At 51.2% G+C, this 57,671-nt stretch carries 49 protein-coding genes, 5 tRNA genes, 1 other RNA gene and 3 riboswitches (2 of these 58 cut by a window edge); of the genes, 48 read left to right on the forward strand and 7 right to left on the reverse strand.

Translation table 11 applies throughout. The features are described 5' to 3' along the window. The 17 genes from DL94_RS0100290 to DL94_RS0100370 form a co-directional block, all read left to right on the forward strand. Positions 1–40 carry the end of an ABC transporter substrate-binding protein gene (locus DL94_RS0100290; RefSeq protein WP_037371098.1) on the forward strand. It extends 875 nt beyond the left edge of the window, so the window shows 40 of its 915 coding nt (coding positions 876–915); the start codon falls outside the window, past its left edge; it ends in the stop codon at positions 38–40. Position 41: 1 nt separating this feature from the next. Beyond that, the gene (locus DL94_RS0100295) at positions 42–797 is read left to right on the forward strand and encodes an ABC transporter ATP-binding protein (RefSeq protein ID WP_028128416.1); all 756 of its coding nucleotides are present in this window, start codon (positions 42–44) and stop codon (positions 795–797) included. Beyond that, positions 794–1,543 (forward strand): ABC transporter permease, encoded by a 750-nt coding sequence (locus tag DL94_RS0100300; RefSeq protein ID WP_028128417.1) that lies wholly within the window; start codon positions 794–796, stop codon positions 1,541–1,543. Before DL94_RS0100295 ends, DL94_RS0100300 begins: the two co-directional genes overlap by 4 nt. A gap of 7 nt (positions 1,544–1,550) precedes the next feature. Beyond that, positions 1,551–3,173 (forward strand): hypothetical protein, encoded by a 1,623-nt coding sequence (locus DL94_RS0100305; RefSeq protein WP_028128418.1) that lies wholly within the window; start codon positions 1,551–1,553, stop codon positions 3,171–3,173. A gap of 21 nt (positions 3,174–3,194) precedes the next feature. Continuing rightward, positions 3,195–3,878, forward strand: coding sequence for a DNA alkylation repair protein (locus tag DL94_RS0100310; protein WP_028128419.1), 684 nt, complete (start codon positions 3,195–3,197; stop codon positions 3,876–3,878). Positions 3,879–3,967: 89 nt separating this feature from the next. After that, positions 3,968–5,302 carry an MATE family efflux transporter gene (locus DL94_RS0100315; protein WP_028128420.1) on the forward strand — a complete coding sequence of 445 codons (1,335 nt, stop codon included), beginning with the start codon at positions 3,968–3,970 and terminating at the stop codon, positions 5,300–5,302. Between the two features lie 73 nt (positions 5,303–5,375). Then, a riboswitch (cobalamin riboswitch) is annotated at positions 5,376–5,561 on the forward strand. Between the two features lie 138 nt (positions 5,562–5,699). Beyond that, on the forward strand, positions 5,700–6,635 hold the full coding sequence (gene nikB / locus DL94_RS0100320; RefSeq protein WP_231464418.1) for a nickel ABC transporter permease: 936 nt from the start codon (positions 5,700–5,702) through the stop codon (positions 6,633–6,635). Continuing rightward, positions 6,635–7,450 carry a nickel transporter permease gene (gene nikC / locus DL94_RS0100325; RefSeq protein ID WP_037371011.1) on the forward strand — a complete coding sequence of 272 codons (816 nt, stop codon included), beginning with the start codon at positions 6,635–6,637 and terminating at the stop codon, positions 7,448–7,450. The genes nikB and nikC overlap by 1 nt, the downstream gene beginning before the upstream one ends. A gap of 31 nt (positions 7,451–7,481) precedes the next feature. Continuing rightward, the gene (locus DL94_RS0100330) at positions 7,482–9,062 is read left to right on the forward strand and encodes an ABC transporter substrate-binding protein (RefSeq protein WP_028128423.1); all 1,581 of its coding nucleotides are present in this window, start codon (positions 7,482–7,484) and stop codon (positions 9,060–9,062) included. A 15-nt stretch (positions 9,063–9,077) separates the two neighbouring features. Beyond that, complete coding sequence (locus tag DL94_RS0100335; RefSeq protein WP_028128424.1) at positions 9,078–9,866, forward strand: ABC transporter ATP-binding protein; 789 nt, start codon at positions 9,078–9,080, stop codon at positions 9,864–9,866. Further along, positions 9,856–10,641: an ABC transporter ATP-binding protein gene (locus tag DL94_RS0100340; RefSeq protein WP_028128425.1), complete on the forward strand. Its 786-nt coding sequence runs from the start codon at positions 9,856–9,858 to the stop codon at positions 10,639–10,641. The genes DL94_RS0100335 and DL94_RS0100340 overlap by 11 nt, the downstream gene beginning before the upstream one ends. A gap of 123 nt (positions 10,642–10,764) precedes the next feature. Continuing rightward, positions 10,765–11,106, forward strand: a complete 342-nt coding sequence (gene rplS / locus DL94_RS0100345; RefSeq protein ID WP_014424772.1) for a 50S ribosomal protein L19 — start codon at positions 10,765–10,767, stop codon at positions 11,104–11,106. Between the two features lie 87 nt (positions 11,107–11,193). After that, positions 11,194–11,715: a signal peptidase I gene (lepB, locus tag DL94_RS0100350; RefSeq protein ID WP_028128426.1), complete on the forward strand. Its 522-nt coding sequence runs from the start codon at positions 11,194–11,196 to the stop codon at positions 11,713–11,715. Between the two features lie 16 nt (positions 11,716–11,731). Further along, entirely contained in the window at positions 11,732–12,484 is a 753-nt protein-coding gene (locus DL94_RS0100355) for an exodeoxyribonuclease III (protein WP_028128427.1), read from the forward strand. Between the two features lie 123 nt (positions 12,485–12,607). After that, complete coding sequence (locus tag DL94_RS0100360) at positions 12,608–13,603, forward strand: hypothetical protein (protein WP_028128428.1); 996 nt, start codon at positions 12,608–12,610, stop codon at positions 13,601–13,603. A 159-nt stretch (positions 13,604–13,762) separates the two neighbouring features. After that, positions 13,763–14,026, forward strand: coding sequence for a type II toxin-antitoxin system RelB/DinJ family antitoxin (locus tag DL94_RS0100365; RefSeq protein WP_028128429.1), 264 nt, complete (start codon positions 13,763–13,765; stop codon positions 14,024–14,026). A gap of 2 nt (positions 14,027–14,028) precedes the next feature. Then, positions 14,029–14,298 carry a Txe/YoeB family addiction module toxin gene (locus DL94_RS0100370; protein ID WP_037371013.1) on the forward strand — a complete coding sequence of 90 codons (270 nt, stop codon included), beginning with the start codon at positions 14,029–14,031 and terminating at the stop codon, positions 14,296–14,298. 113 nt (positions 14,299–14,411) lie between these two features. Here the strand turns inward: DL94_RS0100370 and DL94_RS0100375 are convergent, their stop codons facing one another. Continuing rightward, a complete protein-coding gene (locus tag DL94_RS0100375) occupies positions 14,412–16,430 on the reverse strand; it encodes an alpha amylase C-terminal domain-containing protein (RefSeq protein WP_028128431.1) in 2,019 nt (672 codons plus the stop codon). Between the two features lie 288 nt (positions 16,431–16,718). Here DL94_RS0100375 and typA point away from each other — a divergent pair, with 288 nt between their 5' ends. Continuing rightward, a complete protein-coding gene (typA, locus tag DL94_RS0100380; RefSeq protein WP_028128432.1) occupies positions 16,719–18,539 on the forward strand; it encodes a translational GTPase TypA in 1,821 nt (606 codons plus the stop codon). A gap of 89 nt (positions 18,540–18,628) precedes the next feature. Here the strand turns inward: typA and DL94_RS0100385 are convergent, their stop codons facing one another. Together DL94_RS0100385 and DL94_RS0100390 are read right to left on the reverse strand one after the other, a co-directional pair. Then, the gene (locus tag DL94_RS0100385) at positions 18,629–19,927 is read right to left on the reverse strand and encodes an aspartate aminotransferase family protein (protein ID WP_028128433.1); all 1,299 of its coding nucleotides are present in this window, start codon (positions 19,925–19,927) and stop codon (positions 18,629–18,631) included. A gap of 27 nt (positions 19,928–19,954) precedes the next feature. Continuing rightward, positions 19,955–21,904 (reverse strand): peptidase U32 family protein, encoded by a 1,950-nt coding sequence (locus DL94_RS0100390; protein ID WP_028128434.1) that lies wholly within the window; start codon positions 21,902–21,904, stop codon positions 19,955–19,957. Positions 21,905–22,145: 241 nt separating this feature from the next. Between DL94_RS0100390 and DL94_RS13785 the strand changes: the two genes are divergently transcribed. The 5 genes from DL94_RS13785 to DL94_RS0100415 all read left to right on the forward strand — a co-directional run bounded on the left by DL94_RS13785 (position 22,146) and on the right by DL94_RS0100415 (position 29,011). Further along, the gene (locus DL94_RS13785) at positions 22,146–23,117 is read left to right on the forward strand and encodes a phosphatase domain-containing putative toxin (protein WP_051586222.1); all 972 of its coding nucleotides are present in this window, start codon (positions 22,146–22,148) and stop codon (positions 23,115–23,117) included. Positions 23,118–23,437: 320 nt separating this feature from the next. Next, positions 23,438–24,463 (forward strand): phenylalanine--tRNA ligase subunit alpha, encoded by a 1,026-nt coding sequence (pheS, locus tag DL94_RS0100400; protein ID WP_028128435.1) that lies wholly within the window; start codon positions 23,438–23,440, stop codon positions 24,461–24,463. An 18-nt stretch (positions 24,464–24,481) separates the two neighbouring features. After that, positions 24,482–26,911: a phenylalanine--tRNA ligase subunit beta gene (pheT, locus tag DL94_RS0100405; protein WP_028128436.1), complete on the forward strand. Its 2,430-nt coding sequence runs from the start codon at positions 24,482–24,484 to the stop codon at positions 26,909–26,911. 12 nt (positions 26,912–26,923) lie between these two features. Further along, the gene (locus tag DL94_RS0100410; RefSeq protein ID WP_028128437.1) at positions 26,924–27,184 is read left to right on the forward strand and encodes a cell division protein ZapA; all 261 of its coding nucleotides are present in this window, start codon (positions 26,924–26,926) and stop codon (positions 27,182–27,184) included. A gap of 105 nt (positions 27,185–27,289) precedes the next feature. Beyond that, positions 27,290–29,011, forward strand: coding sequence for a methyl-accepting chemotaxis protein (locus DL94_RS0100415; RefSeq protein WP_028128438.1), 1,722 nt, complete (start codon positions 27,290–27,292; stop codon positions 29,009–29,011). A gap of 123 nt (positions 29,012–29,134) precedes the next feature. Here the strand turns inward: DL94_RS0100415 and DL94_RS0100420 are convergent, their stop codons facing one another. Both DL94_RS0100420 and DL94_RS0100425 read right to left on the reverse strand, forming a co-directional pair. Continuing rightward, positions 29,135–30,382: an IS256 family transposase gene (locus DL94_RS0100420; protein WP_028128439.1), complete on the reverse strand. Its 1,248-nt coding sequence runs from the start codon at positions 30,380–30,382 to the stop codon at positions 29,135–29,137. A 130-nt stretch (positions 30,383–30,512) separates the two neighbouring features. Then, positions 30,513–32,561, reverse strand: a complete 2,049-nt coding sequence (locus tag DL94_RS0100425) for a methyl-accepting chemotaxis protein (protein ID WP_028128440.1) — start codon at positions 32,559–32,561, stop codon at positions 30,513–30,515. A gap of 422 nt (positions 32,562–32,983) precedes the next feature. On the opposite strand from DL94_RS0100425, the gene ilvN reads away from it, so the two are divergent. The 7 genes from ilvN to DL94_RS15080 all read left to right on the forward strand — a co-directional run bounded on the left by ilvN (position 32,984) and on the right by DL94_RS15080 (position 40,568). Further along, positions 32,984–33,514, forward strand: coding sequence for an acetolactate synthase small subunit (ilvN, locus tag DL94_RS0100430; RefSeq protein ID WP_026760565.1), 531 nt, complete (start codon positions 32,984–32,986; stop codon positions 33,512–33,514). Continuing rightward, on the forward strand, positions 33,495–34,511 hold the full coding sequence (gene ilvC, locus DL94_RS0100435) for a ketol-acid reductoisomerase (protein WP_026760566.1): 1,017 nt from the start codon (positions 33,495–33,497) through the stop codon (positions 34,509–34,511). The genes ilvN and ilvC overlap by 20 nt, the downstream gene beginning before the upstream one ends. 128 nt (positions 34,512–34,639) lie before the next feature. Next, the gene (leuC, locus tag DL94_RS0100440) at positions 34,640–35,902 is read left to right on the forward strand and encodes a 3-isopropylmalate dehydratase large subunit (RefSeq protein ID WP_028128441.1); all 1,263 of its coding nucleotides are present in this window, start codon (positions 34,640–34,642) and stop codon (positions 35,900–35,902) included. 1 nt (position 35,903) lies between these two features. Continuing rightward, complete coding sequence (locus tag DL94_RS0100445) at positions 35,904–36,392, forward strand: 3-isopropylmalate dehydratase small subunit (RefSeq protein ID WP_028128442.1); 489 nt, start codon at positions 35,904–35,906, stop codon at positions 36,390–36,392. A gap of 10 nt (positions 36,393–36,402) precedes the next feature. After that, complete coding sequence (gene leuB, locus DL94_RS0100450) at positions 36,403–37,470, forward strand: 3-isopropylmalate dehydrogenase (RefSeq protein ID WP_028128443.1); 1,068 nt, start codon at positions 36,403–36,405, stop codon at positions 37,468–37,470. A 3-nt stretch (positions 37,471–37,473) separates the two neighbouring features. Further along, positions 37,474–39,138 (forward strand): biosynthetic-type acetolactate synthase large subunit, encoded by a 1,665-nt coding sequence (ilvB, locus tag DL94_RS0100455; RefSeq protein ID WP_028128444.1) that lies wholly within the window; start codon positions 37,474–37,476, stop codon positions 39,136–39,138. A gap of 140 nt (positions 39,139–39,278) precedes the next feature. Further along, positions 39,279–40,568, forward strand: a complete 1,290-nt coding sequence (locus tag DL94_RS15080; RefSeq protein WP_051586223.1) for a sensor domain-containing diguanylate cyclase — start codon at positions 39,279–39,281, stop codon at positions 40,566–40,568. 71 nt (positions 40,569–40,639) lie between these two features. Here DL94_RS15080 and DL94_RS0100465 read toward each other — a convergent pair whose 3' ends face one another. Continuing rightward, complete coding sequence (locus DL94_RS0100465) at positions 40,640–41,779, reverse strand: acyltransferase (RefSeq protein ID WP_028128445.1); 1,140 nt, start codon at positions 41,777–41,779, stop codon at positions 40,640–40,642. A gap of 104 nt (positions 41,780–41,883) precedes the next feature. Between DL94_RS0100465 and DL94_RS0100470 the strand changes: the two genes are divergently transcribed. From DL94_RS0100470 to DL94_RS0100550, 17 genes are all read left to right on the forward strand, one after another. Continuing rightward, complete coding sequence (locus tag DL94_RS0100470) at positions 41,884–42,360, forward strand: hypothetical protein (protein WP_156031614.1); 477 nt, start codon at positions 41,884–41,886, stop codon at positions 42,358–42,360. Positions 42,361–42,476: 116 nt separating this feature from the next. Beyond that, positions 42,477–42,553: transfer RNA gene (locus DL94_RS0100475), tRNA-Asp, on the forward strand. Between the two features lie 3 nt (positions 42,554–42,556). Then, positions 42,557–42,632, forward strand: a tRNA-Gly gene (locus DL94_RS0100480). Between the two features lie 8 nt (positions 42,633–42,640). Further along, positions 42,641–42,714, forward strand: a tRNA-Cys gene (locus DL94_RS0100485). Positions 42,715–42,728: 14 nt separating this feature from the next. Then, positions 42,729–42,804: transfer RNA gene (locus DL94_RS0100490), tRNA-Gly, on the forward strand. A 9-nt stretch (positions 42,805–42,813) separates the two neighbouring features. After that, positions 42,814–42,887: transfer RNA gene (locus DL94_RS0100495), tRNA-Cys, on the forward strand. Between the two features lie 105 nt (positions 42,888–42,992). Continuing rightward, positions 42,993–43,559 carry an NUDIX domain-containing protein gene (locus DL94_RS0100500; RefSeq protein ID WP_028128447.1) on the forward strand — a complete coding sequence of 189 codons (567 nt, stop codon included), beginning with the start codon at positions 42,993–42,995 and terminating at the stop codon, positions 43,557–43,559. Positions 43,560–43,613: 54 nt separating this feature from the next. Continuing rightward, complete coding sequence (locus tag DL94_RS0100505) at positions 43,614–44,240, forward strand: site-2 protease family protein (protein WP_028128448.1); 627 nt, start codon at positions 43,614–43,616, stop codon at positions 44,238–44,240. After that, positions 44,241–44,966, forward strand: coding sequence for a segregation and condensation protein A (locus tag DL94_RS0100510; protein WP_028128449.1), 726 nt, complete (start codon positions 44,241–44,243; stop codon positions 44,964–44,966). It abuts the gene before it with no gap. Next, on the forward strand, positions 44,959–45,591 hold the full coding sequence (gene scpB / locus DL94_RS0100515) for an SMC-Scp complex subunit ScpB (protein ID WP_028128450.1): 633 nt from the start codon (positions 44,959–44,961) through the stop codon (positions 45,589–45,591). The genes DL94_RS0100510 and scpB overlap by 8 nt, the downstream gene beginning before the upstream one ends. Next, entirely contained in the window at positions 45,584–48,088 is a 2,505-nt protein-coding gene (locus DL94_RS0100520; RefSeq protein ID WP_037371017.1) for a U32 family peptidase, read from the forward strand. The genes scpB and DL94_RS0100520 overlap by 8 nt, the downstream gene beginning before the upstream one ends. A 4-nt stretch (positions 48,089–48,092) precedes the next feature. Next, positions 48,093–50,471 (forward strand): endonuclease MutS2, encoded by a 2,379-nt coding sequence (locus DL94_RS0100525; RefSeq protein ID WP_028128452.1) that lies wholly within the window; start codon positions 48,093–48,095, stop codon positions 50,469–50,471. Continuing rightward, complete coding sequence (locus DL94_RS0100530; RefSeq protein WP_028128453.1) at positions 50,472–51,872, forward strand: MATE family efflux transporter; 1,401 nt, start codon at positions 50,472–50,474, stop codon at positions 51,870–51,872. Positions 51,873–51,936: 64 nt separating this feature from the next. Beyond that, positions 51,937–52,296, forward strand: an RNA gene (gene rnpB, locus DL94_RS15125) — RNase P RNA component class A. Between the two features lie 168 nt (positions 52,297–52,464). Further along, positions 52,465–52,625, forward strand: a riboswitch (cyclic di-AMP (ydaO/yuaA leader). 42 nt (positions 52,626–52,667) lie between these two features. After that, positions 52,668–53,291, forward strand: a complete 624-nt coding sequence (locus DL94_RS0100540) for a C40 family peptidase (protein ID WP_081798737.1) — start codon at positions 52,668–52,670, stop codon at positions 53,289–53,291. A gap of 242 nt (positions 53,292–53,533) precedes the next feature. Further along, on the forward strand, positions 53,534–53,896 hold the full coding sequence (folB, locus tag DL94_RS0100545) for a dihydroneopterin aldolase (protein ID WP_028128456.1): 363 nt from the start codon (positions 53,534–53,536) through the stop codon (positions 53,894–53,896). Positions 53,897–54,019: 123 nt separating this feature from the next. Continuing rightward, positions 54,020–54,200, forward strand: a riboswitch (cobalamin riboswitch). 330 nt (positions 54,201–54,530) lie between these two features. Further along, positions 54,531–55,949, forward strand: a complete 1,419-nt coding sequence (locus DL94_RS0100550; protein ID WP_028128457.1) for a GntP family permease — start codon at positions 54,531–54,533, stop codon at positions 55,947–55,949. Positions 55,950–56,155: 206 nt separating this feature from the next. Here the strand turns inward: DL94_RS0100550 and DL94_RS0100555 are convergent, their stop codons facing one another. Continuing rightward, positions 56,156–57,409, reverse strand: a complete 1,254-nt coding sequence (locus DL94_RS0100555; RefSeq protein ID WP_051586224.1) for a VanW family protein — start codon at positions 57,407–57,409, stop codon at positions 56,156–56,158. 216 nt (positions 57,410–57,625) lie between these two features. Between DL94_RS0100555 and groES the strand changes: the two genes are divergently transcribed. Next, positions 57,626–57,671 carry the 5' portion of a co-chaperone GroES gene (groES, locus tag DL94_RS0100560; RefSeq protein WP_026760357.1) on the forward strand. It continues 236 nt past the right edge of the window, so only the first 46 of its 282 coding nucleotides appear in the window; it begins with the start codon at positions 57,626–57,628; the stop codon falls past the right edge of the window.

Here is a 57,671-nt window from a genome sequence, read left to right on the forward strand (position 1 = left end):
TACTTACGCCGATTTTGTGGTCGATGTGCTGGGCAAGTAATATGATTGAAGTAGATAATTTAACTGTTGCCTATACCGGACTAAAACAACAAAATACTGCATTGCAAAATGTAAGCCTGACCGTTCCGCAAGGAACGGTCTGCGCTGTAATAGGGCCTTCCGGCTGTGGCAAGTCCACCTTGCTGAAGGTCGTGGCCGGGCTGATTAAGGATTATAAGGGCGAAGTACGCATAAATGGCGGCGCGGTAAGCCCCAAGAAACTGCGTATTGGCTTTATGCCGCAAAATTACGGCCTGCTGCCCTGGCAGACAGTAGCTGATAATATACGCCTGGCCAGCACGATAAAAGACGGCTGGACGGAGGCCAAGGCGGCTAAAATGGCAGCCTTGTGCCAAAAGCTCGGTCTGGAAGATTTGCTGGCGCGTTATCCGCAGGAACTCAGCGGCGGCCAGCAGCAGAGGGTGAGCCTGGCCCGGGTGTTTTTACTTGAACCGGACATTCTGCTGATGGACGAGCCGTTTTCTGCCCTGGACGCCATTACCCGTGAGGAAATGCAGGACGTTTTCCGCGATTTATGGGAGGCCGCCGGGATTACGACCATACTGGTCACCCACTATGTGGAGGAGGCGTTATATCTCGGCCAGCAGATTGTCCTGATGTCAGCCAATCCCGGGACTGTGGCCGAGGTTATGGAGAATAAATGGCAGGGCAGCCGCAGCTGGAAGTCCAGCCAGGAGTTCTTTGTCAAGGGGCAGGAGCTGCGCAGCAAAATTAAAGCAATGGGGGCAGGGGCATGAGAAAAGGAAAAATCGTTCTGCGCGCCTATCTGCTTGGGATGGTCTTTTTGCTGATTGCCTGGCAGATAGCGGCTAGTATTGCCCAGCTGCCCATTATTCCCGAACCGTATAATGTGTTTGTACGGCTGGGCGAAATTTTTGCAGATAAAATCGCTGTTCATGCGGTGTACAGCCTGTGGCGTATCATAGCTGGCATTATGCTGGCTGTGCTTATCGGGTATCCGCTGGGCATTATCATGGGGTATTTTGCCCGGGCTGACAGGTATCTGGCACCCGTGGTTTACCTGACCTATCCCATTCCGAAAATCGCCCTGCTGCCGATTTTAATGTTGCTGGCAGGTATTGGCGAGCTGTCAAAAATCATCATGATTTTCCTGATTGTCGTCTTTCAGATTATTGTGGCACTCCGCGATGGCATACGCGCGATTCCGGCCGAAACCTACTACCCGTTGTATTCCCTGGGCGCCGGTTTCCGGCAGGTGTGCCGCTATATTCTCGTGCCGGCAGTTATGCCCAATTTCATTACGGCTATACGGGTGGCTATGGCTACCGCTGTTTCCGTGCTGTTTTTTACAGAAACCTTCGGCACGCAGTATGGCATGGGCTATTTCATTATGGACGCCTGGCTGCGCGTAAACTATCTGGAAATGTACACGGGAATTGTGATTTTGAGTTTTATGGGCCTGCTGCTCTTTGGCCTGTTGGACGTAATTGAGCAAAAAGTTTGCCGCTGGCAGATGAAGTGAGGTAAAGATGAAAAAGCTGCTGTTGCTGTTATGCATTATGATATTTATGGCCGGAGCTCTCCTATGGGGAGTTTCTGACGGCGGCGTACTGGCAGAAAAACTAGGCCTGGCCAGGGGCAATGGGGATATTACCGTAGCGGCCTATGGGCAGGTGCCTGTGGATACAAGGCAGGATGTAGAAAAAGCGGCAAAAGGGTTTGCCGCTTTTTGTGAAAACAATTTGGCCGTTAAGCTGAACCGCGATGTGCGCGTTTTAGTGGCACCTGACCGCAATAGTTACCAGGCCCTGCTGGTGAAGGAAATGGAAATGACCGAGGCTGAGGCGAAAAACAAAGCCCAGTACACCAGCGGTCAGGCCAGCGGCCAAAAGGGGCTCTGTGTCATCAATGGCGATAAGGACGGCCTGAAGGAAAGTGATGACCGTCTGGGGACAACCGCCCACGAATTGTTTCATCAGCTGCAGTATCAGCTGAGCGACGGCCATAATGGTTATGAGCAGGGTCTGTTCTGGCTCGAAGAAGGCTCGGCTGATTACATGGGGGCGCAGGTGGCGGCCGCCGTGGGTGGCAGGTCTGTGGAAAAATGGTTTTTGGACGCCAAATTTACGGTGCAGAACTCCCGTAAAGTCGCGGATATTATGGCCTTGCAGCATACGACAGAGGCGCAGCGCAGCGAACTGATGAACAACCGCGTCAACTCGTATGGCCTGGCAGATTTAATGACCTGGTTTCTGGTGAAAAATTATGCTGCCGGACAGGAAAATGCCAAGCTGCTGGAATATTACCGCCGCTTAGGACAGGGGGAACGGGCTGAAGAATCCCTGCAGAATACCTTTGGTGTATCACTGGACGCTTTTCTTACCGCGTTTGTGGATTGGTGGCAAAAGGAACAGCATAAGACCGCATTTAATTTCCAGGGCCATGGCAATGTCCGGCCGGCCGTGGTTGAGCAATTGCAGGCCCAGGTAAATGCCGCGCAGGCATGGCTTGCCAGACATTGGGGGCGGCGTCTGACGGGCGAATACGATATCATCGTCGCTGCCAATCAGGAGGATTTGGCCAAGGTGGCAGAAGAACATTGCCGTATTTCTCCGGAACGCGCCCGGCAGCTGGCTGCCGGCAGTGTCTGGGTGGAGAATAACAGCACGCTGATAGTCAACGGCGAACGCATTGCCGACCAGCGGCAATGTATCTTTGTGGGCGGCGTGATGATGGCCCGCATGCTGGAAGTTCAGGAACTTGGGGCAGAGCCCTGCGGCGTGGAATGGCTTATGCGCGGCATTGGCTATGTCGTCGGCGTAGGCCGCCTGTGTGATAACGGCTATGGCCGGCTGACCGACTACCAGCGAACCTGGCGCACGGAGCTGCGCAAGAAAACACCGCTGCCGTCTTTGGACAAAATGATGTGGCAGGAATCCATGGAGGAAATAACCGGGCAATACAATCATGATGATGTTGCCAAGTTATGCGAGTACGCGACGGCAGAGCTCGTGCGGCGTTATGGCTGGGGCAGCCTGCAGAACTGGCTGCTCGCGGCCAGACAGACTGGTGATGGCCGGCAGGCCTTTACGCAGGTATTTGGCATAACCGCCACGGATTTTGCCGCGCAGATACAAATGTTGATTTATTGAGCAGGAGGACAGGGGAGTAATATGGACGTACAGGCAGAGTTATTAAAGCTGCAGGATAAAAAATACGGACAGTTTCAGCAGAAACTGCTGCCTGCTTTGGCCCCAGACAGTATTATCGGTGTGCGCACCCCCGAACTGCGCCAAATGGCCAAGGGCCTGCTGAAAAGCGATGAGGCGGCAGCCTTCCTTACGGCCTTGCCGCATAAGTTCTTTGAGGAAAATCAGCTGCAGGCGTTTATGATTGCCGGCATTAAGGACTATGACTTATGCCTGAGGGAGCTAAAAGCGTTTTTGTCCTATGTTGATAACTGGGCTACCTGCGACCAGATGTCGCCGCAAGTCTTTAAAAAACATCGCGGCGCGCTGCTGCCGGAGATAAAAACATGGCTGCAATCCCCGCATACATATACCAAACGCTTTGCGATAAAAATGTTGATGGACCATTTCCTCGACGAGGATTTTGACTTGTCATATTTGGAACTGGTGGCGGCCGTACGCTCTGAGGAATACTATGTCAACATGATGATTGCCTGGTACTTTGCTACGGCCCTGGCCAAGCAATACGAGGCGGCCTTGCCCTTTATCGAGAAAAAACGTCTGGCTGTCTGGACACATAACAAGGCCATTCAAAAAGCCAGGGAAAGCTATCGGGTGAGTGTGGCGGCCAAAGCGTATTTGCAGCAGCTGAAGATAAAACAGGGATAAATCATATCCCCCCGGGGGGCTTGTGGAGAGTTTGGCATATTGTTATTATCTAAATGAAAGTGATTTTCGACTAAGAGAGGAGTAACAGTGTGCGATTACAAGCCAATGACAGACATTACTTAGGAATTGCCATGCCGGCGGCCTTGGAAGGACTCTTTATGGTGCTGCTATCCTCCGTGGATATCATCATGGTGGGGGTACTCGGTACGGCGGCGATTGCGGCGGTCAGTATCTTTACCCAGCCACGTATGATGCTTTTGTGTGTGGTGCGTTCGGTGGCCTCGGTGCTTACCCTGCTCACAGCCCAGAAATTTGGTCAGAAGAAATTAGAAGAGGTGCCTGCGCTGCTTGCGCGGACACTTTTTTGTATGCTGATTCTGATGGGCGCGCTCCATGTGTTCTTTTTCCTGCATTTAGAGAGGATTCTAAGCTGGATGGGAGCCAGGGAGGATTATATGGAGGCGGCGCTGGCTTATGGCGATATAGCGCTCGTCGGCGTGTTTATGACAACACTGGCCACAATTCTGCAGGCCGTGCAGCTCGGCTACGGACATACCAAGCAGGTAATGAGTGCCAATGTGCAGGGCAATGTGGTCAACATCATCGCCAATGCCCTGCTTATCTTCGGACTGGGGCCCTTCCCGGAGTTGGGTGTAGTTGGGGCGGCTGTGGGAACGGTCATCGGTACCAGCTGGACACTTATTGTTACGGGATATCAGCTGAAAAACAGCGAGTGGTCAGGCTGGGGCAGTTTTTGGCCGAACCAGGCATATTTTCGGGAATTTTTGCCGGTCTTTGCCGGTGTGTTCAGTGAGCAGGGCTTTGAGCGTATCGGTATGGTGCTCTACACACGTATGGTGGCCGAGCTCGGCACAGCAGCCTATGCCGTACATGCTATCTGCATGAACTTTTGTGATTTTTATTACTGTTTTGCCGGCGGTCTGGGCAAGGCCAACATGGTGCTGGCAGGTCATGCCCATGGTGCCGGGGATTGGAATTACTGGCAGCGGCAGCTGCGGGCCGGGCTCAAGTGGAGTTTTGTTTTCTCCCTGCTGGCCTTCCTGCTGACTTATGGCCTGCGCTATGAAATCTTTGGCATTTATTCCCATGAGGCAGAACTTTTGCCCTTGGGCGCTTTGATAATGATTTTTGTGGCGGCGGTGAGTTTCCCCGAGGCCCATGCCATGGTCTGTGCCGGCGTCCTCAGGGGCAGCGGCAAGACCAGTCAGGTGGCGGCCTATTCCTTCGTGAGCATTGCCTTCCTGCGCCCCATCATAACGGCGGTTTTCCTGCAGTGGTTCCACTGGGGGCTCGCAGGGGCCTGGCTGGCACTGGCGATTGACCAGTCACTAAGAGCGTCCTGTGCGTCGTTTCTGCTCTGGCGCCTGTGGAGGAACAGGCCGCAAATTGTCTGTGACTCTTGACACAGACAGGGCGGTAATGGTAAAATTTTTTCTATCCTAATGTGTATTGAGAGTAATTTTTAATAAGGAATTATTCATAAAGATTGAATCAGGTGTCGGAAGACTTAATAGAGAATCCGGTATATGCCGGAGCGGTCCCGCCACTGTAACAGGGAATTGTATTGCAAGTAAGTCACTGAAGAGGGGAAAGCCTCTTTGGGAAGGCGCGATATGATGATGAACTGGAGCCAGGAGAACTGCCTGATTGACAATCACCGCAAGAAACTGTTGGCAGTTTCTTACACCCGCGAGCGATGGGGATGGGGATTTTACTGAGTTTGTTACGGTGAGCCTGTCTGCCTTTTTGCGGACAGGCTTTTTGTATATTTTTATTTAATTAAATAGGGAGTGGACGATTTTGCAAAAACTTGTAAGCAAATTGTCGCAAATGCTGATAACCCTGGTCGGAGTCAGCTTTCTGACTTTTTGTTTGACCTATCTGGCACCGGGCGACCCGGCGGCCATGCTGCTGGAGGCCGGCGACACGATTGTTTCGCAGGAAACTCTGGACAAGACACGGGCGGAACTGGGACTCGACAAGCCGTTTCTCGTGCAGTATGTCAACTGGGCCGGCGGCGTTCTGCATGGGGATATGGGCATGTCTTACTCAGCGAAGAAACCGGTAACAGATAAGCTGCTCGAAGGCTTTGCCGGGACGCTGACGCTGGCGGCCGTGACGATTGTGTTTGTGCTGCTGATATCCCTGCCACTGGGTATCTGGTCGGCGGTGCACCGCAATGGCTGGCAGGACTATCTGGTACGGACGATATCCTTTATCGGTGTGTCCATGCCGACCTTTTGGCTCGGTCTTATCTTTTTGTATGTGTTTGGTCTGAAACTGGGCTGGTTCCCCATTGCTAAATCCACAGTTACGGCACAGGGCATTGTTCTGCCAGCGCTTACGCTGGCGCTCTACATGTCGTCGAAGTACATCAGGCAGGTGCGTACGGTATTCCTGGAGGAACTGCAGCAGGATTATGTGGTGGGCGCCAGAGCACGCGGCCTGTCGGAACGGGCTATCCTTTGGAAACATGTTCTGCCCAATGCCGTGCTGCCGCTGATTACGCTTTTGGGTATGTCCATCGGCTGGCTGCTCGGCGGCGTGGCTGTCATCGAGATGGTGTTTTCCTGGCCGGGCATCGGCAATATGGCCGTACGGGCGATTGCCATGCGTGATTATCCGCTGATTGAGGGCTTTGTACTCTGGATTTCCATCGTCTATATGGCCATTAACGCCTTGGTGGATTTGTCCTATGTCTACCTTGACCCGCGGCTGAAAAAGGAGGCCCATTGATGACGGTTTTTCGGGAAAATAAATTATTTGCCTTTTATACGGGGCTGGTCGTGCTGATAGTTTTGTTGGCCATTTTTGCCCCTTATCTTGCGCCACAGGACCCCATGGCCGGGAATATGAAATTTGTTTTGCAGACACCGTCGGCAGAACATTTCATGGGCACGGATAAGCTCGGACGGGATATTTTCTCCCGGATTCTCTGCGGCACGCAGATTTCTCTCTTTATGGCGCTGTGCCTTGTGGCCATGATTGCCATGGTAGGGACTTTGGTAGGCGTGCTGGCCGGCTTTTTTGGCGGCTGGCTGGAAAATATTCTCATGCGGTTTGCGGATATGATGCTCGCTTTCCCCGGTATCGTACTGGCCATTGCCATTGCCGGTATCCTGGGGGGCAGCGTGGTCAATACGATTCTGGCGCTGCTCGTTGTCAGCTGGGCTAAATATGCCCGGCTGGTGCGCAGTCTGGTGCTGCGCCTGCGCAATCAGGATTTTATTCAGGCAGCCAAAATTCAGGGGGCTAAGAACAGCAGTATTCTGTGGCGTCATATCCTGCCCAATGTCATGCCGATGGTGGTCATCACCGGGGCTATGGACATTGGGACGATGATGATGGAAATTGCGGGGCTCTCCTTCTTGGGCTTTGGTGCCCAGCCACCGACGCCGGAATGGGGCTTGATGCTCAATGAAGGCCGCCAGTATATCCAGACAGCCCCCTGGCTGATGATTTATCCTGGTCTGGCTATCTTTATTGTCGTTGCGATATTCAATCTGTGGGGAGACAGCCTCCGGGACGTTCTCGACCCACGGCAGGAATAAAATATTTTTAGTAAAGGGGAAGATTTGAGACATGAAAATTTTTAACACGAAGAAATTATGGAAAGCCGTCAGCCTCGGCTTGTGCGGTGCAGCCCTGACCGTTATGCTGGCCGGCTGTGGTGCGGATAACAGCAGTGCCGACAAGGGTGTGCTGAAAGTCGGCGTGACGAACTTTGCCGATACGCTCGAACCGACGCAGAATTTCTTTGGCTGGGTGGTTATGCGCTACGGCCTCGGCGAATGCCTGACGAAGTTCGATGACAAGATGAACGTACAGCCCTGGCTGGCCGAAAGCTGGAGCATCAGCGATGACCATACGACCTGGACGTTCAAAATCCGTGAGGGTGTGAAGTTCTCCAACGGCAATCCGCTGACGGCAGAGGCTGTCAAGGCGTCCATTGAACGCGCTTTTGCCAAGAACAACCGCGCGGCGACATTCTTCAAGTACAAGGAAATCAAGGCTGAGGGGCAGACGCTGACCATCGTGACGGAAAAGCCCATGCCGAATATGCCGGGATTCCTGGCTGACCCCCTGTTCATCATCGTGGACACGAGCGCCGAAGGCAGCCGTGACTTCGCGAAGGAAGGCCCCATCTGCACCGGCCCGTACATGGTGGAATCCTTCGTGAAGGAAAAGGCCGTCATGAAGAAGAACCCCAACTACTGGGATGGCGAAGTGCCCTTTGAAAAGGTAGAAATTCCGTCCATCGATGACCCGAACACGCGTGCTATGGCCCTGCAGTCCGGTGAAGTGGACATGGCTGTAAACATCGCTGCCGGCGATATGGATACCTTCCGCGGCAATGACAAGTTCTTCGTAGATGAGATTTCTTCCCTGCGCACGGTGCTGGCCCGTCTGAACCACAAGGGAATTCTGAAAGACGATAAAGTGCGTGCCGCCCTTATCTGCGGCTGTGACCGTGAAACCTATAACAAGGTTCTCCTGAAAGGCACCTTCCTGCCGGGCAAGGCTCCTGTACCGCCCTCCATGGATTATGGTTTTGACCAGCTGACTGACCCCAATGCCTACAACCCGGAAAGAGCTGCCAAACTCCTCGATGAGGCAGGCTGGAAAGATACCAACGGCGACGGCATTCGCGACAAGAATGGCCAGCCGCTGAAACTCGACTTCGTTGTTTACAACAGCCGTGCTGAACTGCCGCTTTACGCTGAGGCCGTACAGGCTGACCTTAAAAAGCTCGGTTTTGACATCAATATCAAGACCGTTGACTACAACCTCGTTGACCAGATGGGTATCAAGGGTGAATATGACCTCCTGATTTCCAACATCACCACGGCTAATACCGGTGACCCGGAAATCTTCCTCACCTGGTACTGGAAGACCAACAACAACGGTGACAATCCGCAGAATGGTTCCGGCTACAGCAACCCGGCACTCGACGCTAAGTTCAACGAACTGGCTGCCGAATTCGACAAGAGCAAACGCCGTCAGCTGATTATTGATATCCAGCAGATTCTCTTAAATGATGGTGCAGCTCTGTTCCTGGGTTATCCGCAGACCAATATCATCAGCAACAAGGTTCTCGCTGGCGTGAAGATGTATCCGTCTGATTATTACTGGATTACGAACCTTATTAAACCGGCTAAATAAGTAAAGGAAGCAAACATGCTTTTAGACGTAAAAAAATTATCTATTGAATATCAGGGCAAGCCAACGGTGTCAGACGTCAATTTTGACTTGTCAACAGGGGAGATTATGGCCATTGTCGGTGAATCCGGCAGTGGCAAGACCTCTGTTATCCGTGCCGTGCTGGGCTGTTTGTCCGGTAACGGACAGGTGGCAGGCGGACAGATAAATTTTGATGGCCGCGATATTGCCCATTTAAGCAACAAGGACTGGCTCGCTATCCGCGGCAAGGATATTGCGATGATTTTTCAGGACAGCGGCAATATGCTCAATCCTGTGCAGACCATTGGCAAGCAGTTTGTGGAGTATCTGCAGCTGCATAGCTCGCTGAGCAAAAGCGAGGCCGTGGACAAAGCCTGCTCGCTGCTTACCCGTATGAACCTGCCTGACCCGCAGCGCGTGATGGAATCCCATGCCTTTGAACTCAGCGGCGGCATGCGCCAGCGTGTCGGTATCGCCATGGCCCTGGCCTTTGCGCCAAAACTGCTGCTCGCTGACGAGCCGACGTCGGCCCTCGACGTAACCACGCAGGCCCAGATTGTGGACGAGCTCATGCAGGTCGTCCATGAGGCCGGCTCGGCCATGATTATCGTCACCCATAATATCGGCGTGGCGGCGCACATGGCGGACAAAATCATGGTTATGGCCGGGGGAAAGGTAGTAGAGTATGGCAATACGGCTGACGTCATTGGCAGTCCCAAGGCCGCTTACACCCAGACGCTCTTAAAGGCCGTGCCGGAGATTGGAGGCACACGCTATGTCGGATAAGGAAATTTTGCTGTCCACAGATAAAATCTGTAAGGTCTTTACCAAGAATGACGGCACAAAGTTTACAGGCTGCAAAGATGTGAGCCTGCAGCTTTACCGCGGCGAAACCCTGGGGCTCGTCGGTGAGTCCGGCTGCGGCAAGTCCACCTTTGTCCGCACGATTATGGGGCTGCATCCGGCCACCAGCGGTCATATCTATTTCAAGGGTGAGGAAATAACTACGCTTGCTGGGGAAAAACGCCGGCAGATGGCCAAGCATATCCAGATGATTTTTCAGGACCCGGCGACGGCCTTTAATCCGAAAATGCGGATTCGCGATATTATCTGTGAACCTTTGCGTAATTTTGCCAAGGTCAGCGACAAGGAGGCCGAGGCCAGAGCCGTAGACCTGCTGCAGCAGGTGGAACTGGCACCGGAAATCGCCCTGCGTTATCCGCATGAGCTTTCGGGCGGTCAGCGCCAGCGCGTCGGCATTGCCAGAGCCCTTATCTTAGAGCCGGAAATCATCATTTGCGATGAGGCCACTAGTGCGCTGGACGTATCCGTACAGGACAGCATTGCCAAACTTTTGGCGCGCATTCAGAAGGAACGGGGCGTCAGCTATATTTTCATCTGCCATGACCTGGCCCTGGTAAGTCTTATCAGCCACAGGGTGGCGGTAATGCAAAATGGCAGTATAGTGGAGGAGCTGGCCGGTGACAAGATAATGTCAGCTAAGCACCCTTACACGCGCAAACTCTTAGACTCTGTGTTTACCGTACAGGGAAATAAATAACAAAAAATATTTTTCCAAGGTATTGCTGGCCTTTAGCTTTTATGGTAAACTAACTAGGTATGTGGACGGTCCTCTGAGCAGGCATGAGCTTGCCACGAACGTCTGGTTAAGGAGGAAAAATAAATGAACATCATCGAGACTCTGGAGAAAGAACAGCTCCGCAGCGACATTCCTGTTTTTGCACCTGGCGACAAAGTTCGCGTACATGCAAAAATCGTCGAAGGCAACCGTGAGCGTATTCAGGTATTCGAAGGCCGCGTAATCGCTCGTCAGGGCGTTGGCGTTCGTGAAACCTTCACCGTTCGTCGTATTTCCTACGGCATCGGCGTAGAGCGCCTGTTCCCGGTTCATTCTCCGCGTATTGCTAAGATTGAAGTTGTTAGCCGCGGTGTTGTCCGTCGTGCAAAACTTTACTATCTGCGCAACCTTACGGGTAAAGCTGCTCGTATCAAAGAAAAACGCTAATCTGCGTACCGATAGGGACTGCTTTCGAGCAGTCCCTATTTTCATTAGCGTAATACAGCTAAAACACAGCAAGAGGAGGAACCCTTTATGAGTTCATTAGGCGAAGAAGCAAAGGACTGGCTTATATCCATCGTCATTGCGGTGGTACTGGCCTTTTTCATTCGCGAGTTTATCGTAGAGCTATACATTGTTGACGGCCCGTCCATGCGGCCCACCCTGCAGTCGCAGGAACGGCTGGTGGTCAATAAGTTCATCTATAACTTCCGCGAGCCGCAGAAAAATGAGATTCTGGTCTTTGAATATCCGCGTGACCGCAGCCGCGACTTTATCAAACGCGTTATCGCTACGGCCGGTGACACGGTGGAAATCAAAGCCGGCAAGGTTTTTGTCAACGACCAGCTGCTCAACGAAGATTATATTTTGGAACCCACGCGCAGCGAATATCCTAAATCCACGGTACCGAAGGGAACCGTCTTTGTGATGGGAGATAACCGCAATAATTCCGAGGACAGCCGCTTTGCTGATGTAGGCTTTGTGCCTTTTAACCTCATCAAGGGCAAGGCTATGCTCGTGTTCTGGCCGTTAGCTCAGTTCAAGACGCTGCCGTAATAAGGGAGGCATGACGATGAAGTTAATTTCCTGGAATGTCAATGGCCTGCGGGCTTGCCTGAAAAAGGGATTTATGGAGTCATTCTGCAAGCTCGACGCCGATGTGTTCTGCCTGCAGGAAACGAAAATGCAGCCGGACCAGGCAATTCTTGACTTGCCCGGCTACAAACAGTATTGGAACAGCGCGGAAAAGAAGGGCTATTCCGGTACGGCGGTGTTTTCCCGTATTGAGCCGCTGAACGTCACCTATGGTCTGGGCATTGAAGAACATGACCATGAGGGCCGGGTAATCACTCTGGAATTTCCGGACATGTTCCTGGTGACGGTTTACACGCCGAACTCTAAACGGGAATTGGAGCGCCTCAGTTATCGCATGGAATGGGAGGACGCTTTCCGCGAGTATTTGTGCAAATTGGACGCGCAAAAAACGGTGGTGGTCTGTGGGGACCTCAATGTGGCCCATCAGGAAATTGACCTCAAGAATCCGAAGACCAACCATCATAACGCCGGTTTTACCGACGAGGAGCGGGCTAAATTCACGGAACTGCTGGCGGCCGGCTTTATCGATACCTTCCGTACCCTGTACCCCGAGCGTACCGGGATTTATACCTGGTGGTCCTACCTCAGAAAGGCCCGGGACAACAACGCCGGGTGGCGCATAGATTACTTTGTCGCCTCCGAGCGCCTGCAGGCAAAGATTAAGGACGCCACCATTCACAACGAGATTTTCGGCAGCGACCACTGCCCCGTAGGACTCGTAATTGCATAAAAGCAACGGCATTACAAAGGGAAAAACTTTCCCTGGTAATGCCGTTTTTTTTGCTTATACTATTGCAAGAATATTCGATATACAAGATAGGAAGGTTGTGGCATTCACAAGGAGGGAATGGAAATGGCCATGATAGCCCGCGTAGAAGGAAATGACCAAACGCTTTTCCACAAGACTAATTCTTTACAGCCGGAAACTGTCTGGCAGAAAATGCAAAAGGGCACATCACTGCAAAAAGATGATGATGATACCGTAATCGGCAAAGCGGCAGAGGTTTTTATCAGTAAGGAAGGGCGGAAACTTTATGCTGATTCCCAAGAACCGCTGCAAAAACTTACGCAGACAGATTTTATGACCGAAGGTGAAAAGAAACTCAATGAATTGTTAGCTAAGAAAGCCGAACGGGAAGAATGCAACAAACGCGCTGATGAATTGGAAGAACGGCTCAACAGCGAAACAGATACCCTTACGGATAAGGAAAAAGAAGATCTGCAGGCCGAAATAGACGAGCTGCGGGAAAAAGGCAAGTCGCCTGACCAAAAACTGCATGAAATGTATCAGAAAAAATTTGCCATAGAGGACGAAATGGCCGCCGAGCACCCGGAATTTACGCCCAGTGATGAGCTGGCCTGGCTGATGTATATGCAAACACAGCTCAATCAGGCCGTGGCAGGTATTGAAAAAGCCAAAGATGAAATCAGTGCCGAGGGCATGTTGCAGGAGGCCTATACGATGCAGATTCTCCTGGAACGAGGCGAACTGGCCGTGGCTAAAAATCGCGCAGATTACCTGGGCGCCGAAATTGATTTCCGCAGCAGCGAACTATCCATGTCGGTACGGACAGACGAGCAAATAAAGGACCAGGCTGAAGAAAAAGGCAAGCGCCAGCCGACCGCTGCCGATGTGGTACAAGCAGCTGTAGAAGAAGGCAAAGCCAAGGCCGAAAAGGCTGACACGCCCATAGGAAAACTTGCCAACAGCGAACGCGATACTGCGCTAACTTTGCAAGAGAAAATCTCCCCCATAACTGACAACAATCTGACCGGTGAGGATACCAAAAAGATTATCAAGCAGGCGGAGAAAATAAAAAAGATAAGCCTGGAAGATGTACTGACGTAAACTAGAGTGAGCGGCTGACATTTGACTTGTCAGCCGCGATTTGTATTTAATGATGTTTGTGAAAAAATGTCTAATATATAGAGAAAGTAAAGCGTATATATTGAATTATTCTATATATATGATAAAATATAAGTAGAAATACAGAAAGAGGTGGTTCGTATGGCACAGGCAGTAAGTGTGAACTTTAAGTTGGATGCAGATGTTAAAAAGAGTATGGAACAGGCTTGTGCAGACATGGGCCTTTCTATGAGTGCCGCATTTACTATTTTCGCTAAGACAGTTGGCCGGGAAAGAAGAATCCCCTTTGAAGTGTCTGCTGATCCTTTCTATTCGGCATCGAATATCAGATATCTGGAAAAGAAGATGGATGATTATAAGGCTGGACGTTTGCAGGTAGCCGAACATAGTTTGATTGAGGACTGACCATGCAGCTTAAACAAATATCTTGGGATGTTGATGCCTGGGACGACTATATGTACTGGCATACTCAGGATAAAAAGACTATGAAACGCATAAATGGCTTGATAAAGGATATTTTAAGACATCCCTTTACGGGTATAGGCAAGCCGGAACCTTTGAAACAAAATTTACAAGGATTTTGGAGTCGTAGGATTGATGAAACAAATAGAATCGTATATGCAGTTGAAGATGATAAAGTTATCATCATTGCCTGTCGTAATCATTATGATGCTTGAAAAATCCATATATATAAAGCGGCTGACATTTGACTTGTCAGCCGCGATTTATTTCAGATATAAAAACTGACAGGTCAAAAAGCACATTGACCTGTCAATTTTAATGTCTGATATTATTTTTTCTTCAACACTACGGCGCTGCGGGCTGGGATGTAGATTTTCAGCCATTCTTTGCCGTCTTTTTCGTAAAGCGGGTCGAAGTTGGTTTTGTGGATGACGCTGTCGTCAGCCAGGCCATTGCCGCCGAATTCTTTGGCATCGGTATTGAGTACCACCTTGTAACTGCCTTTTGGTACGAGGAAACCGTAATCCGGGAAGGACTGGGTGGGGGAGAAGTTGAACACGAATATCAAATCGCCACGGCTGTAGGCCAGTACCTGGTCGCCGTCGTTGTGCCAGATTTCCACCACCGGCTGTTTCTGGATATTCTTCACGGTTTTGAGGGTGGCGAGCATTTCCCTGTCGAAGTCGCCCAAGAAGTGATAGCAGAGGTTTTTATCATCTACCAGATGCCACTGACGGCGAGCATATTTGTAGCCCCAGCCGTTGCCTTCACGGGGGAAGTCAATCCATTCGGGGTGGCCGAATTCGTTGCCCATGAAGTTCAGGTAACCGCCGTTGATGGTGGAGGCCGTGACCAGCCGAATCATCTTATGCAGGGCAATGCCGCGGTCAACCATGAAGTTGCGGTTATCCTTGGAGAAATGCCAGTACATATCAGCGTCAATGAGGCGGAAAATGATGGTCTTGTCGCCCACAAGCGCCTGGTCATGGCTTTCGGCATAGGAGATGGTCTTTTCATCGGCACGGCGGTTGGTCATTTCCCAGAAAATGCTGGAGGGGTGCCAATCTTCGTCCTTCTTTTCTTTGATGGTCTTAATCCAGTAATCCGGCACGTTCATGGCGAGGCGATAGTCAAAGCCAAAGCCGCCGTCTTCAAATTTGGTAGCCAGGCCCGGCATGCCGCTGACATCTTCAGCGATGGTGATGGCATGGGGCTTGATTTCGTGAATCAGTTTGTTGGCCAGCGTCAGATAGCAGATGGCGTTGTCGTCCTGATGGCCGTTGAAGTAGTCGCCGTAGTTCATAAAGGCCTCGCCTAAGCCATGGCTGTAGTAAAGCATGGAGGTGATGCCGTCGAAACGGAAACCATCGAAATGGAATTCTTCCAGCCAGTATTTGCAGTTGGACAGCAGGAAGTGGAGTACATCGTCCTTGCCGTAGTCAAAGCAGAGGCTGTCCCAGGCCGGGTGTTCGTGACGGTCACCGGGATAGAAGAACTGGTTGGGGTCACCGCAGAGATTGCCCAGACCTTCTACTTCATTTTTAACTGCATGGCTGTGAACGATATCCATGATGACGGCCAGGCCCATCTTATGGGCGGTGTCAATGAGTTCTTTGAGGTCCTCCGGGGTGCCGCAGCGGCTGCTGGCAGCAAAGAAGGAGCTGACATGGTAGCCGAAACTGCCGTAGTAGGGGTGTTCCTGAATGGCCATAATCTGAATGCAGTTATAGCCGTCAGCCTTTACGCGCGGCAGGATATTTTTGGTGAATTCCTTATAGGAGCCGACTTTTTCTGCGTCCTGTGCCATGCCGACATGGCATTCATAAATGAGCAGCGGTGCAGTGTCAGGCTTGAATTTTTCATCATGCCAGGTGTGTTTGGTCCGGGGATTCCAAACCTGTGCCGAGAAAATTTTCGTTTCTTCGTCCTGTACAACCCGGGTGGCCCAGGCAGGAATGCGTTCCCCTTCGCCACCGCGCCAATGGACTTTCATTTTGTACAGGTCTTTGTGCTTGATTTTGCCGGCCGGAATGACAAGTTCCCAGTCACCGGTGCCGGGAATGTGACGGCATTTAAATTCCTCTTTTTCCTGCCAGTCACTGAAATCGCCAATAAGGTAAATGGCCAGGGCATTTGGCGCCCATTCACGGAATACCCAGCCGCGTCCCTGCTTGTGCAGGCCGTAGTACAGATGGCCCGTAGCAAAGTCGCTTAAGGTACGCTTGCCGTTCTGGGTGAGCTGATTGATTTTCCATACAGCGTGGTCGTGGCGTCCTTTGATGGCCTCCTCGTAGGGAGCCAGCCATTCATCATTGGCAATTATGCCCAGTTTTTTTTGTTTAGTCATAAATACATATCACTGCTTTTGGGGAAACAGTGATGTACCTCCCCTCTAAATAATGAAGATAAAACTGCATTAAAAAGTCCCCACGTAACATTATAACAAAATTTTCGTAAAAATGATTGAAAAACTAATATTTTTAGCAAAAGGATTTTTTTGGCGCGGCCGCAACATTTGCTTGACAGGCGGGGCTCCTTACGCTAATATTTATATGTTATGTTGAGTTGAAGGGGATACAGTTATTTGTATCCTTTCTTGTTTTATAAATTAGGAGGCATATTACAAAGAATGAGTATGACGACCAATGAAAAGCTGAGAAACATTGCAATTATCGCCCACGTTGACCATGGTAAGACGACGCTGGTAGATGCAATGCTCAAGCAGAGTCATGTATTCCGTTCCAATGAACAGGTAGCTGAGCGCGTGATGGACTCCGGCGATATCGAGCGTGAACGCGGTATCACCATTTTGTCCAAGAACACGGCTGTTATGTACAATGATGTAAAAATCAACATCGTTGACACCCCGGGCCATGCTGACTTCGGCGGCGAAGTTGAACGTGTTCTCAACATGGTTGACGGCGTTGTCCTGCTCGTTGATGCCTTTGAAGGTCCGATGCCCCAGACGAAGTACGTGCTGCGCAAGGCTTTGGAGCAGAAACTGAAACCTATCGTTGTTATCAACAAGATTGATAAGCCGAACCAGCGTGTAGATGATGTTTATGATGAAGTTCTCGAACTCTTCATGGAACTCGACGCTGACGATGACCAGCTTGACTTCCCGGTTATCTACGCTACGGCACGTGATGGTGTAGCTAAGTACAGCATGGATGATGACAATGACAATCTCCAGCCGCTGATGGAAACCATCGTCAAGGAAATCCCGGCTCCGCATGGTGACCCGGACGCACCGCTGCAGATGATGGTAACGACGCTCGAATCTGATTCTTTCGTCGGCCGTGTAGCTATCGGCCGTATCATTCGCGGTACGGCTAAGCCGAACCAGAATGTAGCCATCATCAATGGCGACCAGGAAACGAAGGCTAAAATTGGTAAGGTATTCACTTATCAGGGCCTGCAGCGCGTGGAGAGCGAGGCTGCCGGCATGGGTGAAATAGTTGCCCTGACGGGCCTCGGTGATGTGTCCATCGGTTACACCGTAGCTGACGCTGAAAATCCGGAGGCTCTGCCGACCATCAATATCGATGAGCCGACGCTGTCCATGACTTTTGGTGTTAACACCAGCCCGTTTGCCGGCCGTGAAGGTCAGTTCGTAACTTCCCGTCACCTCCGTGACCGTCTCTACAAGGAAATCGAGACTAACGTAGCCATGAAGGTCGAAGAAACGGATTCTGCCGATGTGTTCAAGGTTTCCGGCCGTGGTGAACTTCATCTGTCCATTCTTATCGAAACCATGCGCCGTGAAGGTTATGAGCTGCAGGTTGGTAAGCCGGAAGTAGTTTACAAGACCATCAATGGCCAGCTCTGTGAACCTATCGAAAACCTGACCATCGAAGTGCCGCAGGAATACATGGGCGCTGTTATGGAAGGTCTGGGCACGCGTAAGGCTGAGCTCACGAACATGACGGAGACGGCAGGTTACATGCGCCTCGAATTCACCATTCCGGCCCGCGGCCTGATTGGTTTCCGTTCTGAACTCCTGACCAGCACGAAGGGTAACGGTATCATGAACCATGTGTTCCATGGCTATGCTCCGTATAAGGGCGATATCCCGGGCCGTACGCGCGGTTCTCTCGTTGCCTTCGAACAGGGTGAAACCACCGGTTATGGTATCTTCTCCCTGCAGGACCGTGGTGTAATGTTCATCGAGCCGGGCGAACAGGTTTATGAAGGTATGATTGTGGGCGAAAATTCCCGCGATAACGATATCGACATCAACCCCTGCAAGAAGAAGAACGTATCCAACATGCGTACGTCTTCCTCTGATGAGGCTATCCGCCTGACGCCGCCGCGGATTCTGTCCCTGGAACAGGCTATCGAATATATCAACAATGATGAAATGGTAGAAGTAACGCCGGAACATATCCGCCTGCGCAAGACTATCCTTGACCGCACCGTTCGCGGCCGTAACGCTAAGAATGCTCGTAAGGGCTGATAAATAAGCAATAAAAAGACCTTGACCGGTCAGTGACCGGTCAAGGTCTTTTTGATATACCAGCTTGACTTGTCAAGCTGGTATTAACATTAGAGTTTCTTTTCTGTCAGCACCAAATCCAAGGCATTGAGGACGTCGTTGACATTTTCCTCGGTGATGACGAGGGGCGGCTGGAAAGCCATTACATTGCGGTCTACGCCGTTCTTGCCGATGATAAAGCCGCGGTCCTTGAGCGTTTCGAGTACATCATCGAGGATTTCCGGTGCCGGGCTGCCGTCAGTGTGAATGAACTCTGCGCCGTCCATGAGGCCGAGGCCGCGCACATCACCGATAACGGGATGTTTCTGCTGCAGCTCACGCAGGCCGTTTCTGAGCTGTTCACCGCGGGCCTGGGCGTTTTCCATGAGTTTGTGTTCGGCGATATAGTCGAGCACCGCCATGGCCGTGGTGGAGGATACCGGGTTGCCGCCGAGCGTCGAGGCCCCGGGACGGGTGTAGGTATCGGCAATCTTGGCCGTGGAGATAAAGGCGGAAATCGGCGCGCCATTGCCCAAGGCCTTGGCCATGCACATGATATCGGGCACGACATCATAATTTTCTATGGCAAACATCCTGCCGGAGCGGGCAAAGCCCGTCTGCACTTCGTCGATAATCAGCAGGGTGTTGTACTGGTTGAGGATTTCTTTGACGCGTTTGAAGTAACCCTGGGGCGGCACAACGCAGCCGGCATTGCCCTGAATGGTTTCAGCGATAAAGGCGCCGGGGTGGCCGGAGGTGGAGGATTTAATCAAATCCTCGATGGCATTGGCGCAGGCGTAATCGCATTCCGGGAACTTTTTGTTCATGGGGCAGCGGTAGCAGTTCGGGTTGGGGGCAAAGTGAATGCCGCCAACAGGATTGGGGTCCGTGCGCCACATGGTAAGACCGGTGACGCTCATGCCCAGTTTGGTGCGGCCGTGCAGGCCGTGGCGCAGGGCGATGATTTCGCTGTTGCCCGTATAGACGGAGGCCAGCAGGAAGGCACCTTCCGTGGCCTCAGAACCCGTGGAGCAGAAGAAGGATTTCTGCAGGTCACCCGGGGTGACTTCTGCCAGTTTTTCCGCGAGGTTCACGAAGTTTTCCGTCAGGTAGATATTGCAGACATGCTGCAGTTCGTCAATCTGGGCTTTCATTTTTTCAAGGATTTCCGGATTGCAGTGGCCGCAGTTCATGACGGACACGCCGGCGTACATATCAAGATATTTCTTGCCCGTGCTGTCCCAAAGGTACTGCATGGAACCTTTGACCATCTGGGCCGGTTCCTTGTAGAAATGACCTAAGCAGGGCATGATGTATTTTTTCTTTTTGGCGATAATGGCCTCAGGGCCGATAAATTTTTTGCTTTCCATATTTCCCTCTCCTCAAAAATAATTAGGTTAGATGGAGTTGCGGCTGCGGCGGAAACGGTAGGTGCCAAGCCCCAGTTCGCGTGGGCCTTTTTTGAGCGTTTCGAGGTCGTCAGCGTGGAAGGCCTCTTTGCCGGCCGCGAGGTTATCGAGAGCTGTGCGGTAAATACGGGTGACCATGCCGGCAAATTCGGGCGCGTAGTCCTGCGCCTCAATGCGGTAAGCGCCTAAGCCGTTAAACTTGGAAAGGTACGGATAGAGGCAGAGGTCCTTGGCAAAGTAGATATGGTTGCGGCCGAACTGGTCAATGCGCAGGGAGTGTTTTTCGCCGGCCTTGTCGAGCAGGGCATAGCGGCGGTCGAGCACTTCGGGATTGTTGAGTTCATTGAAGAACGGCAGACTCATGCCTGGGATATTGTGGTCACAAATCATGGACTCATAGGAGCCATGGACGACAACTTCGATGGGCAGTTCGGAGCTTTCCACGATTTCGCGCAGCTGTTCGAAGGAGAGCTCGTAGGAGGCCGTTCCCATGGTCAGGCCGTTTTCCTTCAAGAACTTGGCGGCCAGATGGTTGAAAAGGTTAAAGGATACGTCAGCCTGTACGGGCAGGTTTGTCAGGCGCTTGGCCAGTTTCAGGGAACCCAGGTTGCTGACCATCAGGCCGTCAGCTTTAAGTTCGTTCTGTCGCAGGGCCGTGAAGAACTGTTCGAGTTCGCCACATTCGCGGCGCATGGTCGTGCGCGGGGTATTGATGACTACTTTGGCCTTGCCCTTGGCATAAGCGATGATGTCAGCGAAGTCTTTGAGGCTCCAGGGCTTGTTGGGGCGGAACGTTTCACCGCCGACATAGACGATATCAGCACCGTTATCAATAACGGCCTTGGCAGCAGCCACGGTGTTGACGCGGACGCTGAGGGTGCGATGGTCATCATTTGACTTGTCAATATCGCGTTCCTGCTTTAAGATTTCGTCCTGGAAACCGGCCTCCTTCACGGCGTCGCTGAAGAAACGCGGTTCACGCGTGCCGTCAAAGCCAATGTCCTTCTTATCCGGGGAACCGAAGGCAAAGGTGGTCGTAAAGTCGCGGGCGCGGTTCTCATAGAGGATCTTCCAGCCTTCTTCGTCCGGCTGCCAGCCCGTCGGGTCAGCGATATAGGCGTCAATGGCCTGGCGGTAGGTGCTGACAATACGGCGGATAAACGGCGCGGGGCGCATACGGCCTTCGATTTTAAACGAGAACACACCGGCCTGAATCAGCTGGGGAATATGGCGGTACATGCACATATCCTTGAGCGCCAGTTTGTAGGCACCGTCGCTGTCCTTGTCGAGCACTTCGCCCGTCTTTTCATCGATTAACTGATATGCCCAGCGGCAGGGTTTCAGGCAGCGGCCACGGTTGCCGCTCTGGCCAAAGACCACGCCGGAGTGAATGCACTGGCCGCTTTCGCTGATACACATATCGCCGTGCATGAAGTATTCCACCTCAATGACTGTGCGTTCGCGGAACAGGGAAAGTTCGGACAGCGTCATTTCGCGGCCGACAACGACACGCGTAATGCCGTATTCCTTGAGCTTTTCAATGGCGTGCTCGTTGTGCGTGTTCATCATGACGGAGGTGTGCACGGGAATTTTAATGCCCATTTCATGAATGAGTTCGAGTACCGCAAAGTCCTGCACCAAAATAGCGTCCGGACGGATTTCATTGAGATAGGCCAGGTACTCACGCAGGGCCGGGATTTCTTCGTCACTGATGAGGTTGTTAAGCGTGATGTAGAGTTTTACACCATGCTCATGCGTGTAGGCAATCGCTTTTTTGAGCATTTCATCATCGAAGTTGAAGTCCCCTTCATGCATGCGCATATTGAAGTGCTTGCCGCCTAAGTAGCAGGCATCAGCGCCGGATTCCACACCGGCCACCAGCGCGTCCCAAGTACCGGCCGGAGCCAAAAGTTCAACAGATTTACGATTTAATATCATCTAAAAACAAACTCCTTTTGGATATGATTTTCTATTATATAGTCCCAATCTATAAGTATAACAGAGAATGGGGCGGCTATCAATGTTACGGAAAAAAGTCCAGGGACAAATAAGCATAACAGGTCAGGCCGTCAGGATTAGCTAAAGGAATTTTGGGCATTATGACGAAATAATATTTTGGTAAGCTTTAAATGAAAAGCTGTTTTATGGTGTTACGTGTGCAAGGGAGGTTGTATAACGTATGTTTAGACATAAGTATCTTAGGGAGAAAAAACTGGGCAGTATCCTAGTGGCGGTTTGCTGCCTGCTGGTCACGCTGCTGGCTGCAGCGCAGGCGGCGGAAAAACAGACGGAGCCGCAGTGGCGGCTGGATGCCAAAACAGGCGCGGTTCTGCCGCGCAGCTGGCGCTTTATGACCGATGAGTTTACCAATAAGCCGCAGACAGTGCCGTCGCGGCAGGGGCTTGATAAACTCAGGTGTTCTGCCAGTGCGGAGTTTTCCGGTACAGGGCTGGCTCTGGTAAAAGACAAAATCTGCAGTAAAGCGGGCAAAGATGCCGTCATTTACGTGGTGGATTTACGCAGGGAATCCCATGGTTTTGTCAATGGTGACCTGCCGGTAAGCAGTTACGTAAAAGGGAACAGGGGAAATCTTAATCTCAGCACCAAGGCGGTAGAACAGGCCGAGAAAAAACTGCTGCAGTCTATCGTCGGCCAGCAGGTAAAATTTGTTCCCTTGGGGAAAACGGATACCAAGCTGTTTGGTGAATGTACGGTGCAGGTAAAAACTGTAGAGACGGAAAAAGATATTGCCGCCAAGCAGGGAATGCGCTACAAGCGTATCGCCATTACCGACCAGGCGGCCCCGGCAGACACTGACATAGACGACTTTATGGCGTTTTATGCCAGCCTGCCCCGTAATGCGTGGCTGCATTTCCATTGCCACGCCGGACACGGCCGCACGACGACCTTTGCCGTGTTCTATGACATTTTATGCAATCCCGATGTGGCTCTCGCAGATATCGCAGCCCGTCAGTATGCCTTAGGGGGAACAAATCTGTTTCAAATAGGCAAAAAAGACAGCTGGAAGAATCGTGAAAAAAAGAAACGGGCGCAGAAGATACGCAGTTTCTACGCTTATGTGCAGGCTAACCGCAGCACGAACTTTGCGAAGAAATACTCACAATGGGTGAAAGAGCAGCCGGCACAGTAATTCAGGTGCATATTTTCGTTGCATTCCGCTGGTCTTTATGCTACAATCTAATGTATTGTGGCGATGAACAAGAAGAGTAAATCCTGCAGGCATTTATAGAGAGTCTCCGTAGCTGGGAAGGAGATAATGCCGGGGGCTGAAAGTTCGCTTGGGAGTCCTTCGGAGGAAATGCCGGACGTGTACTTCGCGTTAAGAAGTTTTTAAGTGATAAATCAGGGTGGTACCGCGAAAGTAATTCCTTAGCCTTCGCCCCTCGTGCACAGCTTGTGCAGGGGCGAGGGCTTTTTTGATTATGCGTAAAAGATTAGCAGGAGGTAAATATGGAAGAAAAGATTGCTGAGCTAAAGGCAGCTGCCGTAGCTGAAGTCAAAGCCGCCGGAGATATGACGGCACTTAACGATATCCGCGTAAAATACTTAGGCAAGAAGGGTGAATTCACAGCTATTCTGCGTGGCATGGGCAGCCTGTCGGCTGAGGAACGTCCGAAAGTCGGCAAGATTGTCAACATTGCCAAAGCAGAAGTGGAAGAGGCTGTCAATGCCCAGGCTGGCGAACTCAAAGCCAAGGAAATGGCGGCAAGACTGGCCAGTGAAAAGATTGATGTTACGCTGCCGGGGCGCACGGTGCCGCAGGGCCATCTGCACCCGTTGACGCTGACCATGCAGCGTATTAAGGATATTTTTGTCCACATGGGCTTTAGCGTGGAAGAAGGTCCGGAAATTGAGCGCGATTACTTCAACTTTGAGGCGCTGAACCTGCCCAAGGACCATCCGGCGCGTGATATGCAGGATTCTTTCTATATTACTGACGAAATTCTCATGCGTTCCCAGACTTCGCCGGTACAGGCGCGTACCATGCAGGCTAACGAACCCAATAAGCCGATTCGCATGATTGCCCCGGGCCGTGTTTACCGCCGCGATGAGTACGATGCCACGCATTCCCCGATGTTCACGCAGGTGGAAGGCCTCGTCATCGACAAGGGTATCAGCTTTGCTGACCTCAAGGGCACGCTGGAACTCTTCCTGCATCAGATTTTCAACGAAAACGTAGGCGTGCGTTTCCGTCCAAGCTTTTTCCCGTTCACGGAACCGTCGGCCGAAGTTGATATTTCCTGTGTGATGTGTCACGGTGAAGGCTGCAAGGTCTGCAAGGGCACGGGCTGGCTGGAAATCCTGGGCGCCGGCATGGTTCATCCCCATGTGCTGGAAATGAGCGGTTATGACCCGAAGGTGGTCAGCGGCTTTGCTTTCGGTCTGGGTGTAGAGCGTATCGCCATGCTGTCCTACGGCATTGATGACTTGCGTCTGTTCTATGATAACGACGTACGTTTCCTGAGCCAGTTCTAAGTATAGGGAGGTTACAACATGCAGGTTTCCATTAAATGGCTTAACGATTATATAAAGTTTAACGAAACGGCCGAAGAACTGGCCGATAAATATACGATGGCCGGTGTTCCCGTGGAAAATGTTATCCGCGCGGACGAAGGTCTCGACAAAGTGGTGACGGGGCGCATTGAAAAACTCGAGGCGCATCCTGATTCTGACCATCTGCAGATTTGCCAGATGAATGTAGGCGAGCAGGAACTCATTCAGATTATCACCGGGGCACAGAATGTGGCCGCAGGCCAGATTGTACCGGTCGCTATGGTCGGGGCACACCTGCCGAACGGCCTGCACATTAAGAAAGGCAAGCTGCGCGGCCTGCCGTCTAACGGTATGCTGTGCTCCGCTGAAGAACTTAAGATGGACCTCAGCAAGCTGACGGAAGAGGAAAAGAACGGCATTTACATTCTGCCGGCAGATACGCCGGTGGGTGTGCCGGCCAAAGACGTGCTCGGCCTTGATGATGTTGTCCTGGAATTTGAACTGACGGCTAACCGTGCTGACTGTTTCAGTGTTTTCGGACTGGTGCGTGAGGCGGCCATTTTGACGGGCAACGAACCCCATTACCCGGAAATCACGGTTAAGGAAGATGACGAGGCTAGTGCTGCTGATATGATTAAGATTGGCATTGACAGCGACCTGTGTGACCGTTTCGCGGCCCGTGTCATCAAAAACGTAAAAATCGGCCCGTCCCCGGAATGGATGCAGCAGCGCCTGGAGGCTGCCGGTATCCGCGCTATCAACAACGTGGTCGATGTGACCAACTTTGTCATGGTAGAGCTCGGCCAGCCCATGCATGCCTACGACTATGATGAAATTGCCGGTCACAGCCTGACCGCACGTCTGGCCAAAGAGGGCGAAAATCTCCATACACTTGATGACAGTTCCCGTATTGCCAAGGGCACGGAACTGGTCATTGCCGACAGTGAAAAGCCGGCTGGCCTGGCCGGTGTCATGGGCGGTCTGGAATCCGAAGTCACGGAAAAGACCACGACCATCGTCCTCGAGGCCGCATCGTTCAACGGGGCCAGCATTCGCCGTACTTCCCGTGCCTGCGGCCTGCATTCGGAGGCCTCGGGACGTTTTGAGCGTGGTGTCGATGTGACGGCTATTCCCCGGGCTCTGGACCGTGCCTGCCAGCTGCTGCAGGACATGGGTGCCTGCACGGTAACGCAGGGCATGGTTGATGTATATCCGACGCCGAAGGCGCAGACGGAAATCAGCTACACGGCTGAGCAGATTAACGCCCGTCTGGGCACGCAGCTGCCGGCTGAGAAAATGACGGAAATTCTTACCAGCCTGGGCTTTGACGTGCGCGCAGAAGGTGCCGGGTTTGTGGCCAAGGTTCCTTCCTGGCGTAATGACTGCACCTGCATGGAAGACCTGTCCGAAGAAGTATCCCGTATCTACGGCTTTGACAATATTGCCCCGTCCCTGCCCTGGGGGGCAGTAATGCAGGGACAGCAGAGCCCACGTCAGGATTTTATTGACAAGATAAAAAATATTATGGTATCGTTGGGAATGACAGAAGAACTTTCCTTCAGCTTTACCAATACGGATTTACTGGACAAACTGCTGGTGCCGGCTGACAGCGAATTGCGCAAGGCTGTGCCCATTATGAATCCGCTGACGGATGATTATCCGCTGGTACGCACGAGCCTCCTGACCAGCATTATGGAAAATGCGGCCCGCAACTTCTCCCGTAAGAATATGGATTTGCGCCTTTTTGACGTAGCTCCTGTATTCTTCCCGAAACAGCTGCCGGTAACCGAGCAGCCGGAAGAAGTTGTAAAACTTGTGGGCCTGATGACTGGCCGCCGCAACGCTGTAGGCTGGAATCAGACTAACGAGATGATTGACTTCTACGATATGAAGGGCCTGGTGGAAGAACTGCTGGCGAGCCTCTCTATCTCCAAGTATACGATAGAGGCCGGTGAGCATTTTGCCCTGCATCCGGGCAAGACGGCACTCTTTAAGAAAGGCCGTGAAGTCATTGCCACCATCGGCGAACTGCATCCGCAGGCTGCCGAAAACTTTGGGATTAAACAGAAGGTTTACCTGTTTGAAATGGACGTGGCAGTGCTCATGAAGTACACGGCCAAGAACTTCCATTTTGACAGCCTGCCCAAGTTCCCGGCTACGGCGCGTGACCTGGCCATTGTGGTGGACAAGGACGCTGAGGCCGGTGCTATTGAACAGGTTATTGCCAAAAACGGCGGCAAGTTCTTTAAGGGCGTAACGCTCTTTGATGTGTACACCGGTGAACATGTAGAAGAAGGCAAGAAGAGCCTCGCTTTCAACCTGCAGTTCCAGTCCAAGGATAAGACCTTGACCGATGAAGAGGCTGATGCTGCATTCAATAATATTCTTAAAGCTGTGGAAAAACATTTTGACGCCAAGTTGCGTGCATAAGGGTGAGGAAAAATGGCAGATAAGAATGTGCAGTCCGCAGAGCGGGTGGTAGTGGAAATCTATGGCAACAGTTATCCTCTTAAAACCGATGACCCACGACATATCAAAATGATTGCCGCTGCCGTAGATAAAAAGATGAAAATCATGTCTCGTGCCGTGCGTAGCTTTGATGACCGCAAAATTGCAGTATTGACAGCTTTGCAAATCGCCGAGGAGTACTATCAGTTGAAAAAAGACTACGATGAACTCGTGGATCTTTTGGACGAAAAATAATTAAATAATAACGACATATAGCAGGAGAAATACGGTCTCTCACGAATATAATCCATAAAGCGTAATAACTTTATGGATTATATTTTTTTAAAGGAGAGAGGAGACATGGGATTTGTAAAAAACTTGCGAGTGGCCTACAAATTGCTGATTCTGTCAGTCGTCGCCGTAATTGGTATGCTGATAATCGGCTATTCTGGCTATTCGGCCATTAAGAAGGCTCAGGTAGACATGGAGGTTATGTACAGCCAGTCAGTAAAATCCTTGGGATATCTGAGTGACATGCGGTACGGTACGCGTTATTCGCAGGCCATGATGATTATCATGACCACGGTACAGGATGACCCCAATCGTATGCAGAATCTGGAGAAAAAATTCCAGGACGGCGTTAAATTCGTCGAAGATGGTATCAGCCAGTATGAAAAGACACCGGGCAAAACGCCGGAGATGAAACAGGAACTTGACACTTATAAAGCTGGCTGGGAAAAGGCGAAAAAGAATTTTACAGATATCGTAGCGATGTGTAAAAAAGGCGATACCGAGGCTGGCAGAGCTTTGTATAACAAAGAAGGTTCCAAACTTCTGGATGCTATCGGCCCGCATATCAATAAACTGGCAGAACTGGAAAATACCCGCGCTGAGGCGCTCAATGCCGAAAATGACGCTGATACGGAAGCTACCGTCCGTAATATGATTATTCAGCTGCTGGTAGGCTTGATTATCATGGTAGGCGTAGCTTTGTGGATTACCAAGGAAGTAACGGACCCCGTACAGGCTATGATGCGTTCCCTGGAACGGCTGCGCAGTGGTGATTTCAGTGAACATCCGCGAACCATTGTTCGTGGCGACGAATTCGGTGAAATGGCCGATAAGGTTTATGCCGTACGGACGACACTCAATGCTCTTATGAAGACCACCAGTACGACCGCAGAACAGCTGGCAGCGTCGTCTGAGGAGCTGACCGCCAGCTCGCATCAGTCGGCACAGGCATCTGAGCAGGTAGCCCAGTCCGTAACCAATGCTGCGGGTGCTGTAGCTGAGCAGCAGCAGGATGTAGCAGATGCGATGGATTCCATCGAAAATGCTGTGACCTCGATTGAGAAACTGAGCCGGACGGCAGATATGGTTTCTGAACATGCCAGGACCAGCAACACGGCAGCAGTGGAAGGTAATGAGGCTGTCCAGCTGGCTGTAAATCAGATTAACAGCGTAGCCCAGATAGTAAACAGCTCCGCAGAAACCGTTGACAAGCTGGGGCAGAGCTCCCAGGAAATCGGTCAGATTGTGGAAACTATTTCGTCCATTGCCGAGCAGACCAATCTGCTGGCCTTGAACGCCGCTATCGAGGCTGCCAGAGCCGGTGAACATGGCCGTGGCTTTGCCGTAGTAGCTGACGAGGTAAGAAAACTGGCAGAGGCCTCACAGGATGCCGCCCAGCAGATTACCGGCCTTATCAGTGGTATTCAGTCGGAAACGGCAGATGCGGTGGCCTCCATGCAGAAAGGCAGTGCTGCCGTAAAAGAGGGTACCGCCTCGGTAGAACAGCTTAGGGATACCTTTAAGAGCATTTACGATGCCGCTACGGGCGTAGCTCATCAGGCAGAGGTAATGACAACGGAACTCCGTGCTGTTGAGCAGGATACCCAGAATATCAAGACCAAGTCCGGCGGCATTATGCAAAAGGGCGGCTTGGTGGCTACAGAAATGGAAAGCGTTTCGGCAGCGTCCGAAGAGCAGTCCGCATCGGCCTCGGAAATTGCTGATGCCAGCACGGCTTTGGCAGAACTGGCCCAGAGTCTGCAAAACTCCCTGCAGAAATTCAAATTCTAAAAGACATAAAACAATCCCCCCGGCAGCTGCCGGGGGGATTTAGAGTTTGTCAAGATAAGTGTGTAAGTTTTTTTGCCATAAGAAAAGCGGTCCGAAAGGGCCGCCTTTTCTATGGGAAAAAGCTTAAAATTGCTCGTACTTTAGCATTCTTGCCTGAATTTTTTCATCAATAGCTAATTGGTTCCGTACCATAGACCACCGCATAATGGGATGCCCCTGCCATTTTTTGTACAGCTCCAGAATTCGCAGATAAAGAATCTTGCGAACAGCATTTTCATGAGGGAAAGCCCCTTTTCTCGTTACCTTGCGAAAGCTGGAATTAACGCTCTCTATGGCGTTGGTAGTATACATCACACGACGTACGGCACTGCCATAATTGAAAAGCTGTTCCACATGTATCCAGTTTCTCTCCCATACGGCCACTGCTCCAGGATAATGTTTCCAAGTTTCCTTAAAACGGTCAAATTCGGCTATAGCCGTTTTGAGATTAACAGCACCATAAATCTTCTTAAGCTGGGCTGTAAATCCTTTGTAATCCTTGGATGGGATATACTTAATAGAATTGCGGATAAGGTGCACAATGCAGCGTTGTACCACCACCTGTGGAAAAATTGCTTTTGCCCCTTCTTCCAGCCCGGAAACACCGTCCATGCTGATGAAAGCCACGTCTTCAACACCGCGTGTCTTAATTTCGTCAAAAATCTGCATCCAGTTATGCTTGCCTTCGGTGTCGCTAATCCATAAGCCTAGGATATCCTTGATACCATCCAAATCATAGCCGAGAATTACATAGATGGCACAGTTTTTCGTCTCGTACTCCTGCCGTATAGGGACGTAAAGACAGTCTACAAATATAAAGGGATAAAAGGGCTTGAGGGGCCGATTCTGCCAGACTTCAGCTTCCTCCAGCACACGGTCGGTGATGTTTGAGATACTTTCCGCTGACAGGCTGAAGCCATAAATGTCTTCAATGGTCGAGGATATATCACGCTGGCTCATACCACGTCCATACATGGACAAGACTTTATCCTCAATACCCGTAATATCCTTTGACCGTTTAGGAATAGCCTGCGGCTCAAAGGAACCATCCCTGTCGCGAGGAACGCTGACGGGAATTTCACCAAAACTGCTTCGAACGGTCTTGTCGATATAGCCATTGCGGCGATTGTCTGTATCCTTGCTGCCGTGGTCGTTAGATGTATAGCCCAGGTGGTTGTCCATTTCTCCCTGCAACATAGCTTCCAGCATGGGGCCAAATACATCTTTTATAGCATCCTGCATTTCCTCCTTATTCTGGGGGTGATATTGCTCCATGATAAGTTTGGCGATAGCCTGTCCTTTTTCATTGCCTCTGTTTTTTCGTCTTGCCATAAGTGCTGTACTCCGTTTCTGTCATTATGATGATACTGTACCGCACTTTCGAATAAAAAGAAAGTGCGTAAGTTTGTTACCGGTAACTTACACACTTAATTTTACACTCTCGGGATTTAATTTGTTTGTTTTAAATACCCATCTCGATGTTGTGAATGATGGTGGTAAGTTTTTCCATTTCCTCACTGGTACGTTCGTTGATGGTTTCCAGAGCTTTGATGGACTGCGTCGATTTCTGAATGTGGGCAAAGCCTTCGTTCAGGTTCTTATGCAGTTCCTTCATCTGTCTGGCGAAGTTTTCATCGAAGTCATTGATTTGCTGCTCGAAGTCCTTGTTGTCAACCAGAATCTTTTCGATTTCGCTGACATCGTGGAGGAGGGCGCTGATGGCCTCATCAGATACATGCAGGTTGGTCTGCGTATTTTCGGAGAGCTTGCGGACTTCCTGCGCAACTACGGAGAACCCACGGCCAGCCTCACCTGCGCGGGCAGCCTCGATAGCGGCATTGAGAGCCAGCAGGTTTATCTGCGCGGCAATTTCGTTAATCATCTTCATGACGTCATCGATTTTCTGGGTGCTCTGGGAGAGCATATCCAGTTTCGGGGTGATTTCCCGGTTGCGGTCGGTCAGTTGATTGAACAGGCCATTCTGTTCATCAATACCGCCGGACAGTTTTTGAATAGCTGCTTGAATCTGGTCAACGTCATTGGACATACGCATGATGGTTTTGACGATATCAGGCATTTTGGCCTGATAGTCCTGGAACATCTTGATAAGGTTGTCCTTAAGGGCTTCCGTATGTTTCTGCCTGTCGATAATGCGGTTGTAGAAGAACGCGCTGCAGTTGGCGTAGATACGGGGGAAGTTGTCAATGTAAGCATCGGCAAAAGTTGTTCCTTCCGGAACGTGATAGAAGAAGATAGCCGTGATGGTTTCATTGACATGCAGGCCGGCGATTTCACCGAAACTGGAGAAACCGGCTACGGGAATATCCCTGAACTGGTCGATATGTTTGATTTCATCAGGATACCCCAGACGGCGCAGAATACAGTCGTTAAGTATACCGCCGATGGGCTGCGGCTTATTGGCTGCATAAGTCTTAAGGTCACGGCTCAGCGTCTGGGACAGGGAAATACGTTTTAACAGGTATAGTTTTTCGCCGGTAACCACATCGCAGAAGAAGTTAATCCGGTAATTTTCTTCATCATAGCCGGATGGCGTACGGATGAAATCTTCACCGTTGATATCCGTAGCGAAGGTGTAACCCTGCATTTTGGCCTGTACTTCCGCAACGGTCTGTACGTGGAAATAATCTTTCAGGGCATCTAAGAAGGGAACTTCCGTGCCGCCGGATTCGACGCTTTCTACATAGCGCAGGGCGCTATTGGCAGTACCGACAGTAAAGTCAGTGCCGGTGCGCTCTACAGCCTGTGATTTAAAGATGCCGTAGCGGTATTCCTTCTTCAGGCGGAAGATGGAAATGACGGCGTGGTTTTCGAGACACTGACCATCGTCATAAATATAGGTGTGTGCGAAGTCCAGATTACCGGCAGAGCTGCCGCCGATAAACGGAATCGGGAATTTGTTGGAAGAGAATAGCGCCTGCGAAACGAAGGTTTCACAGCTGGATACGCCGTCGATGTAGACCATAGCGAAGGTGTGGCCAACGCTGAGGCGGAAGGGCGGCCGATGTTTTTCGATTTCCCTTTGGATGGCCTCTACACGGTCATTGACAGACATTTCCACGGTACCGCTGCGCAAATCGGCATCCGGCAGGGGAATATGCATGGTGTAAATATCGTCAATCATGCGTTTGGAGAATGACTGCAGGAGGATTTTGCCACGGTGTTCGCCAGCCTCGCAATAGAGGGTAGAACTGCCCGGAGCGCGGCACAACTCACCGGAGGTGGTCATCAGGGTTAATTTGGTGCTGCTGGGAATTTCCTGCTTAATCAGGCGGGCAATTTCCGGTACGTCCAAATCCGGCGATAAAAAGCCGATGACAAAAGCACAGCCTTCCGCTACGTCCACCAATTCTTTGAGGCGCAGTGCGGTAAGCTCGCTTTTGCTGAAGTAGCCCGTCTTGATGTCGGGGAGATTCACCGCAGCCGGGGTAACAGGGGGCGGCGTCTGGGGCGCAGCCTCGGCCTTACGGCCGCCATCAAAAATACTAAACATAATCTCAACACCTCTCAAGTTTTTTCAGTATCCCTAGTTTATCCTATTTTTATAACGCAGTTTCTCAACTGTTGTTTATATTCTCGCTTGCCGGCCTAATTCCTGCTGTAAAACAAAGATTTAAGTCTATAAATAGGAAAATTTATAATTATTTTAAAATAGTAACAAGAAAAACTTTTAGACCGCAGAGGGAGAACAAAAGTATCAATGACATACGCGCGTTGGGGGCTGGTGTTCTTTTTAGGCGGAATAATATTTATAAAATACGAGATTTTACCTGCAAAAGTTACATAATCATGTTGACAAAAAAGTTAATTCGCGCAATAATGTATACATATTTACAACATTACATATTGAATTGCGGTACATAAACGTGTTATTATGTTTGTGTATGATGTACGATTCCAGAGGGGGATTGCAGGATGAAACATGTCTTGTCTGTGTTTGTGGAAAATCAGACTGGTGTGCTGGTCCGGGTTGTAAGTATGTTTTCCAGACGCGAATTCAATATCGACAGTCTCGCTGTAGGCGTGACGGAGAAAGAGGGGTATTCGCGCATTACGGTAGTGATTCACGGCGATGAAGATCTCATTGAACAGATCATCAAGCAGCTGGAGAAAATGCCCGTGGTGCAGGCCGTACAGCGGCTGGATGAGAAAAACGCAGTCTGCCGGGGGATGACGTTGATTAAGGTCAAGGCAAATGACACGAATCGTCTGGATGTTCTGAAGATGGCGGAACTTTTCCGTGCCCATGTTGTGGATGTGGACAGTTCCATGGTTATCTTCGAGCTGACAGGCAGTGATGACAAGGTGACGGCTTTCTTGAATCTCATTAAGCCGTACGGTATCGCTGAGGTCATTCGCACCGGTCTTATCGCGCTGGAACGCGGTGAACATACAATTTATGAACATTGTGAGGAGAGAGAGTACTATGGCAAAAACTTATTATGATCAGGATGCGAATTGGGAAGTTCTGAATGGAAAAAAAGTTGCAATCATTGGCTATGGCAGCCAGGGGCATGCACATGCCCTGAACCTCAAGGAAAGCGGCGTGGATGTCGTAGTTGGCCTTTATGAAGGTTCCAAGTCCAAGAAGGTTGCCGAAGAACATGGTCTGACTGTTAAGAATGTAGCTGATGCAGTTAAAGAAGCAGATATTACCATGATCCTGATTCCAGATGAGAAGCAGTCCGATGTCTACAAGAATGAGATTGCTCCGAATCTGAAAGATGGCAGTGCTCTTGCTTTCGCTCATGGCTTTAACATTCATTATCAGCAGATTGTTCCGCCCGCTAATGTGGACGTGTTCATGGTGGCTCCGAAAGGCCCCGGTCATCTCGTTCGCCGTACGTATACGGAAGGTTCCGGTGTTCCGGCTGTGTTCGCTGTTCATCAGGATGCTTCCGGCAAGTGTTTTGATATCGCGCTGGCTTATGCCAAAGGTCTTGGCGCTACGCGTTCCGGTGTTCTGCAGACGACCTTCCGCGATGAAACGGAAGAAGACCTCTTCGGTGAGCAGGCTGTTCTCTGCGGCGGCGTTTGCCAGCTGATGCAGACGGGCTTTGAAGTTCTCGTTGAAGCAGGTTATCCGCCCGAAATGGCATATTTTGAATGTTTCCATGAAATGAAGCTCATCGTTGACCTCTGCTATGAAGGCGGTTTCACGAAGATGCGCAAGTCCATCTCCGATACGGCTGAATACGGTGACTACATGGTAGGCCCGCGCATCATCACGGAAGAGACCAAGAAGGAAATGAAGAAAGTCCTGAAAGAAATTCAGGATGGTACCTTCGCCCGCAACTGGCTGCTCGAAAACCGTGCTGCCGGCCGTGCTAACTTCATGGCTCAGCGCCGTCTCCATTCGGAACATCAGATTGAAAAGGTCGGCAAGGAGCTCCGCAATATGATGCCCTGGCTCAGAGATGCAGCTGACCTGTCCAAAGACTAAGTTGTAACCTTCTGCAAAAGCAGGAATATGTCCATTTAAGTCGAATGTTTTAATTAAACAGTTGTGAGAAGCCTTCCCCTTCCACCTAACGGGAAGGCTTTTCTTGTAGATAACGGGAGAGTGAGAGCATGGGTATGACGATGAGCGAGAAGATTCTCGCCAAACATGCCGGGCTGGAACGCGTGGAAGCGGGCCAGCTGGTGACCTGCAAATTGGATATGGTGCTGGCCAACGATATTACGGCACCGCCGTCTATCAAAATTTTTGAAAGCATTGGCCGTCCGGTCTTTGATAAGGAAAAAATTGCTTTGGTTCCTGACCATTTTCAGCCGGCCAAAGATATTAAATCCGCTGAACTTGCCAAAATCGTGCGTGACTTTGCCGTCAAGCACGAGATTGTGCATTATTTTGAGCAGGGCCGTGTCGGTATTGAACATGTTATCCTGCCGGAGCAGGGTATTGTAGCGCCGGGTATGCTGACCATCGGTGCTGATTCCCATACCTGTACCTATGGTGCGGTCAATGGTTTTGCTACGGGCGTAGGTTCTACGGATTTGGGTGCGGCCATGGCCACGGGCGAGGCTTGGTTTAAGGTGCCGCAGGCCATCAAGGTCGAACTGACTGGCACAAAACCTGCCGGTATCAGCGGCAAGGATGTTATCCTGACGCTGATTGGCCAGATTGGCGTTGATGGTGCGCTCTATAAGTCCTTGGAATTTGCAGGTGTTGGTGTGAAGTCGCTGACTATGACGGACCGCCTGACCATTTCCAATATGGCCATCGAGGCTGGCGGCAAGGCAGGTATCTTCCCTTATGATGAAATCACGGCCGCATATGTCAAAGATCGGGTGAAAAAGCCTTTTGAGCCGGTGGCAGCCGATGATGACGCTGTTTACTGCCAGGTTGTGAAAATTGACTTGTCAACCTTGAAACCGGTAGTGGCATTCCCTCATCTGCCGGGCAATACCAAACGGGTAGAGGATATAGAAGAACCCATTGCCATTCAGCAGGTAATTATCGGTTCCTGCACCAATGGCCGTCTGGAGGATTTGCAGATTGCCGCGGAAGTATTCAAGGGACATAAGGTGGCTGACGGTGTACGCTGCATTGTCATTCCCGGCAGCCCGGCCGTATATAAGGAGGCCATGAAACGCGGTTATATTGATATTTTCCTTGATGCGGACTGTGCAGTGTCCACGCCGACCTGCGGCCCGTGCCTGGGCGGTTATATGGGCATTATGGCGGCCGGTGAGAAATGCGTTTCGACCACCAACCGCAATTTCCGCGGCCGTATGGGACACGTGGATAGTGAAGTTTACTTAGCTGGCCCTCATGTGGCGGCGGCAAGTGCAATTTTAGGCAGAATTGCCACGGCAGAGGAGGTACAGTAATATGAAACTGGAAGGAAAAGTTTGGCGTTATGGCGATAATATCGATACGGATGTAATTATTCCGGCCAGATATTTAAATACGTTTGACCCGAAGGAACTGGCCAGCCATTGTATGGTGGATATCGATGAAAGTTTTGCGCAGAACGTGCAGGAGGGCGATATCATGGTGGGCGGCCGCAATTTTGGCTGTGGTTCTTCCCGTGAACATGCGCCGGTAGCCATTAAGGCCAGCGGCATTCCCGTGGTCATTGCCGCAAGCTTTGCGCGGATATTCTACCGCAATGGTATTAACATTGGCCTGCCCCTGCTGGAAATCGGTGATGACGTGGAAAAAATCAACGCCGATGATAAACTCCGCGTTGATGTGTCCACAGGTGTTATCGAGGACCTGACCACCGGTGATGTGTTCCACGCACATCCGCTGCCGGGCTTTGTGCAGGAAATTGCAGCCTCCGGCGGTCTTATTGAATACATCAAGAAGAATAAGTGAGGAAAATCCTATGGCATATAAAATTACAGTTATTCCCGGTGATGGTATTGGCAAGGAAATCACGGATTCTGCGGTAGAAGTGTTACAGGCAGCTGACAAGAAATTCGGCTTAGGGTTAAATTTTGCGTATCATGACGCCGGCGGCACGGCTTATGACAAGTTCGGTACACCCCTGCCACAGGAAACAATTGCTGCCTGCAAGGCTGCGGATGGTGTGCTGTTCGGAGCTGTGGGTGGCGATAAATGGGATAAGGTAGACCCGGCCAAGCGTCCGGAAAAAGCCATTTTGGGCCTGCGCAAGGAACTCGGGCTTTATGCCAACCTGCGCCCGGTTAAAGTTGCAGACGCTTTGGTGGAATATTCTCCGCTCAAACCGGAACTGGTAAGGGGCGTGGACCTCGTCATTGTCCGCGAGCTTATCGGCGGCATTTACTTTGGGGAAAAATGCGAGTCTGAGCAGCATAATGGCGTGGAACGGGCCTGGGATTTGGAAAACTATTCCGTACCCGAAGTGGAACGCATTGCCAAACTCGCTTTTGACACGGCCAAACTGCGCCGCGGCAAGGTGACGTCTGTTGACAAGTCAAATGTGCTGGCTACGTCCCGTCTCTGGCGCAGAACGGTCGAAAAAGTAGCCAAGGATTATCCGGAAGTGGAGTATGGCAATCTCTATGTGGATAACTGTGCCATGCAGATTGCCGTAAAGCCTACGCAGTTTGATGTTATCGTGACGGGCAACCTCTTTGGTGATATTCTCTCTGATGAGGCGGCTGTGGTGGGCGGTTCCATCGGTATGCTGCCGTCGGCGTCCATTGGCACGAGTACGAGCCTGTACGAGCCGATTCACGGCAGTGCACCGGATATTGCCGGCAAGGGTATTGCCAACCCGATTGGTACGATTTTGTCCGCGGCTATGCTGCTGAGATATTCCCTGCATGAGGAGGCGGCAGCTGATGCCATTGAGGCGGCTGTGGACAAGGCTTTGGCTGAAGGTTACCGCACGCCGGATTTGTGGAAGGACGGCTTTACCAAGGTCAATACCAGTGAAATGACCAAAATAATCAGCGAGAGGGTGTAATATATGAATGGAGCACAGGCAGTCGTTGCATGTTTAAAAGAACAGGGCGTCGATACGGTGTTTGGCTATCCCGGGGGGATGATACTGCCCTTGTATGACGCTTTATATGATAGCAAGGAGATACAGCAGGTTCTGGTAACCCACGAGCAGAATGCCGCCCACGCAGCTGATGGCTATGCCCGTGCTTCAGGCAAGGTGGGCGTTTGTATTGCAACGTCCGGGCCGGGGGCCACTAATCTGGTGACGGGCATTGCCACGGCCTTTATGGATTCAATTCCCGTGGTAGCCATTACCGGACAGGTGGATACTTCCCTGTTGGGCAGGGACGCTTTTCAGGAAACAGATATTCTTGATGTGACCATGCCCATTACCAAACATAACTACAAGGTTAAGGACGCCAAGCTGCTGGTCAGTACCATCAGGGAGGCTTTTGCCCTGGCAAAAAAAGGCCGTCCCGGTCCGGTACTCGTCGATGTTCCCCGGGATTTGTTCTTTGAGGAAGTGCCTTTTGCCGCAGCGGCGGAGAACACGAGGACAGCCGGCAAGCCGGACGCTGATTTCCTCATTTGTGCCGCAGAGGCAGCGCAGGAAATCGTCAAGGCCCAGCGCCCCGTGGTTATCGTAGGCGGCGGTGTCATTTCTGCAGGTGCAACGGCTGAGGTAGAGGCGTTTGTGGAAAAGTATAATCTGCCAGTGGCCCATACGTTAATGGGGCTGGGGGCTATTTCCCGTGAACATCCGCAGTCCCTTGGCTTTGCCGGCATGCATGGCGAAAAAGCCGCCAATCATGCCATTGCAGCTGCTGACCTGATAATTGCCATTGGCAGCCGTTTTGGTGACCGTCAGACCGGCAATGTCAAAAAGTACACCCAGGATACAAAGTTTATTCATATTGATATTGACCCGGCAGAGATTGACAAGAACATCGGCAACAGTCTGGGACTGGCTGGCGATATGAAGGTTATCTTAAACCTGCTGATGAAACAGGACGCCACGGGCAATCTGGACGAGTGGTGGCAGCAGATTCAGGGCTGGCAGGAAACTTACGACTACGACTATCATGTCAACCGGCTGACTGTGCCCTGGGCTTTGCACCAGGTGGCGCAAAATACCAAGGGTAAGCCCTATGCTTTTGCCACGGACGTTGGCCAGCACCAGATGTGGGCTGCCCTGCACCTGCGTATCGAAGAACCGCGCACCTGGCTGACCTCGGGCGGCCTCGGTACGATGGGCTTTGGCCTGCCGGCAGCCATGGGGGCGCAGATGTACTACGGCGGCAGCCGCCGGGTTATCCATGTGGCCGGTGATGGCGGCATAAAGATGACAGGCAATGAGTTTTATACCATTGCCCGCCTGCAGCTGCCGATTATTTCCCTGATTGTCAACAACACGAGTCTGGGCATGATTCGTCAGCTGCAAAAGGTCATGTACAAGGAACGTTACATTGCCTGTGAATTTGACTATCAGATGGATTACGCCGCCTATGCCGGCAGTTTTGGCATTAAGGCCGAAACGGTTTCCACGCAGGAGGAATTTGCCGAGGCCCTGAACCGGGCCCTGGCGGATACTGACCATCCCCGGGTGATTGTTCTCAATGTATGGCGCAGTTTTGTTGAGCCCATGATAAAGGGCGGCGCCCGGATTGATGAATTCGTAGAATTTAAATAAGCAAAAATCGCAGCTTGTCAGAGGATGGGCTGCTTTTTTGTTTTGTGCGACTTTGTTAAAGTTAGCAGGAAATATCAGACCTTGTGGAGAATAAAAGAATAAAGATTTTGGGTTGGGGAATGTTTAAGGGGTGCTGAGGGATGTATATCTGCAATCTATTGATATATTTAATCGGCTTTTGGGAAAAAGACTGGCAGGTGGTGGAGGACATAACTTTGCCTGCCAATGGCCGTATCAAGATAAGAACAGCTGCAAACCTGGCGGAAGTGACTCTGGCACCCAAGGAAAAATGTTCTGCGGTAATCATGCACAGTCATGATGTGGGTGAGCTGGCCTCCATAAATGACAAGGTGGGAGAGAATGCCTGCCTGGTTATCTGCACTGATGAGCCGGATAAACTGACGGCTGCACAGCTTACACGGGCGCATAATGTCTGGCCTGACAGTTTTACGCCTGAGCTATGGCATTTTTATGTGCAGCGGCTGGCTGATGATTTATACCGGCAGCGGGAATTGTGGGATACGGAAAATTGCCTGCAGACCATAGTGGATACCATGCCGGGATTCTTGTGGTTTAAGGATATGGAAGGCCATCATTTGAAAGTCAATCAGGGCTTTTGCGAGATGGTTGGCAAGCAGATGCCTGATATTGTCGGCAAGCAGCATTATGAGATTTGGGGGATTACTCCCGAGCAGTATGCCGAAGGTGAGTATGTATGTCTGGAAACAGACGTGGCTATTGCCAAGCTGCAAAAGCCGACGATGTTTAAAGAGGAGGTTCTGCACTCCAAGCTGGGAGTGCGGAATTTGGAAACCTATAAATGTCCTATCTTTGATGAGGATGGCGATATGATTGGCAATATCGGTGTGGCCTATGATGTTACCGATGAATATGCCAATCGGGAACAGATTTTGCAAATGTCACGCACAGATGGGCTGACCCACCTGGCCAACCGCCGGTATTTTTACCAATATGTGGAGGAGAACCGTAAAAAAGGTGATTTAACCTTGTTTTACATTGACCTTGACCATTTTAAACAGCTTAATGATACGTATGGCCATCAGGCCGGCGATGCGGCGTTAATGATGGTAGGTGAACTGCTCAAAAGAGCTTTTCCTGAACAAATGGTCAGCCGTCTTGGCGGTGATGAGTTCGCAGTGGTTATTTTCTCGGTACCGGAACGGGCGGCTATTCAGCAGCGGCTGGACGCGCTGTGTGATGAGGCGGAAGAATTCTTCCAGATTGATAAGGCTCTGAAAGGGCTGACGATGAGTATTGGCATTGCGTCGACCAAAGACATGAAAGTGTCCCTTGATACATTGCTGAAACGCGGCGATGAGGCTCTTTATTACAGCAAGGCTTATTGCCGCGGCAGCTATACGTTTTATGATGATATACAGGAAGAATTACATTTCGAGGAAAAATATTGATGATATGGAAACAGGCTGCTGCACGGCGGTGGAGTTAACGCCAGCTGTGCAGCAGCCTGTTTTATGCTTATTTATTTTTTCGGATAGACACCGATGGTCAGTTTGTTGAGGAGAGGAACGGCAGTGCCGAGCCGGCGGCAGGCTGTGGCAGCCAGCAGGGAGAGCAGCAGTGCGCCCCAGTAAAAGCCGATAATCAGCGGTGCCGTCATTACCAGCCCCTTATGCTGAATCATCAGCCCGATATAGGTGATGAACAGGGGATGGGCCAGATAGGCAAAATAAGAATGTTTGCCCAGCAGGTGCAGAGCCTGGCTGAGGGCCGGGGGGAACTTTACATAGGTAAAGACCGCAAAGAAGAACAGGGAGGCGGCTATGGTGTACATTATGCCCCACGGACACAGCTGATGGGCGGTGTTGATAGCCTCCATGGGCGTGTAGCCGTCAAAAAAGATTTTTTCGTAGTAGTAGGTCAGCAGACCGCCGAGGGTGAAGAAGAAGAAACACGTCAGTCCCCGGAGGCGGGCCTTCATAAAGGCCATGAACTGCTGGCTGTGTACGGACAGATAGCCGCCCAGCAGGAAGATAAAGAAATAATGCAGCACCCAGTAATTGAGGCGGTACATTAAAAACGGTTTTAACAGGCTGCTATCCGGCAGGCTGTAGACATAGAGGTTAAAGCCGGTGCTGAAACTCGACCAGTAGTCAAAGGCAATCTGCAGGGCCAAAAGGACGGCCAGTTTTGGCATGGTCAGCCGCCGGACGATGGCAATCCACAAGGGCATAAGCAGGTAGAACCAGAGCAGAATCACCATGAAATACAGCTGGTACTTGGCATTGCCAAAAAAGAGAATGGACAACAGGTGCAGCGGATCGGGGAAACCGACGCCGTAGAGCAGGCCGTCGTGCAGAAGATAAAATAATGACCAGGCCAGATAGGGAATGAGTACGGTTTTGAGCCGCCGCTTGGTGAAAGATTTAAAGTCGAAGGGCTCATTGATATTAAGATTATAAAAGAGACCGAAAGCGGAAATGAAAAAGAAGATGGGGACACTGAAACGGGTTACGGTCTCTAAAAGTGCCACCAGGTGAATGTTGGCTGCCGGGTTCATGATGTACTGGGAACCGATGTGAATGCCGATAACTCCCATCATGGATATGCCACGGATATACTCGATGGCTGCCAGGCGTGGCTTGCGCGTAGTAGATTGCATGAAGAGAAAAACACCTCGATTAAAAATATTTCTCTACAATTTTAGCAAAATTTGTAAGGAAATGCTATACTATTATGGTCAGAATGATTAAGGCGGAGGTAGACATGGATAAGCGAAAAATTGCTTTTGGTTTGTTACTGGCGGTTTTGGCAGGCACAGGCCTGTACTGGCAGCAGAGCAAGGCTGATATAGACAGCACTCAGGCTGTTATAGTGGCCAGCAGAAAGGCGGAAAAGACTGCCCCGGTGCTGCCAGAGGCAGAAAAACAGCAGGACAAAGCCGTAAAAACACAAAAACAGTGTCCGGCCAAGGATGAATTTGTATATACCTTCGAAGGTGATAAGGTGTATATTACTGCAGGTTCGGTATCGGCAGATAAAAAGAATCATCAGTGGCAGGCACAGGTCAAGCATATCGATAAACAGGGTGCCGTGCAGCTGCAGCAGGTGGTGTTCTTTAAACAGGAGGGCAGCCGGATTCTCACGCGCTCGGCAAACGATGGGGCGGATAAATGGCGTGCTGTTGATGAAATGGACCGTTCCGTGTATAAAAAAGTTACGGATATTTCCGGCGTTTTCTAAAATAAATGCTTAAAATTTTCCTGTTTATGCAAAAATGATAATTTTAGGTGTTGACAAGCAGGGGACTCCTTCGTATAATAATACATGTCGCTGAACGACAGCGGCGAAAAAAAGACGGCCCGGTAGTTTAGTTGGTTAGAATGCCGCCCTGTCACGGCGGAGGTCAGGGGTTCAAGTCCCCTTCGGGTCGCCATTTGCGGAAATAGCTCAGTTGGTAGAGCATCACCTTGCCAAGGTGGGGGTCGCGAGTTCGAGTCTCGTTTTCCGCTCCATTTATTACGGCGACATAGCCAAGTGGTAAGGCCGAGGACTGCAAATCCTTTATCCTCAGTTCGATTCTGAGTGTCGCCTCCAATTTTATATTTTATGCGGAAATAGCTCAGTTGGTAGAGCATCACCTTGCCAAGGTGGGGGTCGCGAGTTCGAGTCTCGTTTTCCGCTCCATTTTATTTTGGCGACATAGCCAAGTGGTAAGGCCGAGGACTGCAAATCCTTTATCCTCAGTTCGATTCTGAGTGTCGCCTCCAAAATGAAATTCAAGCCTTCTCCGATGGGAGAAGGCTTTTGTGTGTTGAAGTTGCAGGCTAAATATTGTAAAATATGAGATATGTGAATTTGAAGGAGGCTTTTATATGCCCTTGCAGGATAAAGATTTAGACAAAGATTTAATAGAAGAAAAAATCGGCAGTGAACAGGTATTTGATGGCAATCTGCTCAAAGTATACCGTGATACGGTTAAGCTGCCCACGGGCAATGAGGCAACCAGGGAGTGGATTAAACACCCGGGCGCGTCGGCTGTACTGCCGGTGCTGGCTGACGGGCAGGTTATTCTGGTAAAGCAGTATCGCTATCCTATCGGCCGCGTTACGCTGGAAATCCCGGCTGGCAAGCTTGACGCGCCTGATGAGGACCCGCAGCTGTGTGCTGTCCGCGAGTTGTCCGAGGAAACCGGTTATACAGCGGAGAAAATCGAAAAGCTCACGACTATTGCCACGACGGTTGGTTTTTCCAATGAGTACATTCATATTTATGCCGCTACGGGACTTAAAGCCGGTCAGCAGCATACGGACGAGGACGAGTTCATCAATGTGGTGAAAATGCCGCTGGCAAAAGCTGTGGAAATGGTACTGTCCGGGGAGATTTATGATTGTAAATCGGTGGCAGCGATTCTGCTCGTGGAACGTGCGCTTAAAAAATGACTTTGACCTGTCAGCTGACCTGTCAAGTTGACAGGTCAATAACGGAGGATAAATATGTTTGATTTTAATTTGATGAGCATTGTGGCCGGCCTGCCGGGCTTAATCATTGCCATGGTGGTGCATGAATACGCCCATGCCCAGGTGGCAGTATGGCTGGGGGATTTTACACCGCGTCTGATGGGGCGGCTGACCTTGAATCCTAAAGCCCATATTGACCCCATTGGTATGCTGATGCTCTTTTTGGTGCATTTTGGCTGGGCTAAGCCGGTACAGATAAATCCGCGCAATTTCAAGAACCCGTCCCGTGATGATATCATGGTGTCACTGGCTGGCCCAGCGGCGAACTTTATAACGGCCTTCCTGGCCCTGTTTGCTTTGCTGGCATACAGCCGCATGGGCGGAGAAATGACTGCCGGTGTTTACTGGGTATTGAAGATGATTATTGAGTATAATATCGGCTTTGGTATCTTCAATCTGATTCCCCTGCCGCCGCTCGATGGTTCGCATGTGCTGATGCAGCTGCTGCCACGTGATATGGCGTATAAGCTGGCCGATTTGGAGCGCTACAGCTTTTTGATTTTGATTGTCCTGCTGATGACGCCGGTACTCAGTATGATTCTGATTCCGTGCCGGGCTATGATTCTGCAGCTTTTCTCGCTGTTATTAAGTCCTTTTTTCTAAATGGAAGATTACAAGTTTAAACTTGATGCCTTTGAAGGTCCGATGGACCTGCTTATGCATCTGATTGAGAAGAACAAGATTGATATTTACGATATCCCCATTGCGGAGCTTACGCGGCAGTATTTGGACTACCTGGACAAATTCCGGGAGTTCAATATGGAAATCGCCAGCTCCTTTTTGGTGATGGCGGCTACGCTTTTGCAGATTAAGTCCCGTATGATGCTGCCAAAGACCAAACAGGAGGAAACGGCAGAAGAAGAGGACCCGCGCCTGGAACTGGTGCAGCGGATTTTGGAATACCGCAAGTTCAAACAGGTCAGCCAGGTGCTCGGTGATATGGCCGGGGTGCAGGAAAGATTTGTCGCCCGGGAGCCCATGGACCTGCCGGTACATCACCTGCCGCCGGGGAATCTGTCCCTGCAGCAGTTGGTTGAGGCTTTCCGCACGGTACTGTCCGTCAAAGCGGAAATCTCCATACCCAAGGCACTGGTGGAGCCCGAGGCCTTTAATATCAAGGATAAGATGGAAGATATCATTCTGCTGTTGGGGCGCAGCCGGGGACGGCTGCTCTTTTCGGAGGCGTTTCGCAGCGGCACGCGCAGCGAGCTTATCGTGACGTTTTTGGCGCTGCTGGAACTTATGAAATTGCGGACGGTAACCGTAAAACAGCAGCGGTCGTTTGCGGAGATTTATATTTGTGTCCGGGAGGAGGGACAGGATGCCTGAGACAACACGGGCGGAAATTGCCGACACGGGACTCGTGGAGGCGGTGCTCTTTGCGGCGGGGAATCCCGTGCCCGTAAAGGAACTGGCAGCCATTTTGGAGCTGGACGTACTGGGCACGCAAAATATTTTGACCAGGCTGCAGCAGGAGCTCGACGAGCGTCATAGCGGCCTGACCTTGCGGCAGGTAGCTGGCGGTTATCAGCTGGCCACGCGGCCGGAGGCCTTTGCAACGGTGGAACGGCTCAGCCAGGTCGTAGACCGGAAGATTTCGGCACCGACCATGGAAACACTGTCCATTATTGCTTTTAAACAGCCGATTACCAAAGCGGAAATCGAGCAGATTCGCGGTGTGCGGATTGAGCGCGCCCTGCAAAAGCTGATTGAGTTGGAACTGATTGCGGAAGTGGGGCGCAAGCAGGTATTAGGACGGCCGATACTTTACGGCACCACGGATACCTTTTTGCGCTGTTTTGGCATTAACACGCTGGACGAACTGCCGGAACTGCCGACTACGGAAGAGGCCGTGGCGGCACTCGATAACGAGCAAATGCTTCTGTTCCAGGAAGTCCAGCAGCTGCAGGCCGGAGAAGAAACGGCTGCCGCGGAAGAAGAAACTGATGAGTAATTTGGAGGAAATAGATTTGGTAGAGTTATTAGCTCCTGCCGGGAGCCGTGAGGCGCTGATTGCTGCGGTAGAAAGCGGCGCCAATGCCGTTTATTTGGCGGGGAGCCAGTTTGGCGCCCGTGCTTATGCGAATAACTTTGATGAGGATGGCCTGCGTGAGGCCATCCATTTTGCGCATTTACGTGATGTGCTGATAAACGTCACGGTGAACACGATTGTTGACGATACGGAGATTCCGGCGCTTAAGGAGTATTTGCGCTTTCTGCGCGATGCCGGCGCAGACGCCCTGCTGGTGCAGGACTTAGGCGTGGCCCGTATAGCGCGCGAGATAATTCCGGATATGCCGCTGCATGCGAGCACGCAGATGACCGTACACAGCCTGGAAGGCGTGCTGGCTTTGCAGGAAATGGGCTTTACCCGGGTGGTTTTATCGCGTGAATTATCCCTGAAGGAAATCAAATATATCTGCGCTAATTCTGACGTGGAAATCGAAGTCTTTATGCATGGCGCCCTGTGCGTCTGCTACTCGGGACAATGCCTGATGAGCAGTATGATTGGCGGCCGCAGCGGCAACCGCGGCCGCTGTGCCCAGCCCTGCCGTCTGCCGTATACGCTGGTGGACGAACAGGGACAGGATGTGCTCGGCGATAAGGCTGGCAGCTATCTGCTGTCACCGCGCGATATAAATACTATCGACGTCATTCCTGACTTAATCGGGGCAGGCGTGGCCTCCCTCAAAATTGAGGGCCGTATGAAACGTCCGGAGTATGTGGCCACTGTGGTCAGCACCTATCGGGCTGCCATTGATATGTATTTGTCTGGTCAGGACTACCGCGTTGACCAGTCAGCCCGGGACAATCTGGCGCAGATTTTCAACCGTGATTTCACAACGGCGTATCTGGTGAACCGTCCCGGCAAAAATATGATGAGCGACCGGCGTCCTAATAACCGCGGCCTGCTGATTGGCCGGGTAACGGCCTACGACTGGGATAAACGGCTCGTGACGGTCAAGCTGTCCGGCCGTCTGGCCCTGGGTGACCAGGTGGATTTCTGGGTGAAAGTCGGCGGCCGGGTGACGGCCACGCTAAGTGACATGTCAAATGTCAAAGGTCAAAAACTGAACGTGGCTGAGGCTGGCGATACGGTACGGTTTGCCATTCCGTCAGCAGTGCGTGACCATGACCGGGTGTTTAAAGTCTATGACGCCCGGCTGATGGAGCAGGCCAAGGAAAAATACTCTAGTGGGGCGCCGGTACGGCGTATTCCCATAACGGCAGAGGTGAAAGCTGCAATTGGCGAACCGTTGACGGTAGTTCTGCATGACCAGCATGGCCACTGTGGAACCGGCCGTACGGCGTTTATTGGGGAGACTGCCCAGAAACGCCCCCTGTCCGAGGAAGTCATCCGCAAACAGGTGGACAGGCTCGGAACGTCAGTGTATGAGCTGCAGGAACTCACGACTGATATTCAGGGCGCGGTGATGGTGCCGATGAGTGAAATCAACGAGGCCCGGCGGCAGGCCGTTGAAGAACTGGACAATCAGCGGCTGGCTCATTATCCCCTGCGCGTACAGGGGCTGAAACCTTTTAAGTCGGAGCCTTGTCCGCAGACAGCCACCATGCCTAAGCTGTTTGTCGCTGTGGACACGCTGGCGAAAATGCAGGCCGCCATTGCCGGTGGTGCCGATGGCATTATCTTTGGCGGCGAGTCTTACGAACACGAGGCCATTACGGTTATGGACTACGAAAAGGCCTGGCATTTAGCACAAAAAGCCAACGTGCGCCTGGACTTCAATCTGCCGCGGATTATGAAGGACGATGCACAGCCTTTCTTTGAGAAAATCCTTACGGCAGCAAAAAAATTCCCCCCGGCAGCAGTGCATGTGCATAACATCGCGCAGGCGGCCCTGGTAAAACGGCTGACGGATTTTGCCGTTCATGCGGATTATTCCCTGATTGCCTACAATAAGAGCACGTTGTCCTTCTTTAAGGATTACGGCATGGCCTCGGCCACCTTGTCGCCGGAGCTTAAGTGGCAGCAGATGGAAGGGCTGGCCAAACACAGTCCCCTGCCGTTAAGTGCTATTGTGCATGGCCGGCTGGAATTGATGGTGTCCGAATACTGCGTGACAGGCAGTTTCCTGGGAAATGTGGACAAAGGCGCCTGCAGCCATCCCTGCACGCAGGGACGCTATGCGCTGAAGGACCGCAAGGAGGCTGTATTCCCCCTGCGGATGGACCAGTTCTGCCACATGCACGTTCTGAACAGCAAGACGCTTTCCATGCTGCCGCATGCCATGAAATTCAAGGCGGCGGGGGTAGATACTTTGCAGATTGAGGCCAAGGCTATGACCGAAAAAGAAATAACAGCCATAGTCAGGGCTTATGTGCAGGCTATGAAACTGCCGGCTGACCTGGATGAAGTACAGGAGGCAGCTTTAAAGACACAGGAAGGCAGCGACATTACCAGAGGTCATTATTTCCGAGGAGTTTTATAAACAAATGGAACAAACATCCTTTAAGATACTAGAATATGAAAAGATTACCGCCATGCTGGCCGAACAGGCAAGCTCCACCCTGGGCAAGGAAAAGGCCCGGAAACTCTGCCCGAGTGCTGACTTTGATGAAGTCAGCCAGTGGCAGGAGGAAACAGGGGAGGCCCTGAAGGTAAGCTCGTTTGCCGCGCCGCCGCTGGGCGGCATTCGCGATATCCGCCTGATTTTGAAAAAGGCCGGCAAGGGGGCGGTACTGGAACTGGAAGAATTGCAGAATGTCATGAGCATTATGTATGCCATGCGCACAGTAAAGTATTTCTTCCGTGACTTGGAAATTGAGGCGCCCATTTTAAAGGAATGGGCCCGCGGCATTGAAATTTTGGGCCAGCTCGAGCGCAATCTTAATAATGTCATTGATGAACATGGCAATATGCGTGAAGATGCCAGCGTGGAGCTGCGCCGTATCCGCCGCGAGCTCAAATCCTCGCAGGTGCGCATTAAGGATAAGATAAATAACATTCTCCACGATGGTGCGTACCAGAAAATGTTTCAGGACGCGATTGTCACGGTTCGTGATGAGCGTTATGTTATTCCGATAAAAGCGGAGTACAGGGCCCATTTCCCAGGCCTGATTCATGACCAGTCGGCCAGCGGTTCCACCCTGTTTATCGAGCCTATGGCCGTGGTGGAATTAAATAACGATGTGAAACAGCTGACCTTGGCTGAGGAGCAGGAAATCCAGCGGATTTTGCGGCAGCTGTCCGGGGAAGTAAGCCGTGAACGCGAAACCTTGGCCGCAAATAGCGAAATTCTGGGCGGCCTGGACTTTGCCTTTGCCAAAGCCCGGCTGGCCGGCAAAATGAAGGCTGTGCGTCCGCAGGTCAATGAGGAAGGCCGCACGGTGCTCACCGGGGCGCGCCATCCGCTGATAGATAAGGACAAGGTTGTGCCGACCAATATCACCATTGGCACGGATTACCGCATGCTGCTGATTACCGGTCCGAACACCGGCGGTAAGACTGTCACCATGAAGACGTTGGGCCTCATGGTGCTTATGGCGCAGTCCGGCCTCTATCTGCCTGTGGAACAGGGTTCGGAAATCGCCCTGTACCAGAATATATATGCCGATATTGGGGACGAGCAGAGCATTGAGCAGAGCCTGTCCACCTTCTCGGCTCACATGACACATATTGTGCGGATTTTGGACAGGGTGGAAAGCGATGACCTGCTGCTGCTCGATGAGCTGGGGGCCGGCACGGACCCCGAAGAGGGCGCGGCCCTGGCCATGGCTATTTTGGAAAAACTGTTGGCCGTCAAGGCCACGACGGTGGCCACAACGCATTATTCCGAATTAAAGACCTTTGCCTATACCCGGGAGGGGATTGAAAATGCCTGCGTGGAATTTGATATCGAAACCCTGCGGCCGACGTACCGCCTGCTGATTGGCATTCCGGGTGCCAGCAATGCCTTTGCCATCAGCCGCCGCCTGGGACTGGCCGATTCCTTAATCCTCCGGGCACAGCAGCTAGTGAAGGCTGACCATGCACAGTTTGAGCACGTCATAAATCAGCTGGAAAACGAAAAGATGATGTATGAACAGCGTAATGCCGATATTGCCGAACGGCAGGCGCAGGTGAAGAAACTGGAAGAAAAACTGCTGAAGGCCAAGGAGGAGCTCAATCAGAAGAAGGGCGATATCCTGCGCAAGGCCAAGGACAAGAGTGCGGCGCTTATCCGTCAGACCAGGCGTGAATCAGAAGAGGTTATCAGCCAGCTGAAAGAACAGTTTGATGACCTGGGTATCAAGGCCCGTCAGCAGGCTATTGCCGAGGCACGCAGCCGCCTCAATGAGGCCTCAGCCAAGGCTAATCCTGGCATTATGGCGCAAAAGGGCGTAGGCCAGCGCATAGACCTGAGTAAAATCCGCGTGGGTGATACCGTCTATGTGAAAAAACTTGACCAAAAGGGCACGGTCATGGAAATTCAGGGCAAAGACCTGACAGTACAGGTCGGCGCCCTGCGTACCAAAATCAAGGCCAATGCCTGCACCTTTATCGCGCATAAGGTGGAGGAGAAAAAGCCGGCAGCCTCTGGCAGCCGCAAAAATTCCCAGTCGTCGAGTTTCCTGCAGAAAACGCAGAACATCGGCCGCGATATCGACATTCGCGGCATGATGGTGGACGAGGCTGAAATGGTGCTGGGCAAGTTCATTGATGACGCCATCATCGCCGGACTTTCCCAGGTGCTGATTATCCACGGCAAGGGCACGGGGGCCCTGCGCAAGGGTGTGCATGCTTACCTCAAAAGCCATCGCAATGTCCTGAGTTTCCAGTTTGCTGATATAAACGAAGGTGGCACAGGTGCCACGGTGGTGGAATTAAAATAAATGCGTAAGAATCTTTTAGGGCGGATTAGAAAAAATCAGCCCTTTACTTTTTGGGAACTGGTAACGCTGACCTGGCAGCTCAGTGTACCGGCTATCATGGCGAAAATCACCACGGTGATGATGCAGTATATTGATGCCTCCATGGTAGGTATGATTGGCGCCGGCGCGGCCGCGGCCATCGGTCTGGTAAATTCCACGACCTGGCTTATCGGCGGCGTGGCCTTTGCCATGTCTATGGGGTACACTATTCAGCTGGCGCAGGCCATTGGTGCCGGTGAGGATGTAAAAGCCCGGAGCCTGGTGCGTCATGGCCTGTGGGCGGTATTCTTTTTCAGTCTGACACTGGGTCTGGGCTGTGCGGCGCTCAGCGGCCGGCTGCCGTTCTTACTGGGCGGTACAGCTGATATTGCAGCTGATGCCTCGCTGTATCTGGGGATATATTCCCTCGGCCTGCCTTTTCTGGCGGTGAACTTTGCTGCCGCGTCCATGCTGCAGGCCAGCGGCAGTATGAAAATTCCCAGCCTGCTCAGTGTGCTCATGTGTCTGCTCGATGTTATCTTTAACGCCCTGCTGATTTTCCCGGCCCGTACGGTCGAGGTGTTTGGCTGGTGTATCTGGATTCCTGGCGGCGATATGGGCGCCGCCGGTGTGGCCTTAGGCTCAGTTCTGGCAGAATTATGCTGCATGACAGCTATGCTGTACGTGTTGCTGCGCAGGTCACGGCTGCTCCGTTATCGTAAAGAACAGCTGCTGTGCTGGCAAAAGGAATTGCGTAAAGCCACGATACTGGGCATTCCCATGGCTTTGGAACAGATTGTCATGGGAAGTGCCTATGTGGCCTTTACCTGCATTGTCGCCCCGTTGGGCACGGTTGCCCTGGCAGCTAATTCCTTTGCTATCACGGCCGAAAGTCTTTGCTATATGCCGGGAATCGGGGTGGCTACGGCGGCCCAGACGCTGGTAGGGCAAAGTGTTGGCGCCGGGCGTCCGGAACTGGCCAGCCGCTTTGGCTGGGTTAGTGCCGGCCTCGGCATGTTCGTCATGTTCGTGATGGGCATTGTTATGTATATTTTTGCGCCGCAGATGATGGCGCTCCTGTCCGGTGACGCGGCGGTCATTGCTGCTGGCACGCAAATCCTGCGCATTGAGGCCTGGGCTGAACCGCTCTTCGCTGCCGGGATTGTCGTCACTAGTGTTTTCCGCGGTGCCGGGGAAACAAAAATGCCCACCGTTTTAAATTTGGTTGCCATGTGGGGCATCCGCATTCCGTTGGCTGTTTATCTGGCACAGGCTTATGGCCTGGCCGGTGTATGGGCAGCCATGTGTGTAGAACTCTGTGCCCGTGGTTTGCTTTCTTTAGGCGCATTGTACTATCGGGGACAGGGACTTTATCAGAAGTAATAGAGAATTTAAGACCAAATTTGACATATACGTAATAAATATGTTATACTTTCAACTGTTGATATAAGTTGTCAAGACAATCGCGGCTGATGCTTTGACATCAGATGAGGAAAGTCCGGGCTCCATAGGGCAGTGTGCTGGATAACGTCCAGCGAGGGTGACCTTAGGGATAGTGCCATAGAGATTTAGACCGCCAGATTTATCTGGTAAGGGTGGAAAGGTGCGGTAAGAGCGCACCAGCAGTCAGGTGACTGGCTGGCTTGGGTAAACCCCACACGGAGCAAGACCAAATAGGGAAGGGATGATGCGGCCCGCGGAACCTTCCGGGTTGAGTCGCTTGAGCTGACGGGTAACCGTTATGCCTAGATAAATGATTGTCGCCGCCTTTGGCGGAACAAAACTCGGCTTATTGATTGCTTATACAACATAATGTAAATAGGTTGGCTGTCAGTGATGACAGCCACTTTTCATGCCGGAATGAATTCTGAAAACAAACTGAAAATTGTTTAAAGATATACAAAAAGCAATTTCGGCAAACACAGGCAGGTCTACGGCAAATTTTGCCGTATCTGTATATATGGGTAAAAAAGAACATAGGATTAAGCTGAATCCAGCCCAGGAGCGGGGGAACCAAACTTTTGGGGCGAACTTCACGATTGCACAGCGCTTTGTCGACTGTGTGAATAATGCAGCGGGTGGTCTTCTCTACCCGAGCCCGGCAGCTAACCTCGTAAGCGAACAGAGAGAGGAGTTGGCTTTTTGAGTAAAGCAACTAAGCGCGTGTTTGCGCTGTCCATGATCCTTATGTGCTGGTTTTCCCTTTGCAGTGCTTCGGCATTTCGTGTGGGGGACCAAGGCACAGATGTAGCTGAGATACAGGGACAATTGGTCCGTCTTGGCTATGACGTATCGGCAGATGGGGATTTCGGTCCTGCAACAGCTGAGGCGGTAAAGGCATTTCAGGCATCCCATGGTATGGATGTCGATGGACAGGTAGGTTCGTCTACTTATGCAGCACTGCTCGGCAAATCCATGCCGGTAGTATCGCATGGCAGCAACTACATCAACCGTACCATTATTTCCGAATCCATGCAGTACCTCGGTGTTCCGTATGTATTTGGTGGTACCAGCCCGAGCGGTTTTGACTGCTCCGGTTATGTCCAGTATGTCTTTGCAAATGCAGGTATTTCCCTGCCGCGTACAGCTGATGTGCAGTACGATTACGGTTCACCCACTGGGGAACTGATGCCGGGGGATCTGGTATTCTTTTCGACGTATGCACCGGGAGTGTCCCATGTGGGCATTTACCTTGGCGACCGTCAGTTTATTCATGCGTCTTCCAGTCGCGGTGTTAGTGTAGCATCTTTAGACAGCTCCTATTGGGGCGGCTGCTACGTTGGCGCTCGTCGGGTGATGTGATGACGTTGTAGGGAGAGGCGCCTGCCTCTCCTGTTTTTTTCTATTTGCCAAAGGAGTAAGAGCTATGGGAGATTTATTTATTGTCTTGCTGTGCTTTTTGATTTCCTCTTATGCTGCCTGGGATAAAATGTTTACAGAATAATTTATTGATGTGGCAGGATTTTTCATAACTATCACGAAATAGACAAAGTATAAGAACCTTGTGATAACAGGTGTATTTATTAGTGATAGGAGTGACCACAATGGCAAAGATTAGAATCCACAACATGATGTTTTACGGTTTTCATGGCGTTTATGAATACGAACGCGAACAGGGACAGAAATTCTATGTGGACATCGAGGTCGAAACCAAGGACGACAGAATGGCCGACACTGATGAACTCAAAGACGGCGTAGACCCGGCAGCTGTTTATGACATTGTCAAAGATATCACGGAAAATAAGCGTTATCAGATGCTCGGCGCTTTAGCAGCGCACATGGGTGACAGACTGCTGGCTAAGTATCCGCACTTTAAGTCTGTTACGGCTAAGGTTCGCAAACCGTCGGTACCTATTTCCGGTCCTATTGACTATGTGGAAGTAGAAGTTGTCCGCACTCAGCAATAACACAGCAGACCGTCGCCGGGATTCCGGTGATGGTCTTTTTAGGTTTTCCGAGAAAAATATTTTATTGCATTGACAATAAAAATAATTTATGCTAATATACATACTGTAAACGAAAAGACCAATAGAATATGGATTGGATCAGGTGTCTGAGACTTAATAGGGAAGCCGGTATAAGCCGGCGCGGTCCCGCCACTGTAACAGGGAGTGAGCCTGCATAGTTATGTCACTGGAGATTTATCTCTGGGAAGGCGTAGGTGAGCAAAGATCTGGAGCCAGGAGAACTGCCTGATTGACAATCGCCGCTAGGAGCCGTGCTGGTTCCTTGGACCTGCGAGTGATGGGGATGGAGATTTATCGGTACTGAGAAGATTTAGGACCTGAGTTAGTGTGGGTATTTTCGAGTAGCGTAAGATAGCTCTTCCCTGCGCGGGAGGAGCTTTTATTTTGCCTATTTGTCGAAAAGTTTTTCCCGTCGATATTTTCGGCGGGGAGAAATGCTCATACATTTCATTCAGTTCTATGGATTAGTTGCTTTTTAGCAGCAGCTCCGATGAGTATCGGAGCTTATTTTTTTCCATTTATATACGACTATCGGGGATAGCATATTTCTTATTGAGGGGAGTCTTTGGACACCATGGAAGCACTTTGTATAGGATTAGCACTTTTAGGACTTATGTATTTTGCCTACCGCGGCTGGTCAATTATTCTGATTGCGCCGTTTTTTGCCGGTCTGGCAGCTCTGGCGAGTATGTTTGATATCTTGCCGGTATACAGTGAGCTCTATATGACCCGCCTGGCTGAATATGTAAAGACATATTATCCAGTATTTTTATTTGGTGCGGTGTTCGCAAAATTGATGGAAAAAGGCGGTCTGGCATCGGCCATTGCCGGTAAGATTGTGGACGTTTTAGGGGAAAAGCGGGCCATCTTAGCGGTGCTCATGGGCTGTGGCGCTTTGACTTACGGCGGCCTGTCGGTGTTTGTCGTGGCCTTTGTCATGTATCCTTTCGGCGCGGTGGTATTTAAGAAAGCAGATATACCGAAGAGACTGCTGCCGGCGGCTTTGTGGGTAGGTATCTTTTCCTTTGCGATGGTTTCTCTTCCCGGAACTCCGCAAATTCAGAATATTATTCCGTCCTCATATTTTCAGACAAGCACCTGGGCTGCTCCGGGTATCGGCCTGTTTGCCTCGATTTTATTCCTGCTTATCGGCTGGGGCTGGATTGGCCGCCGGGCTAAACAGCTGCAGGCACAGGGGGAAGGCTATGGTGAACACGGCAGTGACGGCCGCAAAAAGCGTAACCCAAAAATTAACATTCCATGGTACTGGGCGATGGTGCCCCTGCTGATGGTTATTGTCATCAACGTGGTGCTGTCCAATCCCTTCGGCTGGGAGTGGGGCTTTCACTGGAACGAGGACAGCTTAGCAGCTTTTGGGCCGCTTAAACTCTCCCTGCTGGCCTCGCAGGTAGGTAAGGTGTCTGCTATCTGGTCCATCAGCGTGGCCTTGATTCTCAGCAGTATTGCCGCTGCTATCATCGGCCGCAAGCGGCTTAAGGTTACGGATGGTTTCCTGCCTACGGTAAACTACGCAGCCCTGTCCTCCGGTTCGGCAGCATTGAATGTTGCCTCGGGCTATGCTTTCGGTTGCGTTATCACCGCTATGCCGGGCTTTGCTCCGGTGACGGAATGGCTCGTGGGTATTGCGGCCTCCTTTGGACCGCTGCTGTCAGCCGTTATCACCACTAACATCATGTGTGGTATCACAGGTTCGGCCTCCGGTGGTCTGACCATCGCCTTGTCGGCTCTGGGTGACCAGTGGGCAGCGATGGCTATTGCCGCCGGGATTCCCTTGGAGGTACTGCACCGTATTGTCGCCGTGGCGTCTGTCGGCATCGACCCCGTACCGCATTGCGGCGCGTTGGTTACGTTGCTGGCCATCTGCGGTCTGACGCATAACGAATCGTATTTTGACATTGCTGTAATCATGGGGCTGAAATTCCTCGTGCCCTTCCTTTGTATTCTCTTCTATATGTTGACAGGAATCTGCTAAACTTAAGATATTATAACGAGGCAAGAAAATGTCCCCCACCTCAGCAGGTGGGGGCACGAATACCAAAACAGGCGGCGAGCATATCTCCCGCCTCGTTGAAACGCCAAGAGGAAGTTTTGCCTATGGCAAAACTGGAACAACGGCGTTATAAAAGCCAGCACGCTCATTTTGAAAGGTGCTGGCTTAATTTTATTTATTTTTATTTATCAGGCCTGAGGTTTGGGGGGATTATAGCTGTCTGTATGAAGATACTCTTTATCAATGATTTCGCCGTTCTGACGCCAGAGGCGGTAAAGGGACGGTTTCAAGGCGGCACCTTCGGTAATCAGGGAAATGGTTTGTCCTTTTAAATCGGCTTTGGTTCCCAGTACAAATACTGTCAGGCGGGTGCCTGTATTGCCCACGGTCAGATATACAGGATGGGGCAGGGGATTGCGGAAAACAAAATCAATGAGGTCATCGGCAACGGTGGCGTCACGGCCAGCCGGTACGTAGCTTGACGGAATAAAATGCCCTGTGCGTTCCACGGGCGTAAGACCGGCCAGTAAAATGGCATTATATAGCGTGGAGCTGACCTGACATACACCGCCGCCCACGTCGACGGCCGGTTCGCCGTTGACAATGACACCGGCGTTTTTATAACCGGCCTCACGGGTGCGTTTGCCAACCAGCGTGTTGAAGGATAGGGAGGCACCGGGCTTTATCAAAGCGCCTTCCAATTTGTCGGCGGCCAGGCCGATGTTATCGCCACGGTCACCGGGATAAAAGCTGGTAGTGTAGCAGCTGAGCACAGTGTCCATAGCGGCTAAATCTGCGTCTTGGATAAAGGGGGGCTGTTCGGCCGGCTCTAACGGGAGCTTGATAGTCAGATTCATCTGCTGCAATTCAGGCGTCATGGCCGTGATAAGCGGCTGAATATCCAGTGTCAGCCCTGTGACAGCCGGTGTTTTTTTGATAGTGCCGTCTGCCTGCAGCATTGCTGTGGCATTGACAGGCGGCGTGTCCAGTGACTGTTTTATCTGCAGCAGCTTGTCGCTTAGCAGCTGTTCGTCAAAGCTCGCGTCCATGGTGACAGACCTGCCAAACATGGCGTAGTACATCTGCATGATTATGTTCTGGGCAGCAGAGCCGTCACGCCCGATGTTATAGGCCTCGTTTACGGCCTTGTCAATATTGCCCTGCAGCTTGATATCGGCCGGGTTAATGGTAAAACTGCGGTCCTTATAGCTTAAAACAGCTGCCTTGCGGTTCAGCCGGTTATTGGCCACCCCGGTGAAGAACTGCCGGGCCTCCTCGCGGCTCATGCCGGCCAGACTGGTGCCATGGGCCTGTACACCCATAATCACCTTGTTCTGGTTGGTGAGGGAAACGGAAATACTGCCGACAGCCGCTACGCCAACAACGATGCTGACAGACGCCAGCGCTGCTATTTTACTTAAAGCGGATACAGAAAGATTCATAATTAGAGACACTCCTCTAAGCGAATTTCTATATTATTATACGTTTTTTTCAGCCGGCAGGCAATGATAAGCCTGTTTTTGTTTTTTTGACTTTTTGCTGAATAGATATTGACATTTTGACTAAAAAATATTACTATAAGAACTGTGCTTAGCACTCAGACTTAACGAGTGCTAACAATTTAACAACGTATTTCATGATATAGGAGGAAGATACCTATGATTAAGCCATTGGGCGAAAGAGTTGTCATTGAAGTTGCTGAGG

Source organism: Selenomonas sp. AE3005, assembly GCF_000686945.1.
Classification (GTDB): domain Bacteria; phylum Bacillota; class Negativicutes; order Selenomonadales; family Selenomonadaceae; genus Selenomonas_A.

Excerpts from the sequence above, each read along its gene's own strand:
- scpB (WP_028128450.1), top strand. The coding sequence starts at position 44,959 with ATGCCTGAGACAACACGGGCGGAAATTGCCGACACGGGACTCGTGGAG.
- DL94_RS0100365 (WP_028128429.1), top strand. The coding sequence starts at position 13,763 with ATGGCACAGGCAGTAAGTGTGAACTTTAAGTTGGATGCAGATGTTAAA.
- DL94_RS0100340 (WP_028128425.1), top strand. The coding sequence starts at position 9,856 with ATGTCGGATAAGGAAATTTTGCTGTCCACAGATAAAATCTGTAAGGTC.
- DL94_RS0100410 (WP_028128437.1), top strand. The coding sequence starts at position 26,924 with ATGGCAGATAAGAATGTGCAGTCCGCAGAGCGGGTGGTAGTGGAAATC.
- DL94_RS0100550 (WP_028128457.1), top strand. The coding sequence starts at position 54,531 with ATGGAAGCACTTTGTATAGGATTAGCACTTTTAGGACTTATGTATTTT.
- ilvC (WP_026760566.1), top strand. The coding sequence starts at position 33,495 with ATGGCAAAAACTTATTATGATCAGGATGCGAATTGGGAAGTTCTGAAT.
- DL94_RS0100295 (WP_028128416.1), top strand. The coding sequence starts at position 42 with ATGATTGAAGTAGATAATTTAACTGTTGCCTATACCGGACTAAAACAA.
- DL94_RS0100360 (WP_028128428.1), top strand. The coding sequence starts at position 12,608 with ATGGCCATGATAGCCCGCGTAGAAGGAAATGACCAAACGCTTTTCCAC.
- typA (WP_028128432.1), top strand. The coding sequence starts at position 16,719 with ATGACGACCAATGAAAAGCTGAGAAACATTGCAATTATCGCCCACGTT.
- DL94_RS0100300 (WP_028128417.1), top strand. The coding sequence starts at position 794 with ATGAGAAAAGGAAAAATCGTTCTGCGCGCCTATCTGCTTGGGATGGTC.
- DL94_RS0100355 (WP_028128427.1), top strand. The coding sequence starts at position 11,732 with ATGAAGTTAATTTCCTGGAATGTCAATGGCCTGCGGGCTTGCCTGAAA.
- leuC (WP_028128441.1), top strand. The coding sequence starts at position 34,640 with ATGGGTATGACGATGAGCGAGAAGATTCTCGCCAAACATGCCGGGCTG.
- DL94_RS0100525 (WP_028128452.1), top strand. The coding sequence starts at position 48,093 with ATGGAACAAACATCCTTTAAGATACTAGAATATGAAAAGATTACCGCC.
- DL94_RS0100310 (WP_028128419.1), top strand. The coding sequence starts at position 3,195 with ATGGACGTACAGGCAGAGTTATTAAAGCTGCAGGATAAAAAATACGGA.
- folB (WP_028128456.1), top strand. The coding sequence starts at position 53,534 with ATGGCAAAGATTAGAATCCACAACATGATGTTTTACGGTTTTCATGGC.
- DL94_RS0100500 (WP_028128447.1), top strand. The coding sequence starts at position 42,993 with ATGCCCTTGCAGGATAAAGATTTAGACAAAGATTTAATAGAAGAAAAA.
- lepB (WP_028128426.1), top strand. The coding sequence starts at position 11,194 with ATGAGTTCATTAGGCGAAGAAGCAAAGGACTGGCTTATATCCATCGTC.
- DL94_RS0100335 (WP_028128424.1), top strand. The coding sequence starts at position 9,078 with ATGCTTTTAGACGTAAAAAAATTATCTATTGAATATCAGGGCAAGCCA.
- pheS (WP_028128435.1), top strand. The coding sequence starts at position 23,438 with ATGGAAGAAAAGATTGCTGAGCTAAAGGCAGCTGCCGTAGCTGAAGTC.
- DL94_RS0100540 (WP_081798737.1), top strand. The coding sequence starts at position 52,668 with ATGATCCTTATGTGCTGGTTTTCCCTTTGCAGTGCTTCGGCATTTCGT.
- nikC (WP_037371011.1), top strand. The coding sequence starts at position 6,635 with ATGACGGTTTTTCGGGAAAATAAATTATTTGCCTTTTATACGGGGCTG.
- DL94_RS0100375 (WP_028128431.1), bottom strand. The coding sequence starts at position 16,430 with ATGACTAAACAAAAAAAACTGGGCATAATTGCCAATGATGAATGGCTG.
- DL94_RS0100555 (WP_051586224.1), bottom strand. The coding sequence starts at position 57,409 with ATGAATCTTTCTGTATCCGCTTTAAGTAAAATAGCAGCGCTGGCGTCT.
- DL94_RS0100530 (WP_028128453.1), top strand. The coding sequence starts at position 50,472 with ATGCGTAAGAATCTTTTAGGGCGGATTAGAAAAAATCAGCCCTTTACT.
- DL94_RS0100520 (WP_037371017.1), top strand. The coding sequence starts at position 45,584 with ATGAGTAATTTGGAGGAAATAGATTTGGTAGAGTTATTAGCTCCTGCC.
- DL94_RS0100505 (WP_028128448.1), top strand. The coding sequence starts at position 43,614 with ATGTTTGATTTTAATTTGATGAGCATTGTGGCCGGCCTGCCGGGCTTA.
- rplS (WP_014424772.1), top strand. The coding sequence starts at position 10,765 with ATGAACATCATCGAGACTCTGGAGAAAGAACAGCTCCGCAGCGACATT.
- DL94_RS0100385 (WP_028128433.1), bottom strand. The coding sequence starts at position 19,927 with ATGGAAAGCAAAAAATTTATCGGCCCTGAGGCCATTATCGCCAAAAAG.
- DL94_RS15080 (WP_051586223.1), top strand. The coding sequence starts at position 39,279 with ATGTATATCTGCAATCTATTGATATATTTAATCGGCTTTTGGGAAAAA.
- DL94_RS0100470 (WP_156031614.1), top strand. The coding sequence starts at position 41,884 with ATGGATAAGCGAAAAATTGCTTTTGGTTTGTTACTGGCGGTTTTGGCA.
- leuB (WP_028128443.1), top strand. The coding sequence starts at position 36,403 with ATGGCATATAAAATTACAGTTATTCCCGGTGATGGTATTGGCAAGGAA.
- DL94_RS13785 (WP_051586222.1), top strand. The coding sequence starts at position 22,146 with ATGTTTAGACATAAGTATCTTAGGGAGAAAAAACTGGGCAGTATCCTA.
- DL94_RS0100510 (WP_028128449.1), top strand. The coding sequence starts at position 44,241 with ATGGAAGATTACAAGTTTAAACTTGATGCCTTTGAAGGTCCGATGGAC.
- DL94_RS0100390 (WP_028128434.1), bottom strand. The coding sequence starts at position 21,904 with ATGATATTAAATCGTAAATCTGTTGAACTTTTGGCTCCGGCCGGTACT.
- ilvB (WP_028128444.1), top strand. The coding sequence starts at position 37,474 with ATGAATGGAGCACAGGCAGTCGTTGCATGTTTAAAAGAACAGGGCGTC.
- ilvN (WP_026760565.1), top strand. The coding sequence starts at position 32,984 with ATGAAACATGTCTTGTCTGTGTTTGTGGAAAATCAGACTGGTGTGCTG.
- DL94_RS0100415 (WP_028128438.1), top strand. The coding sequence starts at position 27,290 with ATGGGATTTGTAAAAAACTTGCGAGTGGCCTACAAATTGCTGATTCTG.
- DL94_RS0100425 (WP_028128440.1), bottom strand. The coding sequence starts at position 32,561 with ATGTTTAGTATTTTTGATGGCGGCCGTAAGGCCGAGGCTGCGCCCCAG.
- DL94_RS0100305 (WP_028128418.1), top strand. The coding sequence starts at position 1,551 with ATGAAAAAGCTGCTGTTGCTGTTATGCATTATGATATTTATGGCCGGA.
- pheT (WP_028128436.1), top strand. The coding sequence starts at position 24,482 with ATGCAGGTTTCCATTAAATGGCTTAACGATTATATAAAGTTTAACGAA.
- DL94_RS0100445 (WP_028128442.1), top strand. The coding sequence starts at position 35,904 with ATGAAACTGGAAGGAAAAGTTTGGCGTTATGGCGATAATATCGATACG.
- DL94_RS0100465 (WP_028128445.1), bottom strand. The coding sequence starts at position 41,779 with ATGCAATCTACTACGCGCAAGCCACGCCTGGCAGCCATCGAGTATATC.
- DL94_RS0100420 (WP_028128439.1), bottom strand. The coding sequence starts at position 30,382 with ATGGCAAGACGAAAAAACAGAGGCAATGAAAAAGGACAGGCTATCGCC.
- DL94_RS0100370 (WP_037371013.1), top strand. The coding sequence starts at position 14,029 with ATGCAGCTTAAACAAATATCTTGGGATGTTGATGCCTGGGACGACTAT.
- DL94_RS0100330 (WP_028128423.1), top strand. The coding sequence starts at position 7,482 with ATGAAAATTTTTAACACGAAGAAATTATGGAAAGCCGTCAGCCTCGGC.